Source organism: Streptomyces sp. NPDC055962 (genome assembly GCF_042270185.1).
GTDB lineage: Bacteria > Actinomycetota > Actinomycetes > Streptomycetales > Streptomycetaceae > Streptomyces.
Genome location: NZ_JBHJYN010000001.1, coordinates 935,601 through 993,271, shown reverse-complemented (window position 1 = coordinate 993,271; position 57,671 = coordinate 935,601). Strand labels below are relative to the sequence as shown.

Here is a 57,671-nt window from a genome sequence, read left to right as displayed (position 1 = left end):
GGTCGGCAAGGACGTGCCGCTGGTGCCGCTGTGGCAGAAGAAGGACTACGTCGTCAGCAAGCAGTCCGTGTCCGGCTCCCAGTACCTCTCCGACGGCACGGGGCTCTGGCGGCTGTGGGAACTCAAGTGGATCTGACGCCCGGCAGCAGGCCCGGCGGCCGGATCTGAGGCCCGGCGCCCCGGGCCGGCCCGATCCGAGGTGCGGCGCCGGAGCCGGCCTGATCGGACGACCGGTGCAGGAGTCGACGAGGTCTCGGGGGGCCGCGCTCGGGGACGCGGCGCCCCGGGCCGGGGTCCGGCGCCGGAGTCAGCCCGGTGCGACGTCCCGTGGGCCGGACGACCGGCGGGGCAGGAACTCGACCAGTACGTCGTGGATCTGCCGCACGAGCGGCCGCAGCACCCGGAAGCGGGAGAGCGCGATCGCCCGCGCGGCGATCGGGGCGGTGCGCTCGACGAGCCGGCGGCTGCGTTCGGTGCCCTCGGACCGGTCGTAGACCCAGAACAGCACGAGCCCCATCTGCATCAGCCACATCAACTGCGGCAGCAGTGCGGCCAGTTCCGGATCCGCCTTGACGGAGGAGCCCGCAAGGCAGCGCTCGTGCACGGAGATGACCGCGTCCCGGGCCGCCGCCGACTCCTCCGAGAAGGGGGAGAGCGGGCTGTCCGGGTCCGCGGCGTTCTTGAAGAACTGCGCGGCGAAGCGGTGGTGGGGGCCGGCCACGTCCAGCCAGGTGAGCAGCACGCCCCGGATGCGTACGGCAAGATCCCTGTCCCCGGCCAGTACGGGCTGCACAGCGGTCTCGTGGTCGGTGGCGAGACGGTCGTAGAAGCCCTGGACCAGGTGTTCCTTCGACGAGAAGTAGTAGTAGGCGTTCCCGACGGAGACGCCCGCCTCCTGGGCGATCGCCCTCATCGTCGTCCTGTCGTACCCGCGCTCCTCGAAGAGCCGGAGCGCGGTCTCCAGGATGCGGGTGCGGGTCTGCTCACTCTTCGGCGCCCCCGCCTTCCCTGCCGCCCGGTCGCCTCCGGCCGGCTTCGATCCGTCCGCGTCCGTCACGTGTTTCTCCTGCTCCACCACGGTCCCCAGGCTAGCCGGGAGTGCGCCGTGCCGGAGCCGGGCCCCGGAGAGCGGGGAGGGCCCCGGAGAAGCGCCTGAGGGCCCAGGAAGGCGCGGGCGGCCGCCTCCTGGCCCCGGGGCACCGCTTGCTCGTCTCAGGCGCTCATCGAACGCGCGGTGTTGACCTGGGACATGACCCACTGGAAGGTCTCCGGACCCGTCGCCGGGATCATCGTCTGGTGGTGCCGGCCGCCGCTGGTGACCGTGATCTGCACGAAGCCGGTGGTGCGCTTCTCCTTCATCAGGAGGAACAGCAGTCCGATGAGGCAGAACAGCGCGAAGACGATCGCCAGCACGATGCCCACCGTCGGGATCTTCTCCTCGGTGCGCGACATGTCGGTCGCCGTCCACACCGCGCCCTTGAGCGGCAGGGTGCCGGACGGGGTCACGATGCCGTCGCTCATCACCGTGATGTCACCGAGCGAGAGCATCGGCACCCCGCCGCCCTGCTGCACCGGCAGGTTGAAGCCGGGCTCGGTCGGTTGGCCGGGGCCCGGGTAGCCGTAGCCGGGGCCGGGCTGCGCCGCGCCGTCGGGCAGGGGCTGCGGGTAGCCGTACGCGGGAGTGGCGCCCGGCGCCGGATAGCCGTAGCCCTGGCCGTCCGGCATCGTGGGCGGGTTGCCCGGCGGCTGGGGCGGGCCCCACTTGTATGAGTCGTCCGCGTACGGATTCGGATCGCTCACAACGTTCCCCGTTCTCCATCAAGCCATCTGCTCCCGCGCTGTGCTGCACCGGGAGACGCGAGCCGGTCACCGGCTCCGCACGACCGTACCGTCCCGGCCCCTCCGATGCACGAGGAGGCCCCGTTCCCCGCACGGACCGTGCGGGGAACGGGGCCTCCCGGTGCGACCCTCGGGTCAGAAGCGGCGGGTGATGAGCGCGCGCTTCACTTCCTGGATCGCCTTGGTGACCTCGATGCCACGCGGGCAGGCGTCCGTGCAGTTGAACGTGGTGCGGCAACGCCACACGCCGTCACGGTCGTTGAGGATCTCCAGGCGCTGCTCACCGGCTTCGTCGCGCGAGTCGAAGATGAAGCGGTGCGCGTTGACGATGGCCGCCGGGCCGAAGTACTGGCCGTCGTTCCAGAACACCGGGCACGAGGACGTGCACGCGGCGCACAGGATGCACTTGGTGGTGTCGTCGAAGCGCTCGCGGTCCTCGGGGGACTGCAGGCGCTCACGCGTCGGCTCGTTCCCCTTGGTGACGAGGAAGGGCATGACATCGCGGTAGGCCTGGAAGAACGGGTCCATGTCGACCACGAGGTCCTTCAGGACCGTGAGGCCCTTGATGGCCTCGACCGTGATCGGCTTCTCCGGGTTGATGTCCTTGATCAGCGTCTTGCAGGCGAGCCTGTTCTTGCCGTTGATCCGCATCGCGTCGGAGCCGCAGATGCCGTGCGCGCAGGAGCGCCGGAACGTCAGAGTGCCGTCCTGCTCCCACTTGATCTTGTGAAGGGCGTCGAGCACACGCTCCTTCGGGTCGATCGAGATCTGGAAGTCCTGCCACTCGGCCTCGTCGGAGACCTCGGGGTTGAAGCGGCGGATCCGGAACGTCGCCGTGATGTACGGGGTGTCGGCGAAGCCGGCCTCGGGCTCGGGAGCCTTGTCCGACTTCTCCAGGGTGGGGGTTGCCATCAGTACTTACGCTCCATCGGCTGGTAGCGGGTCGTGACGACCGGCTTGTAGTCGAGCCGGATCGACTCGGTGCCGTCGTCCGCGACCTCGCGGTACGCCATGGTGTGGCGCATGAAGTTGACGTCGTCGCGGTTCGGGTAGTCCTCGCGGTAGTGGCCGCCGCGGGACTCCTTGCGGGCCAGCGCGGAGGTCGCCATGACCTCGGCCAGGTCGAGCAGGTTGCCCAGCTCGATGGCCTCCAGCAGGTCGGTGTTGAACCGCTTGCCCTTGTCCTGGATGGACACGTTGAGATACCGCGCGCGCAGCTCGGCGATCTTGTCGACCGCGGTCTTGATGGTCTGCTCGGTGCGGAACACCATCACGTTGGCGTCCATGCACTCCTGCAGCTCCGTGCGGAGCGCGTGGACCCGCTCGGTGCCCGTCGAGTTGCGCAGCCGCTCGACCTGCTCCTGGACCAGCTGCGCCGGGTTGTCGGGAAGCTCGACGAAGTCGTTCTTCGCGGAGTACTCGGCGGCGGCGATGCCCGAACGGCGCCCGAAGACGTTGATGTCGAGCAGCGAGTTGGTGCCCAGGCGGTTGGCGCCGTGCACGGAGACACAGGCGACCTCGCCTGCGGCGTACAGGCCCGGGACGACGGTGGTGTTGTCGGCCAGCACCTCACCCTCGACGTTCGTCGGGATGCCGCCCATGGCGTAGTGCGCGGTCGGCTGGATCGGGATCGGGTCCGTGTAGGGCTCGATGCCGAGGTACGTACGCGCGAACTCGGTGATGTCCGGGAGCTTCGCGTCCAGCTGCTCCGGCGGGAGGTGCGTGAGGTCGAGGTAGACGTGGTCGCCCTCGGGGCCGCAGCCGCGGCCCTCACGGATCTCCGTGTAGATGGAGCGGGACACGACGTCACGGGACGCGAGGTCCTTCATGACCGGCGCGTACTTCTCCATGAAGCGCTCGCCGTCCTTGTTGCGGAGGATGCCGCCCTCACCGCGGGCGCCCTCCGTCAGCAGGATGCCCATGCGCCAGATGCCCGTCGGGTGGAACTGGAAGAACTCCATGTCCTCCAGCGGCAGGCCCCGGCGGTAGCAGGCGGCCTGGCCGTCACCGGTCAGGGTGTGCGCGTTCGACGTCACCTTGAAGAACTTGCCGGTGCCGCCCGACGCGTAGATGACCGACTTCGCCTGGAAGACGTGGATCTCGCCGGTGGCCAGCTCGTAGGCGACGACGCCGGCCGACTTCCTGACGCCGTCGTGCTCGACGACCAGCTGGTCCAGGACGTAGAACTCGTTGAAGAACTCCACGCCCTCCTTGACGCAGTTCTGGTAGAGCGTCTGGAGGATCATGTGGCCGGTGCGGTCGCCCGAGTAGCAGGCGCGGCGGACGGGGGCCTCACCGTGGTTGCGGGAGTGACCGCCGAACCGGCGCTGGTCGATCTTCCCCTCGGGCGTACGGCCGAACGGCAGGCCCATCTTCTCCAGGTCGAGGACGGCGTCGATGGCCTCCTTCGCGAGGATCTCGGCGGCGTCCTGGTCGACCAGGTAGTCGCCGCCCTTGATCGTGTCGAAGGTGTGCCACTCCCAGTTGTCCTCCTCCACGTTGGCCAGCGCGGCGGCCATGCCGCCCTGCGCGGCGCCCGTGTGGGAGCGGGTGGGGTAGAGCTTGGTCAGCACGGCGGTGCGGCTGCGCTTGGTCGACTCGATGGCCGCGCGCATGCCGGCGCCGCCGGCGCCGACGATGACGGTGTCGTACTTGTGGATCTGCATGGTTTCCTCTGGTCCCTCTGTCCCGGCGCCTAGCGGATGTTCGGGTCGAAGGTGAAGATCACCAGCGTGCCCAGCAGGACGGTGAACACCGTGGCGGTGTACAGGAGCATCTTCAGCCAGAAGCGGGTGTTGTCCCGTTCGGCGTAGTCGTTGATGACCGTACGGAGGCCGTTGGCGCCGTGCAGCATGGCGAGCCACAGCATCGCCAGGTCCCAGACCTGCCAGAACGGCGAGGCCCAGCGGCCCGCGACGAAGGCGAAGCCGATCTTGGACACGCCACCGTCGAGCACCAGCTGGATCAGCAGGTGGCCGAGGACGAGGACGACCAGCACGATGCCCGACAGGCGCATGAAGAGCCAGGCGTACATCTCGAAGTTCGTGCGCGAGCCCTTGGGGGTCTTGCCCGTGCGCTTGCGCGGGGGCTCGATCACGGGGGCCGGGTTGTCGACGTCGAAGAGGCTGACGGCCTCGACGTCGCCGATCGCCGACGACGAAGGAGTCTCGGTTGACATTGGCCTCAGCTCCCGAAGACTTCGCGTACGGCGTGGCCGAGGACGGGGTACAGCGCCCCGACCATCAGCACGATCCAGATACCGAGGACGGTCCAGAGCATCTGCTTCTGGTAGCGCGGGCCCTTGGCCCAGAAGTCCACGGCGACGATGCGGAGACCGTTCAGCGCGTGGAAGAGGATCGCGGCCACCAGGCCGTACTCGAGCAGCGCGACGATCGGGGTCTTGTAGGTGGCCACGACCTCGTCGTACGCCTCGGGGGAGACACGCACGAGTGCGGTGTCAAGGACGTGTACGAACAGGAAGAAGAAAATGAGGACACCGGTGACTCGATGAGCCACCCAGGACCACATGCCTTCCCGGCCGCGGTACAGCGTTCCAGCCGGCACGGAAGAACCCTCCGGGAGCGGGGATTGGGGTCGGCCGGCTTGACTGTCGGTCTGACCCGGCCGGGTACGGTCCACCGGCCCTGGCCATCGTAGCGACGCTTTGTCGGTTCCATGGCGGCGGGGCCTCCGGTGTGATCAAAGCTGCAGTCAAACAGGCACGGACGGGCTACCGCGGGTCATATGCCACCGGGGGGAACGGGCCGGGCGCCCGGCCCGCCTCCGTCACCAGCTCGATGATGCGGCCCCGGGCGAGTCGCCGCATCTCCTCCGCGGTGAGGGACCGCTCCTCGTCCGGTTCGTGCGCCAGGCGGGTCCGGATCGCCGCCAGCACCTGGTCGACGTGCTGGGAGGGGTGCGCGCCGTCGAGGCAGATCACGAAGGCGTGGCCGAACCGGCTCTCGTACGCGGCGTGCGCGGCGCGCAGTGCCAGGTGGGCGGCGCGCGGCGCGTCGTGGTGCAGGCAGGGCGCGCTCTCCGCGGCGAGGGCCTCGGCGAGATCCGGGTGCGCCAGGTCGTAGCCCGCCTCGTCCGCGCCCGCCAGCAGGGTCTCCACGTCCGGATAGGGGCGGTGGGCGGCCATCCGCTGTGCCCAGCGACTGCTGCCGCAGCACTCCAGCAGAGCGGCTTCGGCCAGGTCGCGGGGCCAGGTGTTGAAGCGGCCGAGCCCTTTCGAGTGGGCACTTCCGCGCGGACTCGCCGACACTGGTTCCGGAACGGGGGCCTCCACCAGGGGCTCCCGAAGGGCCGGGGCAGGGCCCCGGTGCTGGACGGGGAAGGTCGTCCGCCCTGCCTGCTGAGGTGGTTTCGGCAGGTCGGCGTGGGACTCGCTGGACCTGGACAGCGGGACTCCTCGAATGAATGACATCTGTGACCCTGGAGAGGGGCCGGAGAGCGAAGAGGTTGTGCGGAGGCGGGAGTGAAGGGTGATTCTTCTGTGTCTCCACGCTAACGAGACCGGGCGACGCACAGCCGAAGGATGCGCGAAGTTCACCCGGACGGGAGAGTTTCGGAACGCTTGATGGACGAATCAGTGGGGGAAATGCCCGTCTTTCTCATCTTCTTTGAACTGTTTCTCCCTCGATCCGGAGGTTTCTGACTGATGTCGCCCTCACGTGCACCCCTGGTGGCCGGCGCGGCCGTCGCGGCGGCCGCCGCCGTCACCCTGACCGTCGTCGTCTGGCCCGAAGGCTCCGGCTCCGGCCCGCAGAGCGGCGCGTCGGCCTCGTCCCGCACCTCCGCCGCACCGTCCCCCAGCCGGAGCTACCCGCTCTCCACGACGCCGCGGACCATACCCGCGGTCCGCGAGCACACCCCCGCTCGCGGACCCGGCTGGAAACCGGCCAAGGACAGTGCGGTCGTCGCGGCCGATCCCGGGCTCGCCGACGAGGCGAAGCTGCTCGCCGAGGAGCTGAAGATCGGCTACCGGGGCGAGAAGGCACCCCGCTCGGGCGACGTCGAGCTGGCGCTCTCCGGCAAGGGCGGACCGGAGTCGTACACCCTGAGGACCGAGGGTGACCGGGTGACGATCAGCGGCCCCGGCCAGGCAGGCGTGTTCTACGGGACCCGCACGCTCAAGCAGTCGCTGAACGCCGACGGCACCATGCCCGAGGGCACGGTGCGCGACACCCCGGACCGCCCGCAGCGAGGACTCAACCTCGACATCGCGCGCAAGCACTACAGCGCCGGGTGGATCGAGGACCGGCTCCACGAGATGGCCGACCTCAAGCTCAACCAGCTCGGCCTCCACTTCTCCGACGACCAGGCCTTCCGGATCGAGTCCGACACGCACCCCGAGGTGGTCTCCGACGAGCACCTCACCAAGGCGGAGGTCCGCCGGATCGTGAAGCTCGCGCAGAGCCTCCACATCACGATCGTCGCCGAGATCGACTCGCCCGGACACCTCGGCGCGGTCCTGGAGGCCCACCCCGACCTGCGGCTGCGGAACACGCAGGGGGTCGTGCGGGAGGGCGCCGTCGACATCTCGAAGCCCGAGTCGGCGGAGATCGTCGACGACCTGCTCAAGGAGTACGCGGAACTCTTCCCCGGCGACTGGTTCCACGTCGGCGCGGACGAGTACCAGGCGCTCACCGTGAGCGACCCGGCCGCCTCCTACCCGCAGCTGGCCGCGGCCGCCCGGAAGAAGTACGGCGCCGACGCCACCGTGCAGGACCTGGCGGAGGGCTGGCTGAACGACCGCGCCGCGGTGATCACCGAGGCGAAGAAGATCCCCAAGGCGTGGAACGACGGCTTCTTCAGCGGCGGGACGGTCACCGGCGACAAGGGCATCGAGGTCGAGTACTGGACGGGCAAGGAGATCGGTGCCCGGCCGCCCCAGGAGTACCTGGCCGAGGGGCGCAAGGTGGTCAACCTCAACGACGAGTACCTCTACTACGTGCTCGGCGAGCCCAACGACTTCACGTACCCGACGGGCGAGCGGATCTACGAGCAGTGGACCCCGTTCGTCCTGCGCGGCACCGAGCCCGTGGCCGAGCGCTGGTCGAAGCAGATCCTGGGCGGCCGCTTCGCGGTCTGGGGCGACTTCCCGAACGCGCAGACCCAGGCGCAGGTGGCGGCCGGCATCCGGATGCCGCTCAACGCGGTCTCCCAGAAGCTGTGGGACCCGGGCAAGCCCGAGCTGAGCTGGGCCGAGTTCAAGACACTGGCCGACGAGGTCGATTCGTCGGACTGAGGCGCCGGACCGAGGTACGCCCCCGTGGACACCACGGCGAGGAAGGCCTGGATTCCGCGAGCCGCGCATCCCCGGGGAGGGGTGCGCGGCTCCCGCGTCACCGTCTTCGTCGCTCCGGCGGGCTCTGCGTGCCGTGTCGAGCCTCTTCGCCCCGGCGAGCCTCCGGGACCCCGTCTGAGTTGACCCGTTTTCGCGCTTCGCCGTGGTCCCGGGCGGGGAGAATGGCAGCCCGGACCGCGGGGGGAGCGCGACGTGGGTTTCTGGGGCTGCTACGTGGTGGGCCGCAGTGGTGAGCCGCTCATCGGGCATCCCGCGCTGCGGGACGCGCGGGAGCGGCTGACGCTGCGTGAGTACCGCGCGGACGGCTGGCAGGTCTGGTCCCACCCCACCGAGCCGTCGCTCGGCAGCATGACCGCGCTCGCCCGCGCCGCGCGGGCGCCCGTCCTCCTCGGCTTCGTCATGGACGGTGTCTGCGTGGCCGTCGAGGCGGCGGCGCCGCACAGCGGCTCCTGGTACGCCTGCCTCGGCAGGGCGGCCATGGCGGAGCGCATGGAGCGGGACGGCGCGACGCTCGAGGACTTCTTCCTGCCACCCGAGGACGCGGCGGCCCGGGCGGTGGAGTGGGCGGCCGAAACCGGTCGGGGTGTCCTCGAAGGGCCCCTGCTCGAACTGCTGCGCGTCGAGGGATCGGAGCGGTCCGGGGAGGAACTTTTCTTCGCTTTCCTGGACCGTCTGGGCATCGAGAGCCTGTCCCGCTGAGTCCCGTTGTGATCTTCCGTGTCGGATGAGTGACGCTTTTCAGCCATCTGGCGCTGTACGCGGTAAGCGGGAAGTGGTGCGTTCCCGGCAACCGAGGGACCGATGGGGGAGGCGTCGATGAGTCTTCTGGAGCTGATCGCCCGTGCCGACGAGCGGGGTCTGGCGGCGAGCGGGCTCGCCTGCCTGGACCGCTGCCTCCCGCCGCCGGAGGCCGGGGGCGACCCGGAGCCGTTGCGCCCGCTCTGGGCGAGCTGCGGAAGCGGCGCGGAATGGGCCGACCGGCTCGACGGCGTGCACGCGTCGCTCCGGGCCGCCGCAGAGAGCGACCCCCACGCGGCCCGTGTCCGGGCGCTGCTCGGTGCCGCGCCCCGGGACTTCTCCCTCGTGCCACTGCGCGCCTGGGCGGAGGCCTGCTCGCTCCTCGCCCTCGACGTCCACCGGGAGTTCGACGTCCCGGCAGGCGGTGCGGAGGTGTCCGGAGGCCCCGGTGCCGGGGACGGCGGTCCGCTCGTCGCGGGCGAACTCCGCCGGCAGTCCCACATCCTGGAGACCCTCGCCGAGACCGGCGGAACGCAGGGCGGGGGAGCGGGGCTGCGCAGAATCCTGGACCTGTCGACCGAGGGCCGGAGGGTGCTGCGTGCGGTGATGTCCCGCCACGCACGCGGCCGTGGCCGCCCCGTGGGTTCCCCCTGAGGTGACGTCACGGGAGGGAGCGGACGACGACCGGGGCCGCCACCCCCCACAGGAGAGGCCCCGGCCGTCTTCCACAGGGCCGCGGAGCGACCCCGTACTCATCTCAGCGCCGTGCATGCGTTTTCTGTCACACCGCACTGGGTCAGGAGACAGTTGCGGGTTGTACAAGTCATGGACGGGGCGCCGTCCGACCACGTAGCGTGCTGAGTCGCGCAGGGTGGCGCAGTAGTGGTGACCAGCTACGATTCGGATCAGCAGGGCGGGTTGAGGGAGTGCTGGGGGACGACGCGGAGCTGACCGCCGCGGTGCTCGCGGCACAGGACGGGGACGAGGACGCCTTCCGGACTGTGTACCGCGCCGTGCACCCGCGGCTTCTGGGCTACATACGGACACTCGTCGGCGAACCGGACGCGGAGGACGTCGCGTCCGAGTCCTGGCTGCAGATAGCGCGTGACCTCGACCGGTTCAGCGGGGACGCCGACCGGTTCCGCGGCTGGGCGGCCCGCATAGCGCGCAACCGCGCGCTCGACCACATACGGATGAGAGGCAGGCGCCCGGCGATCGGCGGCGACGAGAGCGAACTGTCGGGTGAACCCGCCGAGTCCGACACCGCGGGCGAGGCGCTGGAATCGCTGGCGACCGGACGTGCCATGTCGCTCATCGCACAGCTTCCGCAGGACCAGGCCGAGGCGGTCGTGCTCCGGGTGGTGATCGGGCTGGACGCCAAGAGCGCCGCCCTGACGCTCGGGAAGCGTCCCGGCGCGGTGCGGACCGCCGCCCACCGCGGACTGAAGCGGCTGGCGGAGCTGGTCGGTGCCGACCACGGCCCGGAGGACGACATTCCGGCGGCCGGCCCGGAGCTCGGTGCCGTACCCGCGCAGCGCCCGGGCCGGCAGGGCGCGACGGCGCCCGCCGGTGTGACGCATTCGCGTCCGTGGACGCAGAAGGACATGTGATGGCCGACGAGCAGCACGAGTGGCTCGACGCGGACGTGGCGGAGCAGCTGCTCCGCGGCGAGCCCGTCGGCCCCGTCGACGATCACGCGGGAACCGAGGCCCGGCGCCTCGAGGACGCGCTGCACGCGCTGCGGAACGCGGGCTCCCCGGACGGTGAACTGCCTGGTGAGAAGGCCGTCCTGGCCGCCTTCCGAGAGGCCCGGGGCGGAGGCCGGGCGGGAGCCGCGAGCCCTGCCGGGCGTGCGGGCCGGCAGGACGCCCTGCACACCGTACGGATCGGGACGCTGCCCGCGGCCCCGCCGCGGCGTCCGCGCTGGACCCGCCCGGTGCGCTACGGCCTCGCCGTCTCGCTCGCCGGGTTCGCACTGGGAGGCGTGGCGGTCGCCGGGGGCACGGGCGTGCTTCCCGCACCGTTCGGGGGTCACGGTTCGCCGGTTCCGGCCTCGTCCGTCTCCGCGGCGGCGTCGCCCGAGGAGCTCGGCGCGGAGGCGCCCGACACGGGTGAGCAGTCGCCGCTGCCCTCCGTCACCCCCGGCGTGCCTGTTCCTCCCCCTGCCTCCGGGACGCCCGTCCCGCCGGAGGGCGCGGACCGCGGGCCGGCCGCGCGCGACGGGCCGGCCGGGCCGGAGGGCGGCGGGACGGACGCCGAGGGCGAGGACAGGGACAGCGGTGGCACCCGGGACGACACGGGAGGCCGGGAGGCGCCGGGCAGAACCCCGGCCGAGGTGTACAGGAAGTCGGTCAAGGCGTGCCGTGACTACCGCGCGGACTCCCTGGACCGGGACGACGAGCGCCGGCTCCTGGAACTGGCCCGCGGAGAGGCGAACCTGGACCGCTTCTGCGATCGCCTCCTGGGCGCGGACGACCGCGGCGGCGGGAGCGGCGGGGACGGTCGCGGCGACGGCGACGACGGCGGCAAGGATGCCGGGAAGGGTGCGGGCGCCCTCCCCTCCCTCACCTTCCCCACGCGGTCCGCGGAGGGCGCGCAGGACGGTGCGACGCGCGCCATCTCCCGGCGCACGCCGGCGGCAGCCCCCGGCGGGACCTCGCCGTCCCGCACCTCGATAGCGCGCTGACCTGCGAAAACGCATCAACTGTAACGTTCTTCGATGTTCCGGCGCAGTAGTGAGTGCCGACTGGTCATCGGCCGCGCACAGAGCCGGGGTTCCCCCCGTACCTTCGGCTCAGCGCACTCGGCGCGGGCGGGACACGTTCCCCCGGTCCCGCCCGCGCCTCTCATCCGGTCGCAGTCGCTACCAGTGGACGACGACCTTGTCGCCGTCCCGCACCTGGGCGAAGAGGGACGCGATCTTCCCCTCGTCCCGGACGTTCACGCAGCCGTGCGAGGCGCCGTTGTAGCCGCGTGCCGCGAAGTCCGACGAGTAGTGCACCGCTTGGCCTCCGCTGAAGAACATGGCGTACGGCATCGGCGAGTCGTAGAGCGTCGACACGTGGTGGCGGGACTTCCAGTACACCGAGAAGACGCCGTCACGCGTGGGCGTGTACTGCGCGCCGAACCGCACGTCCATCGTGGAGACGACCCTGCCGTCGATCACCCAGGACAGGGTGCGGCTGTTCTTGCTGATGCACAGGACGCGGCCCTTCAGGCAGCGGGAGTCGAGCTTCGCGGGCGCCGGTCCCGCGGCCGGCGGGTCGAGCTCCTTCGCCGTGGGCCTCCGGGTCATCGCGAGCAGCCGCTCCCAGGTGACCGTGTCGGTCCTGCCTGTCCGGGCCAGGCCGCGCTTGCCCTGGAAGGACTGCACCGCGGCGACGGTGACGGTGCCGTAGTACCCGGTGGGGCTGCGGTCGAAGTGCCCGATCTGGCGCAGCCGGGCCTGGAGTTCGCGTACGCGCGCGCTCCGGTCGCCCACGGACATCAGGGTCTTCGGCTCTGGGGCCGGGCGGGCGGTCGGGGTCCGTGCGGCGGTGGCCGAGGAAGGCGCCTGGCCGCCCGGCTCGGCGTCGTCCGTGGGGCGCGTGACCGGCTCCGTCGTCGGGGCGGTGGGCTGCGCCGCCCCGACCCCCTCGACCTTGCAGCCCGTCGTCAGTGCGGCCAGCGCGAGCGCGCAGGCGGCCGCCGCGGCCGCCGTGTGCACGAGGCGCGTGTGGCTGTTCTCCCGTACCCGTCCCATCCTCTGCCCCCTGGTTCGCCGTCGCCGCTCCGGTCACGCCCGCCCGCCGCACGTGCACGGACATCTCATGGGACGGATTCCCGTCCTGCCCGGTTGCCGAATCCTGCGCATGATGGGGGACGTGCGTCCGGGTCCCTGGTGCGCGCTGTGAGCAAGGTCCCAGCGAGGGTGCCCCGCAGGCCGTGGCGCCGCCGCTAGAGTCCGTCGCGAGAATTGTTACCGATAAGTAGCTTGAGCGGGAGGCACAGCACATGACGCGTGAGTCCGAGTCGGGACTGCCCATCGAGCCGGTGTACGGGCCGGAGGCTCTCGACGGCTGGCGGGCCGAGGAGAAGCTGGGCGCCCCGGGTGCCTTCCCGTTCACGCGCGGCGTCTACCCCTCGATGTACACGGGCCGGCCGTGGACGATGCGTCAGTACGCCGGATTCGGCACCGCCACCGAGTCCAACGCCCGCTACAAGCAGCTGATCGCCAACGGCACCACGGGTCTCTCCGTCGCGTTCGACCTGCCGACCCAGATGGGCCACGACTCGGACGCCCCCATCGCCTCCGGCGAGGTCGGCAAGGTCGGTGTGGCGATCGACTCGGTCGACGACATGCGCGTCCTCCTCGGCGGGATCCCGCTGGGCGAGGTCTCGACCTCGATGACCATCAACGCCCCCGCCGCGCTCCTCCTGCTCCTCTACCAACTGGTCGCCGAGGAGCAGGGCGTGCCGGCCGACCGGTTGACGGGCACCATCCAGAACGACGTGCTCAAGGAGTACATCGCCCGGGGCACGTACATCTTCCCGCCGAAGCCCTCGCTGCGGCTGATCGCCGACATCTTCCAGTACTGCCGGGCCGAGATCCCGAAGTGGAACACCATCTCGATCTCCGGCTACCACATGGCGGAGGCGGGTGCCTCGCCCGCGCAGGAGATCGCGTTCACCCTCGCGGACGGCATCGAGTACGTCCGCACCGCGGTGGCGGCCGGCATGGACGTGGACGACTTCGCACCGCGGCTCTCCTTCTTCTTCGTCGCCCGTACGACGATCCTCGAAGAGGTCGCCAAGTTCCGTGCCGCGCGCCGGATCTGGGCCCGGGTGATGAAGGAGGAGTTCGGTGCGGAGAACCCCAAGTCGCTGATGCTGCGCTTCCACACCCAGACCGCGGGCGTCCAGCTGACCGCGCAGCAGCCGGAGGTCAACCTGGTGCGCGTCGCCGTGCAGGGGCTGGGCGCGGTCCTGGGGGGCACGCAGTCGCTCCACACCAACTCCTTCGACGAGGCCATCGCCCTGCCGACGGACAAGTCGGCGCGGCTCGCGCTGCGCACCCAGCAGGTCCTGGCGTACGAGACGGACGTGACGGCCACCGTCGACCCCTTCGCCGGCAGCTACGTCGTCGAGCGGATGACCGACGACGTCGAGGCGGCCGCCCTGGAGCTGATGGCCAAGGTCGAGGACATGGGGGGCGCGGTCGAGGCCATCGAGCGCGGCTTCCAGAAGGGCGAGATCGAGCGCAGCGCGTACCGCATCGCCCAGGAGACGGACAGCGGCGAGCGTGTGGTCGTCGGCGTCAACCGCTTCCGGCTCGACGAGGAGGAGCCGTACGAGCCGCTCCGCGTCGACCCGGCGATCGAGGCCCAGCAGGCGGCCCGCCTCGCGACGCTCCGTGCGGAGCGCGACCAGGGGGCCGTGGACGCGGCGCTCGCGGAGCTCAAGAAGGCTGCGCAGGGGACGGACAACGTGCTCTACCCGATGAAGGACGCGCTCGCGGCGCGGGCCACGGTGGGCGAGGTCTGCGACGCCCTGCGGGAGGTCTGGGGCGCGTACGTCCCGACCGACGCGTTCTGAGGAGCCCTTCGCGGTTCTCCGCGATGTGGAACGGCTGAACGGAGTGTCGTAGCCGCATGCGACACTCCGTTCATGCTAGGTGTCACCGATCTTCCGACCTATCTCGCCGGCCTGGTGCTGATCATTCTGCTGCCGGGTCCGAATTCGCTGTACGTGCTCTCCGTCGCCGCCAGGCGCGGGGTGCGCACCGGGTATGTGGCCGCTGCCGGGGTCTGGACGGGGGACACGGTCCTCATGACGCTGTCCGCGCTCGGTGCCGCCTCCCTGCTGCAGACGACGCCGCTGCTGTTCGCGGTCGTCAAGTACGCGGGCGCGGGCTATCTGACCTGGCTGGCGGTCGGGATGATGCGGGCGGCCGTGTCGATGTGGCGCGAGCGGCGCCAGCGGGTGGCGGAGCTTTCGGACGAGAGCGCGGCGCCCGCGGCAGGCGTGGAACACCCCTACCGCCGGGCGCTCGTGGTCAGTCTCTTCAACCCCAAGGCGATCCTGTTCCTGATCTCCTTCTTCGTGCAGTTCGTCGATCCGGGCTACGCCTACCCGGCGCTCTCCTTCCTGCTGCTCGGCACGCTGCTCCAGATCGGCAGCTTCCTGTACCTGTCGACGCTCATATTCGGCGGCACCCGCCTGGCCACCGCCTTCCGCCGCCGCAAGCGGCTGTCGGCCGGGGCCACGTCTCTGGCGGGCGTGCTGTTCCTCGGTTTCGCGGCGAAGCTGTCGGTCAGCGGTATCTGAACGGCGCCCGGCACGGCGGGGCTCACTGGTGCCACGACACGGGCGGTGCGGCGGGGCTCAGTGGTGCCACGCCGTGCCGCCGACGTTGTGGATCATCCGCTGGAGGACCTTGAGGGCGGCGACGTACTCCTCGTCCGTGATCCCGGCGTGGATGTCCGCGAGCGCCCGGCCCACCCGTTCGGCGGCCTCGGCGCGCAGCTCGTGCCCCGCCGGGGTCAGCCGCAGACGGGTGGCGGGGTCCTCGGTGACCAGGCCGCGGGAGATGAGGGAGTCGACCTCGGGCTCCATCGAGCCGCCGGTGGTCAGGTAGCCGCTGAGCATCGTGACCACCTCGGCGCGCGGGCGGCCCTGTTCGTCCGCGTCGACCAGCTGGTTGAGGACCCACCAGGGGGGCTGGGTCAGGCCGTGCTCGGCCAGTCCGGCCCGGATGTGGGTCACGACCGAGTCCCAGGCGGCCCAGCTCCAGTACCCGATGGGCTGTCGTGCGAGTCCGGCGTCGTCGTGTGAGTAGTCCATGTCCCGGACCGTAGGACCTCAAGCGAAGTCGAGGTCAAGGCCCAGGCGTCCGGCGTACGCGGCGAGCCCCGAGGTGTCCTCGCCCGCCCAGCCGACGTAGCCGTCGGGCCGTACGAGGAACAGGCCGTTGCCGTAGGCCTCGGCCGCCTCCGTGCGCAGGGTGTGCAGGAGCGTGCCGCCGCACGCGGGGAGCGGGGCGTCCGTGCCGACCGCGAGCAGGGTGAAGTGCGGCCCCCTGAAGGCGTCGAAGAGGCGCCGGCCCTCGCCGGCGGGGCCGTCCGGGGCGCGGTCGCCGGCCTCCAGGAGCCCTGCGCGGCCGGACGCCAGGGGTCCCTCGCGGTAGCCGAGGCCCAGCTGCTGGGCGGCGGTGCCGCGTTCCTGCTCGCCCCGGTGGATGCGGGTCGAGAGGCCGAGCATCTCGGCGGCGACCGGGCGGCGTTCCTGCTCGTAGGTGTCCAGCAGGGTCGCGGGTGCGCCGTGCAGCAGCACCTGGCCCAGCTTCCATCCCAGGTTGTAGGCGTCCTGGACGCTGGTGTTCAGCCCCTGGCCGCCGGCCGGGGAGTGCACGTGCGCGGCGTCGCCGACGAGGAAGACCCGGCCCTCGCGGAACCGGTCGGCCAGAGCGGCGCGCGGCCGGAAGTCCGACGACCAGCGCACCTCCGTGACGTCGTCCTCGCCCAGGTGGGTGCGGGCGGCGACGAGCGCCCGGACGCCCTCCGGTGTGGTGTCGGGCGTTCCTTCCCTGATCTGGGCGACCAGCTGGAAGTCCGCCGTGCCGGGCAGCGGGCACAGCGTGAGCAGGCCCGTCTCGCCGAGGAAGATGTGCCAGTCGGCCCGGTCGAGGGCCGCCTCCGCGATCCGTACGTCGGCCACCAGGGTGGGCGAGGGGTCGACGGTCTCGCCCTCCATCGTGATGCCGAGCGCGCGCCGGACCGTGGAGCGTCCGCCGTCCGCCGCGACCAGGTACGCGGCCCGCACCGCGCCGGTGGTGAGCCGGGCCGTGACCCCGTCGCCGTCCTGCGACAGGCCGGTGAGGGCGGCGGAGAAGAGGACGTCGCCGCCCAGTTCCCGCAGGCGGGCGAGCAGGATCTCCTGGGTCCGCCACTGCGGCATCATCCAGGGCTCCCCGTACGGCTCCGCCCCGGTGGGCGCGGCGCGGCGGAACATGTCGTACGCGCCCTGCCGCTCCCCGTCCTTCCAGGTCATCCCGACCGGTGCGGGGCCGCCGTGTTCCCGTACCGCCTCACCCACGCCGAGGTCGTCGAGCACCTCCCGGGTGCGCGGCTGGATGCCCTTGCCCCGCGAGCCCGGGAAGAGCGAGGCGGCCTGCTCGACGACGAGGGCGCGCACCCCGCGGCGGGCGAGGTCGCAGGCCAGGGCGAGGCCGCTGGGGCCTGCTCCGGCGATCAGGACGTCCGTTTCCTTAACGCTGTTAAGTTCCATGGTCGGGAGTGTGTGCTTAACGCTGTTAAATTGTCAAGGTGGGTACGACGAAGATCGACCGGGCGCGCGTCGCGGACGCGGGTCTCAAGCTGCTGAACGAGGTGGGCCTCGACGGGCTCACGCTGCGCGCCATCGCCAGGGAGCTGGACGTCAAGGCGCCGGCCCTCTACTGGCACTTCAAGGACAAACAGGAACTGCTCGACGAGATGGCGACGGTCATGTACCGCCGGATGCTGGAGAGGGACCTGCCCGGCCCCGCCCCGCGCAGCTGGCAGGAGCAGATGGTCGCCTACCAGCGCGCGCTGCGCGGGGCGCTGCTGCGCCACCGCGACGGGGCCAAGGTCTACAGCGGCGCGCGGTTCACCGGCACGGACCACGCCGACGGGCTGGAGGCCCATCTGCGCACCATGGTCGACGCGGGGTTCGAGCTGTGGCAGGCGGTGCGCGCGGGCACGACCGTGAACGCCTTCACGATGGGCTTCGTCACCGAGGAGCAGGGCGTCCAGCCGATGCCCGGCGAGCGGCGGGAGGGGTACGACGTCGGCGAGCGTGCCGAGCGGCTGGGGCGGTATCCGCTGGCGGCGGCGGCCGGGGCCGAGATCTTCGGCAACTACGACGAGCGCTTCGAGGACGGTCTCCGGATCGTCGTCGCCGGCATCGAGGCGCGGTACGGGTGAGCTGAGCCGCCCCGCCCCGCGCAGGCCGCCCCGCGCAGGCCGCCCCGCGCAGGCCGCCCCGCCGTGGGGCACCCCGCAGGACGCCCAGAGTTCACCGTTCGTCGGGCTGCCCGTCACCCGCTCCTTCACCCGCGTCACTAGCGTGACCGGACCATGATCGAAGGTGAGGGCCCGCGTGCCGAAACTGTCCGTCGTCGTCCCGTTCCACAATGTCGGCCCCTTCGCCGACACGACGCTGGGCAGCCTTGCCCGTAACGCGGGCCCCGACATCGAGTTCCTGCTGGTCGACGACTGCTCCACGGACGACACACCGGCCGTCGTCGACCGCTGGGCCGACCGGCTCCCGCACGCCGAGGTCATCCGGCACGAGAAGAACGTCGGCATCGCGGCGGCCCGCAACAGCGGCATCGACGCGGCCCGCGGCGACTTCGTCACCTTCCTCGACGGCGACGACTGGTACGCCCCCGGCCACCTGGCCCGGCTGCTGCACGCCGCCGCCGAACTGGACTGCGACTTCGCCCGCACCGACCACGTCCAGGCCACCGGGACCAGCCGGGTCGTGCGGCGCGCCCCCGCCCGGCTCCGCCACACGGTGACGGACCCGCGCGAAGGCATCGCGTCCCCCGAGTGGGAGACGATGGTCGACTACCCGTTCGTATGGGCGGGCGTCTACCACCGGCGGCTCTTCGAGGACGGCGGCCACCGCTTCGCGACCCGGCTGCGCACCGCGGAGGACCGGCTGTGGATCTGGCAGCTGCACCTGCGGGCCCGTACCTGTGCGGCGCTGAACCTGTACGGCGTCTTCTACCGGCGCGGTGTGACCACGTCCCTCACCCAGATCAAGGACTCCCGCCAGCTGGACTTCTTCCCCGCCTACGACACGCTGATCGAGGAGATCCGCGAGGACCGGGACGCGGAACTCCTCCTCCCCAAGGCGGTCCGCACCTACTGCGCGATGATCGCCTTCCACAACGAGAAGGCGGACGCCTACGAGCCCGCCACCCTCCGGCGCCTGCGCCACGAGTCGGCGGCCGCGCTGCACCGCATGCCGCAGCAGGTGCTCGACCAGACCCTGACGATGATGGACACCAGGCGCAGCACTCTGCTCAACCGCCTGCGTGACAAGCAGAAGGCCGCCTGACCCATGCCCACGCGCACGCAGATCTTCCAGGTGTCGACCCTGTACGGGGCGGCCACCCTCGCCGCCGCACTGGACGCCGGACAGTTCGGTCCGGGGCAGGACAGCCACCGCGTCCTGCTCGTCTCCAACAACGCGGCGATCCCCGAGACCGCCCTCCGGCTGGAGGAGATGCGCGGCTACGGGGGCATCGCCGCCCGTTTCGACTCCGTCGTCGACTGGAACGACGCCATCAGGCCGCACCACCCGAGCGGGTGGGGCCCGCGCGCCGAGGAGACCGAACTCTGGCAGCGCGCCTTCCGGCTCGCGTGGGGCATCGACCCCGACGGGCCCGTCGACCTCGCCGTCGAATCCATCCAGGTCAACCCGGCCCGCGCGCTGGCCGCGATCTTCTCCGAGAGCGCCGTGCACGTCTACGCGGACGGCCTGATGAGCTACGGCCCGACCCGCAACAAGGTGCCGCGTTCCCTCGCCTGCCGCGTGCAGCGGGTGCTCCATCTGGACCTCGTACCGGGACTGCGCCCGCTCCTCCTCGCCGAGTACGGCGTCGCGCCCGAACTCGTGCCGAACGACGCCTTCCGCACCGTCCTCGGTGAGATCGCCGAGGCGGCCGAGGGCGACCGCCGCCTCGCCGAGGCCGAGGCCGCGGCACCCACCGCCGTGCTCCTGGGCCAGTACCTCGCCGCCCTGAACATCCTCACCGCCGAGGAGGAGGAGGACCTGCACCTGCGCATGCTGCGCGGGGCGGCCCGGGCCGGCCACACCTCCGTCCTCTTCAAGCCCCACCCCACCGCACCGGCGCGCTACTCCCGGGCACTCGACGACGCCGCCGCCGCGCTCGGGGTGCGGCTGACCACGCTGGACGGCCCCCTGCTCGCCGAGACCCTCTACGAGCGGTGCGCCCCCGCACTCGTCGTCGGCTGCTTCTCGACCGCGATGTTCACCGCCGCCGTGTACTACGGCATCCCCGTCGCGCGCGTCGGCACGCGGCTCGTCCTGGACCGCATCACCCCGTACGAGAACAGCAACCGCGTCCCGCTGACGATCGTCGACCACCTCGTGCCCGATCTGGACGAGCAGGGCGGCGAACCGGTGCCCGCACACGCGGCCACTCCGGAGACTCTCGCGCCCCTGGTCCGGACGGTCGGCTACTGCATGCAGTCCGGGCTCCACCCCACGCTGCGCGCCGAGGCGGAGTCCTGGCTGCGGGACCACCTCGACAGCACCACGCAGCACTACTTCAAGCGCCGCCGGCTGCAGAAGCTCACCCTGCCCGGCGGCGGCCCCCGAGGAGCGGCGATCCGGCTGCGCCGCACCGTACGGCGCACCCGCAGCAGCCTCGGCCTCTGATCCGGGACCGGGGCGCGTGCCCCGTCCGGCCACTGATGACAGAACGGCGGAACGAGCATGGGCCAGACCTTCACGGGGCTGCTCAAGGCGGTACGGGCGAGAACCGGGCAGGGCGGCACGGTGCGTACCGCGCCGACGGCCGCCCTGCGCCTGTGCGGTGACTACCTGGAGGGACTTGCGGCGGCCGGGCCCCTGAGCGACGCCCGGCAGACCAGGCTCGTCGCCGCCATCGGCGGTCTCACGACGGCCTGCGGGACCGACGAGGACGCGTTCGACGCCCTGCTGCGCACAGGGCAGCGCGCCCTGGAGGCGGGCGGGGAGACCGAGACCCGCCTCGCCCTGGACATCGCCGTCGAGGCCACGGAGCTGCGGACCAGATCGAAGGGCGCGTGGCGGCTGCGCGGTGGCGCCCTGGACGCGCTGGGCCGCCGCGACGAGGCGGTGCGGGCCTACGAGCGGCATCTGGCGCTCCAGCAGAACCCGTCGTCGGCCGAGGACGTCGCGCGCCGGATCGCCACCCTGGAGGACCTCCGCTCCTGCCTGGACGAGGCCGCCGGGCTGCTCCCCGGCGAGGACGGCACCCGTCTGCGGGCGCTGCACGACGCCCCCGCGGGGCAGGTCCGCACGGACTTCGCCGAGGCCGTCCGCCGTCGCACCGCGGAGGGCGGCGGCATGGCCGACCCGGACGTCCGCCGTCTGAACACCCTGTACGCCGCCCACCGCAGGCTGCTGGACCGGGACAGGCTCGCCGACCCGCTGCTCGGCGGCACCGAACCGGCCGGCGTCGGCGCGCTGCGCCGCCTGGTCGCCGGACGCTCCGTCTGCCTGGTCGCCGGCGCCCCCCAGATCACCGACGAGGAAAGCGACCCGGGCAGCCCGCTCGCCTCACTGATCGAGGGGTACGACCTGGTGGTGCGCTGCGACACCGTGCCGGCCACCGCCCCGCGCACCGACCTGCACGCCGTCACGCTGCGGGGGGACACCCCGTGGACGGGGCCCGCCTGGCACCGCCGTACGGGCACCCGGCTGGTCTTCGGCGACCCGCTGCCGCACTGGCGCAGGTCGCTGCGCGCCCGTCTGGTCCCCGGTGCGCAGGACCGCGTCGGGGACGCCTCGCTGCGGCACCCCCTGGACGATCCGGCGCTGCTCGGCGAGGACGGCTGGGGCGCGGGGACCGGCACCGCGTTCACCGTGCTCCGGCTCCTGGACTTCCTGGACGCGGCCGGCCGACTGGACCTCATCGGCTTCGGGCTTCCGGGCCAGCTGCAGCCGCGCGAGCGCGCGTGGGTCACGGCCCGCGCGACACACGAGGACGAGACCGAGATGAGGACCGCGCTGCGATGACCACCTCCGCCGACAGACGCACCGACCCCGCCGGGGGCGGCACGGCCGCCGGGCCCGACGCCGACGACAGGCGGGCCGTCACCGGCCGGCGGAGGATCGCCTTCGCCGCCTGGACCGACGAGGCCGAGATGCCCGGCCTCCTGGTGCTGCTGCGCAGCCTCGCGCTGGCCGACCCCACCGTCTGCGAGGACTTCCTCGTCCTCCACCCCGGCCTCCCCGACTCCGCGTTCGACGCGGCCCGCCGGCTGCATCCGCGCCTCGTCCCGCGGCGTGCGCAGGGCCGCCTCGACGTCTTCCGGGAGACGGGCTACGACACGGTCGTCGCCCTCGGCCCCGGCATGGTCGTCCTCGGACCGCTCCGCCCGCTGCTGGCCCTGCGCACCGGCGTGGCCGCCGTGCCGCAGCCGGGCCCCGCCGGCGGGCGGACCGTCCGGGACGGCGGGCTGCTGGTGATCCAGCGCCAGGACGTGACGGCCGCGCTGCTGGACGCCCTGGCCGAAGGCGGCGAGGACGCGGTGGACCGTGCGCTGACCGGGGCCGGGCTCCTCGAACCGCTCGGTTCCCGGTTCGACGTCCCGGCGGGCCGGCCGTACGACGACACCCCCGTGCCCGGGAGCACCGTCGTCCTCCACCTCGGTACGGATCCGGCGCCCGGCACCCCGGCGCACGAGGTCCGCGAGCGCTACGAGATGGACGACGAGGCCTTCCGCGCCGCCTACTGCGCCCTGCCAGGGCCCAAGCACCCCGAGCTGCTCCTGCACTGCGCCCTGCCCTTTCCCGAGGGGAGGCGCCCGCCGGTGGACCTCGTCCGCCAGGTCGCCGAGGTGCACCGGCAGCAGGGGCGCTACGAGGAGGCCGTCGCCCTGCTGACCCCGGCCGTGGCGGACCGGCCCGACCTGCCGCGCTGTCACGAGACGCTCGGCATCGCTCTGATGGCCCTGTCCCGCTACGAGGAGGCCGAGGCGCACCTGCTCCTGGCCACCGTCTCACCCGACTTCGCCGCCCGCGCCTACGGCCAGCTCGCCCGGCTCGCCTGGCTGCTGGGGCGCGAGAAGGACGCGCACGCCTACGCCCGCGAAGGGCTCGACGCCGACCCCGCCGACGGCAACTGCCATGCCTGGTACACCCGCACCCGCCCGGTGCCCGCCGCGCCGGGCGGAACCGCGTCCGCGCCCGCGCACGAACAGCTGGCTCACGTCGCCCTGTTCGCCGACGGCCAGGAGAACGCGGGCGACAAGGTGCTCCCCGAAGCGGTGCGCATGTGCTTCGGACCCGACACCGGTCCCTCGCGCTGGCACGAGCGGTCGGTGCACCGGCTGGTCGACGGGGCCGGCCTGGAGGAGCTGAACGCCCGGCGCGGCATCGTGGTCGGCGGAGGCGGGCTCTTCCTCCCGGACACCGCGCCCAACAGCAACAGCGGCTGGCAGTGGAACATCCCCGACGACGTCCTGCCCCGGATCTCCGCGCCGCTCGCCGTCTTCGCGGTCGGCTACAACGTCTTCGACGGCCAGCGCTACCGGCGGGAGCGCTTCGCGGCGAGCCTGCGCGCCCTGGTCGGGAAGTCGTCCTTCTTCGGGCTGCGCAACCAGGGGTCCGTGGACCGGGTCAGGGAGCTCCTGCCGGAGGAGCTGCGGGACCGGGTGCGCTACCAGCCGTGCCCCACGACCGTGGCCCGGCACCTCGACCCCGCCCTGGACGACAGCCGCGAGGACGGCACGGACCGGGACGACACGGTGCTGGTCAACTGCGCCTACGACCGGGCCGGACTGCGCTTCGGCCACGACTACGGCCACTTCCTGGCCGAGACGGCCGCCGCCGTGCGCGCCATCGGGACACGCGCCGAGGTCCGCTACGCCGCCCACATGCCGGCCGACGAGAAGTTCGTCCACGACCTGCGCCGGGAACACGGCACGGCGCTCCCGGTGGAGCCGCTGTACCTGTTCTCCAACGACCGGATCCGTGAGCTCTACCGGCGGACCCGCCTGGTGATCGGCATGCGCGGCCACGCGGGAATGATCCCGTTCGGCTGCGGCACACCGGTCATCAGCCTGGTCTCGCACCCCAAGCTCGCCTACTTCCTCGCGGACATCGACCGCCCCGACTGGGGTGTGTCCGTCCACGACCGGGCGCTGGGGGCCCGTCTCGCCGAGCGTGCGGCGCACGTGCTGGACGACCACCGGGCAGCCGTGGCCGACGTGCACGGCCGGCAGGAGCACCTCTGGTCGGTCACCCGTGCCAACCTCGCCGAGCTCCGGGACCTCTTCGGACTGCCGGACCCCTTCGCCGGGCGTCCGGCCCCGCACGTCCCCGGTCCCCGGACCGCCGAGCCGGCACCGGGCCTTCACCTGCCCGACACCCGCACGAAGTGACTGTTCACCTGGCCGGAGTTCACCCCGGCCCGACGCGTTCGTAGCCTGCGATGACCATGCCTTCCTCCGTCTCCCCGGCCGGCTCGGCCGCGCCCTCCTCCGCGCACGCGCCGCAGCCCGCCCCTGAACCGAGCCCACGCCGCGAGCACCGGTACGACATCGATCTGATCCGGCTGCTCTGCTCGGTCGGCGTCATCCTCTGCCACACCGGCTCCGCGTTCGTGAACACCGCGGGCCGTGAGTCCGCGAACGGCCCCGGCACCTACTGGGCGGGCCTGGTGGCGGACTCCGCGGGGCGCTTCGCCGTGCCGCTGTTCTTCGCGATGGCCGGCTGGGTCGTCCTGGCCGGTGCCCCGGTCCGCGACGGCCGGCAGCTGTGGCAGCGGATCGTCCGGATCGTCGTGCCGCTCGCCGTGTGGAGCGCGCTCTACATCGCCTGGGGCCGGCTGCGCGGCACCAACGACGCCCCCGCGGGAGAGCTGGCGTTCGACGCGCTCTTCTCCTCGATCCGCCCGGCCTACCACCTCTGGTACCTCTACGCCTACATCCCGGTGATCATGCTTCTCGGCTTCGCCGCCCTGATGAGGACCGGGGCGAGGTCCGGGGCGCGTCCCTGGGGCCTGGGGGTGGCCCTGCTCGCCCTGGGAGCCGCCCCGACGATGTTCGGCGACCTGTCGCGGACCACGGACCTGGAACTGCCGCGCTTCGGGTGGGGCTTCGGCCCGTACCAGCTGATCTACGCGGCCCTCGGCGCCCTGGTCCTCGTGCTGCCCGTGGTCTCCTCGGGACGCCGGCGGCTGTGGTGGCTGCTCCCCGCCGCCGCGGCCCTGGCCGCGATCGTCGCGTACCAGCACGAGGTGCACTACACGATCCCGTACGCGAGCGTCCTGGTGGCCGTGCTCAGCGCCGCCGTGCTGTTCTCCCTGCACCGGCTGCACGTCCCCGAGCGCCTGCGTCCCGCCCTCACCCGCCTGTCGGGAGCCTCGTTCGGGGCGTACATGGTGCACGTGCTGGTCCTGGGCGTGCTCACCGACGTCCTCGTGGACACGGACCTGGGCCTGCCCGTGGCGGCGGCCCTGGTGCTCGGTGTCACCGCCGCCACGACCGCGCTCTCCTTCGGCGCGGCACTCCTCTGGACGCGCCTGGGGCTCACCCGGCTCCTGGGCTGATCCCCGGCCGTCAGCGGCGCCCGAGCGCCCGCGCCCGGCGGGCCAGCCGGCGCAGTGCGGGGCTCCGGCGGACGAAGGCCAGACGCGCGGGCACCACGCCGGGGAGGGCCAGCGAACCCAGGCGGCGGCGCCTGAAATACCGCCAGGTCCGGGCGTCGAGACGCTCGGAGAGGTAGCGCTCCGCCGCCGGACGCAGGTCCGGGCGGACACGGGGCTGCATCGCGAACGCGACCGCCGGCAGCAGGCCGTCGAGCGCCTCCGCCACCGTGGCGGCGGTGACCGGTGACCCGGCCGGGACGTCCTCGGGTCCCGCCAGGCCGGGGAGCAGGGCGTCGACGATCGTGGCCGGCACCCTCGCCGGGTTCTCGTACGGGGTCAGGTTCGCCAGGAGGGTGCCCGTCCCGGTCCTGGCCACCGGCAGGCCGTGGTGCGTCGCCGCCGCGACCAGCGCCGTCGAGGAGCAGCCGACGACGAGGGCGGGGCGCAGCCGCTCCAGGAGGACCTCGGCCGGGCCGGGCTCCGGGACCGCCAGCGACGCGCCGAGGCGTGCGGCCTCCGCCCGCAGGGCCGGGCGGACCGGATCCGAGCCGCGGGGGTGGGGGACGACGACGAGACGGGTGTGGCCGAGCGCGGCGGTGCCCCGGACCATCCGCAGGCGGAGCTCCGCCTCCTCCGCGACGGGCAGCGTGCCCGTCTCGGGGAGGAGCAGGAGCGCGCAGCCCTCGGGGGCCCCGGTCCCCGCAGCGGCGTCGGCCATCTCCCCGAAGACCTTGCGGAGGGCGTTCGTGGGCACGGCCCGGGGCGGCACGCCGAACTCACCCAGCAGCAGCGGCTTCAGGCCCGGGAGGAGATCCGGGTGGAGGAGCTGCCGGACACGGGTGCCGATCAGCGGCGGAACCTTGCCGGGGGTCGGCCCGTATCCGGTCAGGCCGTCCGTGTACACCGTCACCGGACCGCCCGTGAAGACCTGGGCGAGTGCCCGGGAGGGGCCCGTGTGCGGGGACTCCAGGGCCAGCTCCACCTCCTCGTCCCCGAGGTCCCACGCGCGGCGCAGATGGCGCTCCCACAGGGGTACGTCGTCGGGGCGGGGGGACCAGGCGGCCGGGTGCAGGGGGAACACCGCGTCGTTCCACGAGCGCACCTCGTCGAAGCGGGCGCGCAGCCGGCCGAACCCGGGGTCCGCGGCGACCGGGGCCGCAGCCTCCGGGACCGCCGTGGTGTCGCAGAGGAGCAGCACGCGGCGACGGGACTCGTCGAAACAGCCGGAGTCGAGTGCCGCGGCCAGCAGCGCGGTGCCGCGCAGGCCGGAGGCGACGAAGATCTGGGTGGTCACGCGGCGGCCGCTCCCTCGGTGACGGCGGCCCGGCGGCGCAGCCTGCGCAGCACGGTCGCCCGTTCGGTGTCCATGGAGTCCAGGACGTCGTCCAGCACGTGACGGGGCATCCGGCCGAGCGCCGCAGCGCACCGTGATTTCAAGGTGCGGGCCACCGGCGGCTCGAATTTGCCGATCGACGCCATGTGGTGGGAAATGACGGCGCAATAGGTCCTCACCGCTTTAGGCATCAGGATGTCCGCGTCGCGGTCGGCCGCCGTGTCGGAGAGCACCTGGTCGTACGCGCGAAGGAAATCGAGCTGCCGCTCGTCTCCGATCTGGGTGAGGGACGAGGCGACGCCGCGCCGGTAGAAATGGCCCAGCGTCCCCAGGACCGCGAACGATTCCGCCTCCCGGTGCAGCCGCCATATCCACGGCCGGTCCTCGGCGGTGCGCAGCCCGTCGGTGAAACGCAGAAGCCCCCGGTCCAGCAGACTGCGGTGGTAGAGCCCCGCCCAGGCGAACGCGTAGTCCACCGAGGTCGTACGGCCGGCGGGCAGGATCGCGTCCCGGGGGTCGCTCACCACTCCGCGCGGACCGTGCGGGACGCGGCGCACCGTGCGGGCCGTGCCGGTGACCTGGACATGGTCCGTACGCACGAACGCGCAGTCCAGGGCCTCGGCCTGCGCCAGCAGGCGGGAGTAGTGACCGGGCGCGAGCCAGTCGTCGCCGTCCAGGAAGGCGATGTACTCGCCGCGGGCCGCGTCCAGCCCGGTGTTGCGGGCGGTGGCCAGGCCCGCGTTGCGGGCGTGCCGGCGCACGATCACCCCCTCGATGCCGTCCTGGGCGCGGCGCAGGAGTTCCGCCGTCCCGTCGGTCGAACAGTCGTCGACGAGGATGAACTCGAAGTCCTCGCGGGTATTGGCCCGCAGACTTCTGAGCGTATCGGGGGCGTATGCCTGGACGTTGTAGAACGGCACGATGACGGAGAGCTTAACCACCCGCATCACGCTAGACGCGGTGCCGGCATTTCCCTCGACCCCCGTCCGTACGAAAGGTGAACGGCACGCGGCCGAAAGGTGAACCCGCCTGCGCGAAAGGCCGATTCGAATCGGTTCCGGGGTGAATCCCCAACCGTCGACCGGCTGTTAACCATTTGTTGCCATCACGTTGGGCCGCGGATCGAAATGGCTTCCTAGCTTTTACGACGTGCCCCCTCGTACCGATGACGCGGCCGCTCCGGCCGCCACCCCCGCAGCCGACCGTGCGGCGCTCCGCATAGCCGTGCTCGCCGACTCCGACACCCGGTGGAAATGGGGCGCGCTCACTGCGCGCCGCATCGCCGGGGCCCCGGACGCCGGTGCGGCCGAGCGCCCCGTCGAGATCAGCGGGCTGCTGCTGCGCGGCCGGGCCACCCCGACGCCCCGCCAGCTCGCCGAGGTCGGCGACGTCGGCGTCGACACCGGACGGGTGCGCGAGGTGACGGCCGTCGAGTTCCTGCACACGGTGCGGGACGAGGCGTACGACGTCGTGGTCCTCGCCCTCGTCGGCGGAGCGGTCCAGGCGATGCTGCACGGCCTGGCCGCCCTGGACCTGCCCCGCAGGCCCGTCGTCGTCACCGGTTACGTCGGGGTCGTCTACGAGAAGCTCGCGGACGGCCTGCTGCTGCGCCACGGTGCGGACATCGTCCTCGCCAACTCCCGCCACGACGCCGAGCGCTTCCGCGCGGTGTACGAAGGAGTCGGCGCCGACGCATCGTCCGTCACGGAAGCCGCCCTGCCGTTCCTCGGCGGCGAGCCCCACGAGGCGGTGGAGGGACGCGACACCGTCGTGTTCGCCGCCCAGCCCTCCGTCCCGGAATCCCGCGCCGACCGCATGTACCTGCTGCGCCGGCTCGTCGAGCACGCCCGGCTGCACCCCGCCCGCGAAGTCCTGCTGAAGCTGCGCTCCAAGCCGGGCGAGCACACCACGCACATCGAGGAACTGCCCTACCAGCGCCTCGCCGAGCGGATCCCCGGCGGCCTGCCGCCCAACTTCCGCCTCGTCTACGGGCACATGGGCGAGGTGCTGGACCGCACCGACCTGCTGGTCACCGTCTCCTCGACCGCGGCGCTGGAATCCCTGCACCGGAGGATCCCGACCGCGATCCTCTCCGACCTCGGCGTCCGCGAGGCACTCGGCAACCACCACTTCATCGGATCGGGGCTGATCACCTCCTGGGACCACCTCGATGGCGGCTTCCGCCCGGAGCCCGACGAGGAGTGGCTGGCCGGCCAGGGCGTCGCCGCCGACGGCAGCTACGGCACCGCCTACGACACCGCCCGCGCCCGGGTCGCGGAGCTGCTCGACGCCGGGCCGCTCCCCGCCCTCACCCCCTACTACACGCCCGCCACCGCGCCCGGATACCTCCCCGGCATCCTCGCCCGCCACCACCTGGGCCCCGACGGCCTGCCGCTGCCCGGCGCCGTCACGCCGAAGGAGACCGGCCGGGTCCGGGGCGCGGTCCGCGACACCGTGCGCAACGCGGCGCGCGGCGCCTACCGCCACGGCGTCCAGCGGGTCGCCCCCGTGATCCGGCGGATGGGCGAGCTGTGACCACCGATTCAGGAGCCACCATGACCCCGACCCCCACCGTGCTCGCCGTGATCCCCGCCCGCGGCGGATCCAAGGGCGTGCCCGCGAAGAACCTCGCCCGGGTCGGCGGCGTACCGCTCGTCGCCCGCGCGGTCCGCGCCTGCCTCGCCTCGCCCGAGGTCACGGACGTCGTCGTGACGACCGACGACGCGGCCATCGCCGACGCGGCCCGGAGCGCCGCGGAGGCGCTCGGGGAGCACGCCCGGCTGCACTGCGTGCAGCGCCCCGCCGCCATCGCCGGGGACACCGCGACCAGCGAGGCGGCGGTCCTGCACGCGCTGCACTCCTACGAGACGGCGGCGCACGGCCGCAAGGCCGACGTGGTCCTCCTGGTCCAGTGCACGAGCCCCTTCATCACCCGGGACGACATCGACGGCGTCGCCGCCGCCGTCGCCCGCGGGGGAGCCGACACCGCCGTCACCGTCGCCCCGTTCCACGGCTTCGTGTGGCGCGACGGCAGCGCGGTCGAGGACGACACCTACGGCGTCAACCACGACAAGGCCGTACGCCCCCGCCGGCAGGACAGGCCCCAGGACCACCTGGAGACCGGCGCCGCGTACGCCATGGACGTCGAGGGGTTCCGCACCCACCGCCACCGCTTCTTCGGCCACACCGCGCTCGTGCCGACCGACCCTGCCCGGGTCCTGGAGATCGACGACCCGCACGACCTGGCCCGCGCCCGCGCCCTCGCGCCGCTCCTGGACCCCTCGCCGTTCCCCACCCGGGCGGACGTCGACGCCGTCGTCCTCGACTTCGACGGCACGCAGACCGACGACCGCGTCCTCATCGACTCCGACGGCCGCGAGATCGTCGCCGTGCACCGGGGTGACGGTCTCGGTGTCGCCGCCCTGCGCCGGGCCGGGATGCCGGTCCTGATCCTCTCCACGGAACAGAACCCGGTCGTCGCCGCCCGCGCCCGCAAACTCCAGGTCCCCGTCCTGCACGGCATCGACCGCAAGGACCTGGCGCTCAAGCAGTGGTGCGAGGAGCAGTCCATCGCCCCCGACCGCGTGCTCTACGTCGGCAACGACGTCAACGACCTGGCGTGCTTCGGCCTGGCGGGCTGGCCCGTCGCCGTCGCGAACGCCCATGACTCGGTCCTCGCCGCCGCGCGGGCCGTGACCACCAACCCCGGCGGCTCCGGTGCCATCCGCGAGATCGCGGCCTGGCTCCTGGGCCCCACCCTCAACGTCTCCCACGAAACGCCCGACACCCCCACCACGTAAGGAAGCACCACCATGAGCAACACCTCCCGTCTGCGCACGTTCGGTACCCGCACCGCCGGACCCGGCCACCCCGTCTACGTCACCGGCGAGATCGGCATCAACCACAACGGCTCCCTCGACAACGCGCTCGCGCTGATCGACGTGGCCGCCGAAGCCGGCTGCGACGCGGTCAAGTTCCAGAAGCGCACCCCGGAGATCTGCACCCCGCGCGACCAGTGGGACATCGAGCGGGACACCCCCTGGGGCCGCATGACCTACATCGACTACCGCCACCGCGTGGAGTTCGGCGAGGACGAGTACACCGCCATCGCCGAGCACTGCGCCAAGCGCGGCATCGACTGGTTCGCCTCCCCGTGGGACACCGAGGCCGTCGCCTTCCTCGAGAAGTTCGACGTCCCCGCGCACAAGGTCGCCTCCGCCTCCCTCACCGACGACGAGCTGCTCCGCGCCCTGCGTGCCACCGGCCGCACCGTCATCCTCTCCACCGGCATGTCGACGCCCAAGCAGATCCGGCACGCGGTCGAGGTCCTCGGCAGCGACAACATCCTGCTCTGCCACGCCACCTCGACGTACCCGGCGAAGGCCGAGGAGCTCAACCTGCGGGTCATCAACACCCTCCAGCAGGAGTACCCGAACGTCCCGATCGGCTACAGCGGCCACGAGACCGGCCTCCAGACGACCCTCGCCGCCGTTGCGCTCGGCGCCACGTTCGTCGAGCGTCACATCACCCTGGACCGCGCCATGTGGGGCTCCGACCAGGCCGCCTCCGTCGAGCCGCAGGGCCTCACCCGCCTCGTCCGTGACATCCGCACCATCGAGGCCTCGCTCGGCGACGGCGTCAAGAAGGTCTACGAGTCCGAGCTCGGCCCGATGAAGAAGCTCCGCCGGGTCGCGGGCGTCGTCGCCGAGGGCGAGAACGCGCCGGCCGCCGAGCCGGTCGCGGTCTGACGGGCCGACCGGTGAACCTCGCCTTCGTCGAGAGCCCGGTCCAGCTCCTGAACGTCCTGGAGTGGACCCACACCAGGGGAGGCAACGACGCCACCACGGTCGTCGTCCTCCCCCCGGTCGACCCGATGTCGCGCGGCCAGCTGCGCAGGATGGCGGAGCTGGCCCGCGACGAGGGCATCACCGTCCGCTGGCAGGAGGCGCGCGGTGAGAACGGCGCGCCTCTGAAGGCCCTGCGGGCGCTGACCGGCCTGATCCGCAAGGCCGACCGCATCGTCATCGGGGACCCGTTCTCCCGGTACGTGCAACTGCTCCTCTCCCTGGTCCGTACCCGCCGGATCACGGTCGTCGACGACGGCACCGCCACCATGGAGTTCGTCGCGCAGCTCGCGCGCGGCGAACGCCTGGTGCGGTGGCACCGGCGGGGGAGCGGGGGCCCGCGCGAACTGCTCCTGGCCCCCGTCACCTCCGCCGCCCGCCGCAGCTTCACCCCGTCGGCGACCCGTACGGTCGAGGTGTTCACCGCGATGCCGGTGGAGGCCCCGGACGGCATAGAGGTCACCGCGAACACCTTCGCCTGGACCCGGGAACGCTTCGGGCCGCCCCTCATCACCAAGGGCGCCGACCTGGTCGGCACCTCCCTGGTGGAGACGGGCGTGGTCGACCCCGTCCCCTACCAGGAGGCGGTCACCTCCCTCGCCCGTACCCACGGCGCGACCCGCTACTTCGCCCACCGGCGCGAGTCCGCCGACAAGCTCCACGCCCTGGAAGCCGCCACCGGCCTGGAGATCGTCCGCCCGGACCTTCCGCTGGAGCTCATCGCCCGCAGAGGCCCCATCGGCCACACGGTGCTGAGCTTCCCGTCCACGGTCGTCCACACCCTCCCGCTGGCCCTCACGGGCACGGGCGTGAAGGTCGCCGTCTGCAACATAGAGCCGGAATGGCTCCGCGACACCGCGTCCCCGCGCGCCCAGGGATTCCTGAGCGGGGTCACGGAGACGGCCAAGGACGTGCAGCGGCTCGCGCCGTGGCGGGTCACGGCGGTCACGGAGGGGTGAGGGGACGGGCTCCCCGCACTACCGGTCCCCACCCGGCCAGACGGTCAGGTCCCCCTGGAGGAAGGCGCGGTCGGGCTGGGAGGTGGACTTCGTCTGGACCACGAACAGCCCGATGTTGCCCTCGTCGTCCTTCATGCAGATCTCGGTGCCGACCGCGGTCGCGGCCAGTGTCCAGCTGTGCTCCTCGGCGCTGCCGAGCATGAGGCGGCACTCGTCCAGGGCCGTGCCGTGACCGCCGAATATCTGCATGAACACGGTGTGGTCGCCCTTCAGCTCACAGCTGACCGTCTCGCAACTGATGCGGATGTCGCCCTTGTTGCCCTTCATCGACGGCGGGTGCGCGAGGCTGAGCCGGTTCTCGGCGTCCACCGTCACCGGGGCGAACACGTCGGGCCACGGCTCCCCGTCGGAGTCCCGTGCGGACGAGCCGTCCCCGGTGGCGTCGTCCCCGGCCCCGACCGCCGACGGACCGGACGAGCCCGATCCGTCCGATCGCCCGTCGGACGGGCCAGGAGAGGATCCCTGCGCGGACGCGGATGCGGACGACCGGGCTGACGGTCCGGTCGCGGACGTCCCGGAGCCTGCGGCGTCGTGGTTGCCGAACCGGCTGAGCGCGTCCGTCAGGGACCACGACACCCCCGCCACCAGCAGCGCCGCCACCGTCACCGCGGCGGCCGTGACCAGCACGGTGCGCCGCCTGCGGATCCTGCGCTCCTCCACCGTCAGCGGCTTCTGCGGCCACCCGGACTGCGGCTGCGGGAAGGGCGGGGGGAGCAGGGGCGCGTGGACGGCGGTGGACACGGCCGTACGCGTGCCCACCGGCAGCTGCGGGCAGGCCGGGGTCGGATCGGGGGCCGGTGCGGGGACCACCGTCTGCGGCCCGGCGACCTCCCGCCACACGACGGGCCCCCCGCCCGTGTCGGCCTCCGCCCCGAGGCGTTGCCGGCACCACTCCACGATCTCCGCGGGCGTGGCACGCGCCGCCGGTTCGGTGGCGAGGCACCGGGCGAACAGCGGACGCAGCGGCTCGGGCAGCAGCTCCAGCTCGGGTGCGGAGTGCAGGATCCGGTACTGGACGTTGACGGCGGAACCGTCGCCGTACAGCGTCCGTCCCAGCGCTGCGAACGCCGCCGTCTGGCCGAGCGCGAAGACGTCGGCCGCCGGAGTGATCTCACCCCCGGACACCTGCTCCGGTGACATGAAGGAGGGCGTGCCGATCGTGCTGCCCGGAGCGGTGTACGACGTCCCGTCGGCGGCCAGCGCGATACCGAAGTCGATCACCCTGGGTCCGTCGGGCGCCAGCAGCACGTTCGACGGTTTCAGGTCCCGGTGCACGATGCCCGCCGCGTGGATGGCCTGCAACGCCTCCGCCACCCCGGCCATCAGCCACAGCACGGCCGGCACCGGCAGCGGACCGCGCCGGGTGACCGCCTCCGTCAGCGACGGCCCGGGCACGTACAGCGTGGCCAGCCACGGCGGCACGCCGTCGGCGTCGGCGTCGATCAGCTCGGCGGTGTACGCCCCCTTGACCTGCCGAGCCGCCTTGATCTCCCGGGCGAACCGTCTTCGGAAGCCGGGATCGTCGGCCAGCTCCGGCCGGACCACCTTGATCGCCACGGGGCGGCCGCCCTGTGTGTGCGACAGATACACCCGGCCCATCCCGCCGGCCCCCAGTCGCGCGGCGAACCGGTAACTCCCCACCGAGGGCGGGTCGTCGGACCGGAGTGGCTGGAAGACCTCTGCGGCATGGCTCATCAGCCCTGTACCCCCCACTTCGATGCATCGGCCAACGGCAGCAGCCTAAGTGGATTCCCTGCGGGGCCTGTTACCGGATCCGCCCCCGGGCCGGTCCGCCCGTCATCGGCGGGCTGAGCCCTGCCTCACGCATGGTGCCGGGCCACCGGGCCGTCGTCGGCCGCACCGGAGGCGCGCAGGTCCGAGGGCCGTAGGCTCCAGACCACGTCGCGGATCTCGGTGGCACCGGGGGCCGGGTCCTCGTTTCCCCGGTGCCGGTCGGCTATGACGCGGGCACACTGCACGTGTCCCGTGCCGGTGCGGGACCTCAGCCCGACCACGAGCCGGGACGCCCGCCATGCCGCGGGGACGCCGGTCTCCTCGAAGACGCGGGCGAACTCGTCGTCGCCGACCGTATGGAGTTCGAGGCCTTCGTAGCAGGTCACGAGCCGCATGGATTCGACCGCCTCGAAGTGGAGGTCCAGCCGGGTGTCCTCCACGCCGTCCGCGCGGGAACGGAGCAACAGGCGGGAGTGGCCCACCCCGTAGTACCAGACGCGGAAGGTCCGGTCGAAGCGGTGGAGCAGGGTGGACGGCGCATCGGAGGGATGAGTGGTCTGCGCCGAATCGGATGGGTGGAACGCCTTCATCAGAACCTCGGGAGTGTCCGGGACGCGCTCGGCGCGCGTCCGCCGGGTCGGGGTGTGAGCCCTGCGAGCGGTTTCCATCCGGCCGGGGCGTACAGCAGGAGAAACGCGGGACCGGTCTGGTCCCGCACCGTCTGGAGCCGGCCCTGCCCCTTGACGAGCCCGTGCCGGCCCTCGCCGTCGTACTCCAGCATGCAGGGGAGGGCGACGGCCATGCCCGGGGAGGGCGCCGGTCGACACCCCGCCGCGGCCCACAGGCCGACGGCCCGGTAGCCGCTGTGCTTGCCCGCGTACCTCGCTCTCGCGCGGCTCGGCCGGAGCGATGCCCGCCTCGCCCTCTCCGGCTCCCCCGCCGCCGTACGTGCATGTCGCACCCGTCCCATCGCGGCGGAAAACGGCCGAGTTTACCCACCGAAGCCCTCCGTCACACGCCGCAGCACCACCGATTGTTCCTCTATGCGGCTGAACTTTTGTTGATCTGTGGCCAGTTGCGGGTGCGGTGGGCCTACCCTTGACTGGGTGAACCAGTTGAAGTCCCGTGCGCCCCACACAGAGGCCGTCCTGCCCGGCACCCTGCCCGACGACCTGCGTGCCGAGCTCATCGCGTTCCGCCGTGATCTGCACATGCACCCTGAGCTCGGCAATCAGGAGTTCCGTACGACGGCCGCCATCAAGGCCCGGCTCGAGAAGGCCGGCCTGGAGCCACAGGTGCTGCCCGGTGGCACGGGACTCGTCTGTGACGTGGGGGAGTGGGACGGTGTGACGCCGATGCTGGCGTTGCGGGGTGACATCGACGCGCTGCCGATCCCGGACACCAAGGTGGGGGTCTCCTACCGCTCCACCGTGCCCGACCGGGCCCACGCCTGCGGACACGACGTCCACACCAGCTGTGTCCTGGGGGCCGGGCTCGTCCTGAGCGACCTGGACCGGCAGGGGCTGCTGCCCCGCCCGGTGCGGCTGATCTTCCAGCCCGCCGAGGAGGTGCTGCCCGGCGGAGCCTCCGACGCGGTCGCGGCCGGGGTGCTGGACGGCGTGGGGCGGATCATCGGGGTGCACTGCGACCCCAAGGTGGACGTGGGCCGGATCGGACTCCGGATCGGGCCCATCACCTCGGCCTGCGACCGCGTGGAGATCTCCCTCGACGGACCCGGCGGGCACACCGCCCGGCCGCACCTCACCACCGACCTCGTCACCGCAGCCGCCCGGGTCGCCACCGACGTGCCCGCGCTGCTCGCGCGCCGCGTCGACGCCAGGGCGGGGATGGCTGTCACCTGGGGCCGGCTGGAGACCGGCCACGCGCCCAACGTCATCCCGCAGCACGCCGAGCTGTCCGGGACGGTCCGCTGCCTCGATCTGGAGAGCTGGCGGCAGGCACCCGACCTGGTGCACGCGGCGATCGACGAGGTGGCCGGAATGTACCGGGCCAAGACGGTGATCGACTACGTCCGGGGCGTGCCTCCCGTGGTGAACGAGGCGGAGACGATCGGTCTCCTCGACGCCGCGATGACCATCCGCCGCGGATCGTATGCGATCGAGGACACCGAACAGAGCCTGGGCGGAGAGGACTTCTCCTGGTACCTGGAGAAGATCCCGGGGGCCATGGCCAGGCTCGGGGTACGGGCACCGGGCGACACCCGCGGCCTGGACCTGCACCGGGGGAACTTCGACGTCGACGAAGAGGCGATCACGGTCGGGGTGGAGCTGTTCACCGCCGCCGCACTGCTGGACGGCTGATCGAGGATTCCGGGAGCGTGAGAGGCTGGGGAGCGGCCTCGTGACGGCTTCGTGTTCCCCGCTGGTAACGGGTCGTAACCGGCCAGGACACCTCTTGTTCGCGACGATCCGATAACGGCTTCCGTACAGGTCCTTATCTGACATCTACGCGCGTTACGATCGCCGCGAAACCAGCGCCGGAAGAGGCGCTTCGGTCAGGTTTGAAGGAGCCTTCCCTTGCGCCGGATCACCAGGATTGCCACCGTGGGCGTCATGTCCGCGGCGCTTGCGCTCAGCGTCAGCGCATGTGGCGACTCGTCGTCGGACAGCGGTACGTCGTCCGACTCCAAGGCCGACAAGACGGCCATCGCCTACGACATCGGTGGCCGCGGCGACCAGTCGTTCAACGACGCCGCCTACGCGGGGCTGGCCAAGGCCGAGAAGGACCTCGGTGTCAAGGGCACCGAGGCCGAGCCCTCCGAGGGTGAGTCGGACGCGGACAAGGTCCAGCGCCTCACCTCGCTGGCCCGCGCCGGCAACAACCCGGTGATCGGTGTCGGCTTCGCCTACGCCCCCGCCATCAAGAAGGTCGCCCCGAAGTTCCCGAAGATCACCTTCGGCATCATCGACGACGCCTCGGTGACCGGCGACAACATCGCCAACATCGTCTTCAACGAGGAGCAGGGCTCCTACCTGGCGGGTGTCGCCGCCGCCAAGGTCACCAAGACCAAAAAGGTCGGCTTCATCGGTGGTGTCGAGACCCCGCTGATCAAGAAGTTCGAGGCCGGCTTCATCCAGGGCGTCAAGGACACCGACGCGTCGGTGAACGTCCTTCCGCAGTACCTGACCCAGCCGCCGGACTTCTCGGGCTTCTCCAAGCCCGACCTCGGCAAGGCCGCCGCCCAGGGGCAGCTCGACAAGGGTGCCGACGTCGTCTACTCGGCGGCCGGTCTGGCCGGTTCCGGTGCCATCGAGGCCGTCTCCAAGGCCGGCAAGTGGAACATCGGCGTCGACTCCGACCAGTACAAGCAGGAGGGCCTCGCCGCCTACAAGGCGTCGATCCTGACCTCGGTCACCAAGGACGTCGAGGACTCCGTCTTCAACCTGATCAAGTCGGTCCAGGACGGCAAGCCGCAGTCCGGTGAGGTCCGTTACGGCCTCGACAAGGACGGCGTCGGCCTCGCCATGTCCAACCCGGCCTTCACCAAGATGACCGACGTCATCGCGGCCGTGGACAAGGCGAAGAAGGGCATCATCGACGGCACCATCACCGTCAAGACCACCCCGTAACGACTCCGGTCGTCGCGCTGGTTTCCCGTGGGCCCGGAGTGTGCACCATCGCCGCTCCGGGCCCGTGGGGTGCTCATCGAAGAAGTTGTGCCCCTCGCAGTGCCCTGCTCGCACCGGCTTCGCACCAGGAGTTCCGCCCGTGCCGAGTGCCTGCGCTTCACGATTCGGCAGCGCTACGCGTGTAGACAGCCTTCTGGCGCGATAACTTCACCCCGCCCCCTGCCCTCTGTGCCCCCGCTCCTGTCCGGCCAAGGAGAGTGCGTCATCAACGCGTCCAGCAGTCCCCCTGCCGTAGAACTGCACGGCATCACCAAGCGCTTCCCCGGCGTCGTGGCCAACCACGACATCGGCATCACCGTACGCAAGGGAACGGTCCACGCCCTCGTAGGTGAGAACGGCGCCGGAAAGTCCACCCTGATGAAGATCCTCTACGGCATGCAGAAGCCGGACGAGGGCACCATCGCCGTGGACGGCGAGCAGGTTTCTTTCGGCAACCCCGGTGACGCCATCGCGCGCGGTATCGGGATGGTCCACCAGCACTTCATGCTCGCCGACAACTTCACCGTCCTGGAGAACGTCGTCCTGGGCGGAGAGAAGCTGCACGGCATCGGATCAGCCGCCCGGAAGAAGATCAAGGAGATCTCCGACGCGTACGGCCTGGGGGTCAGGCCCGACGCGCTCGTCGAGGATCTCGGGGTCGCCGACCGCCAGCGTGTGGAGATCCTCAAGGTCCTCTACCGCGGTGCCCGCATCCTGATCCTCGACGAGCCGACCGCCGTGCTCGTCCCGCAGGAGGTCGATGCGCTCTTCGCGAACCTCCGCGAGCTCAAGGCCGAGGGCCTCACTGTCATCTTCATCTCCCACAAGCTCGGCGAGGTCCTTTCCGTCGCCGACGAGATCACGGTGATCCGGCGCGGCACGACAGTGGGAACCGCCGACCCCGCGAACACCACGACCAGGCAGCTCGCCGAGCTCATGGTCGGCAGTGAGCTCCCCTCGCCGGAGACCCGCGAGTCGACGGTCACCGACGTACCGATGCTCCGCATCGAAGGGCTCTCCCTCGGTGTGACCGACCCGGACGGCGTCGTGCGTGACGTCCTCTCCGACGTCGGCTTCACGATCCACAAGGGCGAGGTCCTCGGCATCGCAGGCGTCGAGGGCAACGGGCAGACCGAGCTGATCGAGGCGCTCATCGGGATGCGGAGCCCGGACAGCGGCACCATCACGCTGGACACCGACGACATCTCGTCCGCCCCCACACGCAAGCGGCGCGAGAGCGGCATCGGATACATCCCCGAGGACCGTCACCGGCACGGAGTCCTGCTGGACGCCCCGCTCTGGGAGAACCGCATCCTCGGCCACGTCACGGAGAAGCCCAACAGCAAGGGCTGGCTCCTGGACCCGAGGGCCGCGCGCACCGACACCGAGCGGATCGTGCGCGAGTACGACGTCCGCACCCCCGGTATCGAGGTCACCGCCGCCTCCCTCTCCGGCGGCAACCAGCAGAAGCTGATCGTCGGCCGGGAGATGAGCCACAACCCGAAACTGCTGATCGCCGCACACCCCACCCGCGGGGTGGACGTCGGCGCGCAGGCGCAGATCTGGGACCAGATCCGCGAGGCGCGCCGCGAAGGGCTCGCCGTCCTGCTCATCTCGGCGGACCTGGACGAGCTCATCGGGCTCTCCGACACCCTTCGCGTCATGTACCGGGGACAACTGGTCGCGGACGCCGACCCCGCCACCATCACACCCGAGGAACTGGGCTCGGCCATGACCGGCGCCGCCGCCGGTCACCTCGAAGCGGCACCGGAGGACGAGGCCTGATGAGGAAATTCGACAAGGACCGGCTGATCCTGGGCTTCGCGGGCCCCGTACTCGCCTTGGTCGTCGCCTTCGTGCTCAGCACCCTGGTGCTGCTCATCTCGAACCGCGATCCGTTCGAGCTCTACCGCCTGCTGTTCGAGCAGGTGTCGTACAGCGACGTTCAGGTCCTGATCATCAACCAGGCCGGGACGTACTACCTCGCCGCTCTCGCGGTCGCGGTCGGCTTCCGCATGAACCTCTTCAACATCGGGGTCGACGGGCAGTACCGCCTCGGGGCGATGGTGGCGGCGCTCGTCGGTGCCAGCGTCACCCTTCCTGGGCCGCTCCAGATTGCCCTCATCGTCGTCGTGGCGATGCTGGTCGGTGCCTTCTGGGCCGGTATCGCAGGCATCCTCAAGACAACCCGGGGGGTGAGCGAGGTCGTCGCGACGATCATGCTCAACTCCATCTCGACGTCGCTGATCGCCTGGCTGATCCTGCCGAAGAACTTCGGTGACCAGGCGGCGGGCTCCAACAACCTGACCACGGGTGAGATCCCGGAGTCCGGCTGGTTCCCGGGCCTGTCCCTCAGCCCCGAGGCCGGGGAGATCTACGGCTTCACCTTCGTCGCGGCCGGCTGCGGCCTCGTCTACTGGCTGGTGCTGAACCGCACCCGGTTCGGCTTCGACCTGCGCGCCACGGGCGCCAGCGAGAGCGCCGCCCAGGCCTCCGGTGTGGACGCCAAGAAGATGATCCTGACCTCGATGCTGATCTCCGGTGCGATCGCGGGGCTCGTCGGCATGCCGACGCTGCTGGGTGACACGCACACCTACAGCCTCGACTTCCCCGTCGGCCTCGGCTTCACCGGCATCACCATCGCCCTGCTGGGCCGCAACCACCCGCTGGGCATCGCTCTCAGCGCGCTGCTGATCGCCTTCCTGGACAAGGCGTCGTCGCCGCTCGACCAGTTCGGCTTCGAGAAGGAGATCGCCACGATCATGCAGGGGCTGATCGTGATCTCCGTCGTCGTCAGCTACGAACTCGTCCGGCGCTACGGGACACGCCGTCAGCAGCAGAAGGTCGGCGAGGAACTCGCCGCCGGCCACGCCCTCACCACCGAGAAGGAGGCGGCCCTGTGAGCACCAGCAAAGTCTCCGCCGCACGTGTCGCCGCCCCGAAGGGCAAAGGCCGGCGCACGCTCTCCCTGCCCGCCGTCCTCCTGATCATCGCCGGTGGGCTCGCTCTCGTCTCCCTGGTGCGCCTCATCAGCGGCGCCGACGACGTGACCTCGGTCGGGCAGGTCGCGGGTGCCCTGGAACTGGCCGTCCCGATCGGTCTGGCCGGTCTCGGCGGACTGTGGGCCGAGCGGGCCGGCGTCGTCAACATCGGCCTCGAGGGCATGATGATCCTCGGCACCTGGTTCGGCGCCTGGGCCGGATTCCAGTGGGGCCCCTGGATGGGCGTTCTCTTCGGTATCATCGGCGGCGCGCTCGGCGGGCTGCTCCATGCGATCATCACCGTCACCTTCGGTGTGAACCACATCGTCTCCGGTGTGGCCGTCAACATCCTCGCCGTCGGTGTCACCCGCTACCTCTCCAACTTCACCTTCGCCGAGGAGCCGGGCGGGTCCTCCAAGCAGTCCCCGCGACTGGAGGAGATCGACAAGATCACCATTCCGGGGCTGTCGGACTGGATGCAGGACCTGCAGCAACACCACTGGTTCTTCGTCTCCGACCTCGCCGGCATCATCGGCGGCCTGGTCACCGGTCTGTCGCTGCTGACGGTCGTGGCCCTGCTGCTGATCCCCGTCACCTGGTGGGTACTGTGGCGCACCTCGTTCGGCCTGCGGCTCCGCTCCTGCGGTGAGAGCCCGGTCGCGGCCGAGACCCTCGGCGTCAACGTCTACAAGTACAAGTACATCGCGGTGACGATCTCGGGCGGGCTGGCCGGACTCGGCGGCGCCTTCCTCTCGCTCGTCGCCACCAGCATCTACCAGGAGGGCCAGACCGGCGGCCGCGGATACATCGGCCTCGCCGCGATGATCTTCGGCAACTGGATGCCGGGTGGCATGGCCCTGGGCGCCGGCCTCTTCGGCTTCACCGACAGTCTCAAGCTCCGGGGCGGAGCCGAGAACGTCCACGCGATGCTGCTGCTCCTGGCGATCCTGCTGGTGATCGTCGTGTTCTGGCAGCTGTACCGGAAGAAGTACCTGACCGCGCTGATCTCGGCGGTCATCTCGGCCTTGCTGTTCACCTGGTACGGCCTGACGGACCAGGTGCCCAGCCAGTTCGTCGACGCCGCGCCGTATGTCACCACGCTGCTGGTGCTCGCCCTGTCCGCGCAGAGGCTGCGCATGCCCAAGGCGGACGGCGTGCCGTACCGCAAGGGCGAGGGCAAATGACGGCCCCCACGCCGCCCGTCGACTGGGACGCGCTGCGCGAGGCCGCCCGGGACGCCATGTCCCGGGCGTACGCCCCGTACTCGGGCTACCCGGTCGGTGCCGCCGCCCTCGTCGACGACGGCCGCACGGTCACCGGGTGCAACGTCGAGAACGCCTCGTACGGCATCAGCCTGTGCGCCGAGTGCGGGCTGGTCTCGCGGCTCGCCGCCACGGGCGGCGGGCGGCTGACCCACTTCACCTGCGTGGACGGCACGGGCTCCGTGCTCGTGCCGTGCGGCAGGTGCCGGCAGCTGCTGTACGAGTTCGGCGGGCCCGAGCTCGTGCTGGAGACGCCGGACGGCATCCGCACGCTCGACGCGATGCTGCCGCAGTCGTTCGGACCGCAGCACCTGGGGTGATCCCCCTGCCGCCGCGCCGCTCTCCGGGCGGGCCCGACCGGGCCGCCCGGACGGCGCGGCGGAACGTTTTCCCTCTATGCGCGTAGAGTCAACGGGACTCTCTCGCCCATCCATCCGGCCGGAAGGACTCCCCTCCCATGGACGCCATCTCCGTCATCCGCACCAAGCGGGACCGCGGCGAACTCAGCCCCGAGCAGATCGACTGGGTCATCGACGCGTACACCCGCGGCGAGGTCGCCGACGAGCAGATGTCCGCGCTGGCCATGGCGATCCTGCTGAACGGCATGAACCGCACGGAGATCGCCCGCTGGACCGCCGCGATGATCGCCTCCGGCGAGCGGATGGACTTTGGTGCGCTCTCCCGCCCCACCACCGACAAGCACTCCACGGGTGGAGTCGGCGACAAGATCACCCTGCCGCTCGCCCCGCTCGTCGCCGCCTGCGGCGCCGCGGTGCCGCAGCTCAGCGGCCGGGGCCTCGGCCACACCGGCGGCACCCTCGACAAGCTGGAGTCCGTCCCCGGCTGGCGGGCCCACCTCTCCAACGCCGAGATGCTCGACGTGCTGGACACCACCGGCGCCGTGATCTGCGCGGCCGGTGACGGTCTGGCACCCGCCGACAAGAAGCTGTACGCGCTGCGCGACGTCACCGGCACCGTCGAGGCGATCCCGCTCATCGCCAGCTCGATCATGTCCAAGAAGATCGCGGAGGGCACCGGCGCGCTCGTCCTGGACGTCAAGGTCGGCTCCGGCGCCTTCATGAAGACGATCGAGGACGCCCGCGAACTTGCCTCCACCATGGTCGCGCTGGGCACCGACAGCGGCGTACGCACCGTCGCGCTGCTCACCGACATGGCCACCCCGCTCGGCCTGACCGCGGGCAACGCCCTGGAGGTGCGCGAGTCCGTCGAGGTCCTCGCCGGCGGCGGCCCGCAGGACGTGATCGACCTGACCCTGGCGCTCGCCCGCGAGATGCTGGACGCCGCCGGGCTCAAGGACGCCGACCCGGAGAAGGCCCTGGCCGACGGCTCCGCCATGGACGTCTGGCGCCGCATGATCTCCGCCCAGGGCGGCGACCCGGACGCCGCGCTCCCCGTCGCCCGCGAGCAGCACGTGATCAGCGCCCCGTCCTCGGGCGTGCTGACCCGCCTCGACGCGTACGACGTCGGCGTCGCCGCCTGGCGCCTCGGCGCGGGCCGCGCCCGCAAGGAGGACCCCGTGCAGGCGGGCGCCGGCATCGAGCTGCACGCCAAGCCGGGCGACACGGTGACCGAGGGCCAGCCGCTGCTGACCCTGCACACGGACACCCCCGAGAAGTTCGAGTACGCGCTGAAGGCCCTGCCCGGCTCGTACGACATCGCCCCGGCCGGCACGCCCTTCACCGCCACGCCGGTGGTGCGGGAACGTATCGCCTGACCTGCGGCTTTCCCTTTCGGGTGAACGGGACCGGTGGACCACCACCGGTCCCGTTCGGCATGCTGGGGTCGGCCTCAGACGGCGCACCGATCAGAGCCATGAGCGTACTCACCGTCGGCCCCGGGGCGGGCCACGGCCAGGACTGGGACGACCTGGTCCGGATCTGGGAGGAGACGGACGCACCCGAGGGCTGCAAGGTGGAGATCATCGAGGGGATCGTCACCGTGTCGCCACCGCCGTCCAAGGACCACAACACCACTGCGGCGCTGCTTCAGCGCAAGCTGTACTCCGTCATCCCGGATGACTGGGGGATCTACCAGACGCTCGGCGTCTCCGTCCCCGGACGGGCCGGGCTGTACATCCCCGATCTCGTCGTCCTGCCGCGCGCGGTCGCTTCCGGGCCGGGCAATCGTGTTCCGGCGGAAGAGGTCCGGCTCGTCGTGGAGATCACCTCCCCGGCCAACGCCAACCACGACCGCATCGGCAAGGCGCACGGGTACGCGAAGGCCGGCGTCGAGCTGTTCCTCCTGCTCGACCCGTGGCACCACCAACCGGCCGACCGCGACCCTGTAGGGGGAGCCGAGCGACGGCACCTACCGGGTCCTGGAAGCGGTCGAGTACGGGGAGACGCTGACGTTGCCCAAGCCCTTCGGCCTGGATCTGGACACCGGGATCCTCCCGGTGAGCTGAGGCACACGCGCCCGGGAGGGGCGATGAGTTCCGGGCATCCGGCCGGTCTCCCTGGTGTGGATGCCATGACTCCGAACGCCCTCGTCCTCACCGGCCGGATCGCCCGCGCCGATGTGCCGGGACTCTGTGCCGAACTGGAGGCGCTCATCGAACGCGGCCCCGATGCCGGGGTGATCGACTGCGACGTGGGCGGGGTGGTGCGCCCTGATCTGGCCGTGGTCGAGGCGATAGGGCGCCTCGCCCTGGCCGCGCGCCGGGCGGGCGGCCGGCGGCTGAGGCTGCGCGGGACGCCCGACGAGCTCCAACGGCTGCTCGACCTCGTCGGGTTGGGCGAGGTGGTCGGCCTGGCCGAGGACCGGGGGTGAGGAGCGGTTCGGCCCGTCCGGCTGGCGGACATGGGACGTGTCGCTTCTCCGCCACCGCGGGGCGTTGTCCCCGTACCGCGTGAAGCGCTCTGATGTCGCTCATGCATGCTTCCCCCGCGGCCCTGCTGGCCGTGCTCCTCGCCGTGCCCCTCGTGGCGCCGGCGTCCGCCGCACCGGTCCCCGCCTCCGACGGCGCGGACCAGGTCACCCGGATCGTCACCCTCGACAACGCGCCCTCCGTCACCGGGCGGTCCGCCGATGCCCGGCGGGCCGGGACGGCGGCCGTGTCCGACGCGCAGCGGGAGGTCATCGAGGCCGCCGGCCGGGCGGGCGTCGATCTGACGGTGACCCGCCGCTACCGGTACGCGCTCAACGGCTTCGCCGTGCGCCTCCCGGCGTCCCAGGAAGCCCGGCTCGCCGCGCTCCCCGGTGTCGCCTCCGTCTCCGTCCCGGTCCGCTACGACGCCCCCGAGCCGCCCACACCCGTCTCCGAGGACCAGGCCCGTACGATGCTGGCCGCCGCGGCGAAGTCCGCGAAGGGCGCCGGCGGGACGTCCTCCGGGAGGGAGAGCGTCACCGCCACCACCCTCACCGGGGTGCCCGAGGTCCACCGCGCCGGCCTCACCGGCCGCGGGGTCACGGTCGGGATCATCGACAGCGGCGTGGCCTACGACCACCCCGCACTCGGCGCCGGCACCTTCCCCAACGCCAAGGTCATCGGGGGCTACGACTTCGCCGACGGCGACGCCGACCCGTACGACGACGCCGCCGGATCGGCCGCCGGACACGGCACCCACGTCGCCGGGATCATCGCCGGGGACGACGACCGTGTGCGGGGTGTCGCCCCGGACGCCCGGCTGCGCTCGTACCGCGTCTTCGGCAACTCCGGCCAGGGGGCCGGTGAAGAGGTGATCCTCGCCGCCATCGACCGTGCGGCCGAGGACGGCGTGGACGTCGTCAACATGAGCCTGGGCAGCGCGATCGGCTCCCGCAGCACCGATGTCCTGGCCCGGGCCGCCGACCGTCTCGTCTCGTCCGGCACCACCGTGACCATCGCCGTCGGCAACGGATACGCCGGCCCCTTCCGTGCGTCGTCACCCGCCGTCGCCGACCAGGCGATAGCGGTCGGCTCCACCTTCAACACCGGACTTCCCCACCTCGCGCTGACCGTCGACGGGGATGCCGCACCGATCGCCTTCGAGGTCTCGGGCCGAGGCCCCGTCACCCCGGCCTCGGGCGGCGCCCCCTACGCCGTGATGCCCGGAAGCTGCGCGGCTCTGCCCGAGGGAAGCCTCCGGGGCAGGATCGCGGTGTTCCCGTCCGCACCCTTCTCGGGAAGCGGCGAGGTCTGCCGCCCGATGGACCTGGCCCGCACCGCCGAGGCTGCCGGAGCGGTCGCGGCCGTCCTCCACGACCCCGGCATCCCGGCGGACGCCATTCCCGGAGGGCCCTGCTGCGGCGCCACCGGGATCCCGTTCGTCTCCGTCGCCGAGAGGGACGCGCTCCGCATCCTCGCCACGCCCGAGGGCACCCACCTCGACTGGGGTTCCTACACGGCGATCAAGGCACCCGGCGACCAGGCCGGCCTGATGGACTACGGGTCCGCCTGGGGCCCCGGCAACGAACTGGAGTTCAAGCCGGACCTCGCAGCGCCCGGCGGCTACATCTTCTCCACCCTGCCCAAGGCCCTCGGCTGGTACGGGGTGTCGTCCGGCACCTCGATGGCGTCGCCGCACGCCGCCGGAGTCGCCGCCCTGCTGCTCCAGAAGAACCCGGGGCTCACCCCGCTCCAGGTGCGCACCGCCCTCCAGAACACCGCCACCCCGCTCGCGATGACCGGTGACCCGGACCGCGGCGACCAGCCCGTCGCCCAGCAGGGTGCGGGCCGGATCGACGCGGTGGCCGCCGTCGCCGCCGTCTCGCGCGGGGGTGTCACGGCCTCGCCCTCCGAACTGCCCCTGGGCGATCTCGAAGGCCGGCCCGTGACGCGTCGGATCACCCTGCACAACGACTCCGACCACGTGCTGTCGTACACGGTGAAGCACCGGACGGCCGTTTCGGCCATGCCCCCCTACACCGCGGAGTGGAAGGCGTCCGACGCCCAGGCAGGAGGCCACGTCCTGGGCCTTGACCGCGTCACCGTGCGCCCCCACTCCAGCGCGCGTGTACAGATCCTCGTCACCCAGCCCCGAGGGGTGCCCGAGGGGACCCTGTTCGGCGGATGGTTCGAGTTCACCGCCACGGGGGCCGACCACTCCGTCCTGCGGGTTCCCTACCAGGGGCTCGCGGGCGACTACGACGCCGTGAGCGCCGTCAACCCCACCTTCTCGGCCATCAACACGAAGTCCGACAACCCCTCCCTGCGGCCCGACACCGCCTCGGTCGGCAAGAACCTGCCGCTGACGGTCGACCTGACGGACGGGAGCACCGCCAACGACTCCGCCGCGGTGATGCTGTCGCACGGCTTCCCCCTCCTGGAGCGGCTGCGGCTGCAGGTGCTGGACCCCTCGGGTCATGTGGTGGCGACCCCGTACGACGACAGCTGGATCACCCGCAACTCCGGCGCGGGGACGGGAATCCAGTTCTACTCCTGGGACCTGCGGCTCGGTGACGGCACGGCCGCCCCGGCGGGTGTCTACCGCCTCCGCCTCGTCTTCGACAAGGCGCTCGGCGACCGTGACCACGCACCCGGAACGGAGTTCTGGACATCCCCGGAGGTCACCCTGGTGCGCTGAGCCCCCACCATGACGCCGATCCCGGCCCCGCCCCCGCATCCGCCTGCACGCAGGACGGGTACGGGGGCGGCTCCACTTCCACAGCGTTCTATTCTCGTCGCAGGCGTTCGGGTGCCCGACCGCACGGTTCGGACCGGAGCACCGTGCGTGTCAGGGACCTGCGGAGACATCCCGCGAGCGGTGCCGGAAGGGGACAGTGGTGCTGGAGGATCTCGGGCTGACGCCCGAGGAGGAGCGTGTGTACCGGGCCTTGGTGGGCCGAGCGGACGCCACCGAGGAGGAGATGGCCGATGGTGCTCCGCCCGGCACGGGTCGGTCCACCGCCGCGGCGCTCGCCTCGCTCCGACGGAGAGGTCTGGTCACCGCGCACCCGGACGGGAGGCGGTTCATGGCAGCCTCACCCGAACTGTCGCTCGGTGCCGAGCTGATCGAGCGTCGCGAGGGTCTCCAGCGCGCCGAACACGCCCTGTCCGCACTGGTGGAGGCCTACCGCACCGGCAGCATGGTCCGGGGACAGCGGGAACTCGTCGAGGTCGTCGAGGGGGTGGAAGCCGTCCAGCAACGCTACATCCACCTTCAGCTGTCGGCCCGGAGGACCATCGACTTCTTTTCGACGGGCGGCCACGAAGCCGTCGGCCCCGAGACGACCCAGGAACACCGCGCCCTGCACCGCGGGGTGAAGCTTCGCGGAGTCGTCGACGAAAGCTTCCTGCGCCAGCCCCGGGGCACGGACAACCTGGACGAAGCGGTTGCGGACGGCACCGCCATACGCACCACGCGGGACATACCGCTCAAGCTGATCATCTGCGACGGCGAGGCGGCGATGCTGCCCCTGCGGGGCCACGGGACGGACGTCGACCCGAGCATCCTGCTGCGCGGCGGACTCGTGAACGTCGCCCGCGCGCTCTTCGACTCCGTCTGGGAACGGGCCCTTCCCTACGGGGAGATCAACCGTGGAGCCGGCGAGAACACCGACGCCCGCCTCCTGCAACTGCTGCTGGCAGGGCTGACGGACACCGCAGCCGCCAAGCAACTGGGGCTCTCCACCAGGACGGTGCAGCGGCGTGTCCAGACCCTGATGAGCCGCGCCGGGGTCTCGACCCGGCTACAGCTGGGATGGCACGCCCGCCACCACCACTGGGTCTGACCCGGAACGCGTGGAGCCCCGACGGAGGCCGCTGCGCGCGGTCCCCGTCGGGGCTCCGGCCGTGGGGACCGGTCAGCGCACCGCGTACGCCCGGGTCACCGTCTGGGTGACCGCGGAACCGTCGGCCGCCGTGGCGTGGACCCGCAGGCTGACGTGACCGCCGTGACCCGCGGGCGTGTTGTCGACGAACGCGGTGAACGTGCCTGCCACCCGCGTGACGGGAGCCTTCACCCAGTGCGCGCCGTCGTCGTACGAGACCTCCGCGGAGAAGGAGGCCGCCTTCCCGTCATAGCCCGGCTGTGCCGCGGCCTTCAGCACGATCGGGAAGGCATGCACCATCAGCGCCCGGTTCCTGGTGTCCACCGGAACCCCGTAGCGGGGCATCAGCAGCGGCAGGGACGACACCTCGGCCGTCCCGCCGGACCGGAACGTCCACTCCGTCCGCGTCGAGGTGGAGAGCTTCCAGTCCCGCGTCGCCGGGATGTCGTAGTTCCGCTTGACGTCCATCTCCAGCGCGTACTCCGCCTCTTCCTGCGGGACGGCCCACTCGCCGCTGCTGCCGGTGACGGTGCCGACGGCCTCGCCCTCGCGGCGCAGGGTCACGGTCGGGCGGTCGGTGAGGGAACCGAAGGCGTAGTGGCCCTCGGCGTCTCCGAACAGGGGGATGCCGACGCCCATGGTGCTCCGGTCGCGCACCGCGATCCGGCCGGCCTCGCCCGTGTTCACATCGCTCGGCGTCTGCGGGGTCACCGGGCCGCGGTACCAGGTCTCGACATCCTTGGAGGGCTTGTCCCACCGCCGGATCCGGCTCAGCATCAGCTCCAGCGACGAGGAGGTGTTGCTGGATGCCATGGGCAGCCACCCGGTGCCGGTCGTGTAGAAGGCCGAGCGTGCCGACGGCACCTCGGTCTGCTGCGGGAGACCGATCACCTCGGTTCCGAGGCCGTCGAACGGGGACGCGGCCATCCTGTCCCCGTAGATGTCGTCCTTCAGCTGGCTGTGCCAGACCTCCGTGACCCGGCTCATGTCCCGCTCGCGGACGCGGAGGTCGATCGAGGCGGGGATCCCGTGCTCCATCGTGTGGGCGATGTTGTAGACGAAGGGGCTGGAGCCCTCGCCCTTCCAGCGGAGTCCGGTGCCGGCCGCGGCGGCGTCACCGAGCAGCGCGTACTCCGCCCGGTCCACACCCAGCACGGGGAGTGCCACATCGGTGAACGGCTGCCAGGAGCCGGGGAATCCGTGCCCCACCAGGACGCCGACGGCCCCCCGTTCCAGGGCGTCGTTCGTCACGACACGCAGCCGCTCCACCGAACCGGCGTCGCTGTCACCGAGGTCGGCCAGGACCAGTCTGTCCTTCACCTCGTGGGCGGCGAGCTCCTCGGCGGAACCGTGACCGACGTCCACGACCTTCGCGTGACCCGCGTCCGGCAGGTGGCTGATCCCGTCGGTCGTCACCGCGCTGTAGGCGGCGTAGCGGGCGTCGATCCGTTTGCCGTCAGTGGTCCTCAGGTCGAGCAGCGGGGCGTAGGCGCGGGTCACGTAGCCGACGTGGGTCCCCTTCCAGGCGGGGGAGTCCTCCGCGGCGGCGATCGCCACGTCCTGGGCCGCGGCGGAGCCCACGTGCACGCCCGTCCCGAAAACGCCCCCGGAGTGCTCCCTCTTGTAGAGGACGGCCGTGGTCGCGTTCTCCGACGGGCGGTCGCCCGTGACCCTGACCCGCTCGATCGTCCGACCGTCCAGGGCGATCGTCGCGTCCTCGGTGTACTTCTGCCCCGGGCGTACGTACTGGGCGACCGAACGCGTGGTGCGGTAGAGGTCGTGCTCCGTGACACCCGGGTCGAAGCCGTACAGCGCGGCGTCCATGTCGTAGGTACCCGCGCGCACGGTCAGCCGGGCGACGCCGTCCTCGAAGTAGGCGCGGCGCACCGTGACCAGGGACGGGGACAACAGGTCGACGTAGCTGACCTGTCCCGCGGGGTCACCGGCACGGTTGGTGCCCTTGAACGTCAGTGTCACCATGTGCGGCGCGGCGTGGAAGCCGAACGCCGTGACCGACCGTGCACCGTCGGTGCCCGTGGCGGTCACCCGGCCGGTCATCTCGCCGTACGTGTCGTCCGGGAGGCCGTCCGAGGCGCTCATGGTCAGGGTGGCACCGGCGCTGCCGTGAGCCGGGACGGTGATGCTGTCGCGGTCGAGCGAGGCCGAGCCCGCCGGGGCTTCCGCCCCCGAGTGGTCGAAGGTCTCCGCGGACAGGTGGAGGGTGACGTCCGCGTCACCCGCGTTGTCCCACGTCAGCTCCCTCTGCACGTGCTGGCCCTTGGTGTGGGGCCAGGCGAGCGTCCCTCCGTCCACCGCCGCCGGACCCGTCAGAGTGGTGCTGTCGCCCTGGGCGACATCCAGGAAGCCGGCGCCCTGGGCGAGCGGGAAGTCCTTCGCTCCAGGGAGCACCGACGAGGTCAGGGCACGCTTCAGCGCGGCGCCGCGCAGTCCGGGATGCCCCTGGGCGAGGATCGCCGCGGCGCCCGCCACGTGCGGGGTGGCCATGGAGGTCCCGCTCGCCGCCGTGTAGCGATCGTCGACGGGAGTGCCCATGGACGTGCCGGCGGCGCGGGCCGCGACGATGCCGACGCCCGGGGCCGTGATGTCCGGCTTGCCGTAGTGCGCGCCCTCGCCGTCGTGGACGTCGCCCCGGCTGGAGAACGAGGCGGTGGACAGATCCCGGTCCGCCGCGGCCACGGTGAGAGCGCTCCGCGCACAGCCCGGAGTCCCGACGGTCGAGGCGCCGGGGCCCGCGTTGCCGGCGGCCATGACGAACAGGGTGGGCGTGGAGTCCGACAGCGTGTTCACCGCGGTGGCGAGTGGGTCGTCGCACGTTCCACCGGTGTCCGAGCCGAGGCTCATGCTGACGACGTCCGCGCCCTCGGCGACGGCCCACTCCATGCCGGCCATGATCGCGGAGGTGGGTCCCGAGCCGTTGTCGGCCAGCACCTTGCCGACGATCAGGTCGGCGTCCGGGGCCACCCCCTTGTTCCGCCCCGAGGAAGCCGCACCGGTGCCGCCCACGGTGGAGGCCACGTGCGTGCCGTGCCCGTGGCCGTCCACGGTGTTTCCCTTGCCCGTGAAGTCCTTCGACGCCGAGACGCGTCCGGCCAGGTCCGGGTGGGTGGGGTCCCAGCCGGTGTCCAGGACCGCCACCTTGACGCCCTTGCCGGTGTGCCCGGCCTTCCACGCCTCGGGGGCGCCGATCTGAGGGACGCTCCTGTCGAGGGCCGCCGACACCTTGCGGTCCAGCCAGATCTTGCCGGGGGTGCTCGCGGAACGGGCACCCCCGGTCGCCGTCACGGCCTGCCAGAAAGCGGAAGCGGACTTCTTCGGGGCCGACAGGGCGGCGACGCCGAGCGCGGGGAAGGTACGGGTCGCCTCGGACGCCGGCAGCGCGGCGGCGCGTGACGTGGCGGCACCCTTCCCGTACGTCGCCAGCACCGGTATGGATGCCGAGCCGGCATCGTCGTAGCCGTAGTCGATCAGGGCGGACACGTCGAAGAGGGCCTCGTCGACGCGCCCCTGGGCGATGTACGGGGCCGCGGCGAGCGGGACGACGAACACGCTCCTGCCCTGCTGCCTCGTCTGGTACTCGACGGGCTGTCCGTCGACGCCCGTCACCGAGAGGATCTCGTCACCCCGCACGAGGACCTGGTCCCCGGTGACGAGGGTGACCGCATGCGGTTCGCCCGACGAGGCCAGGGCGGCAGGGACACCGGCGGGTCCGGCCGGTGCACCGGCGGCGGGTACGGCGACGCCCACCAAGGCGCAGCAGGCCAGGATCGCCACGGTACTTCTGCGGAGCGTTCTCGCCCGGGGTGGACGCGGGCATGGCTGTGTTCTCACTGTGGTCCTCAGGGAGTCGGAGAGTGAGTGCCCTGTGACCGTAGGAGGGCTTAGCGCCCGGGTGACAGACGGTGGAGCTGTCGCAACACGGCGATGTCGGATAGCCGCCACGGCGACCGTGCGGCGTCCGCGCGGGTACGCCGCACCGCCCGGACAGGGGGCACGCCGCCGGTCCGCCTCCGGACGAAGTGACGCCCCTCCGGCTCGTGCCGTTCGGGACGGACCCGGCTCAGCGGGCCGTGACCGTGACCGAGGAGCAGTAGACCTGAACCGCGAGTCCGTCCCGGTACCCGTCCGGCAGCTTGACGGTCAGCGCCGGGTCGGCACTCGGTGAGGCCGATGCCGCCGCACCGGGGGAGGCGCAGGAGCCCGCGGGCTGGGGCCCGGGGACCGGGTTGCCGACGGCCGGAGCGGGGCCCGGGCCCGCCGTGGCGGACGGCTCGCCCAGCCACAGCGTCGCCGCCCAGCCGCCCGCCACCAGCAGGAACCAGCCGATCACCACCGGGCGCGGCACCCTCACGCGGCGTCGTCCAGGTGGTCCGGCAGCCCGAACAGCGGGAACCAGCGCGGGGTGTCCAGGAAGCAGTGCATCCCCGTGATGGCGCCGTCCGAGATGTCGATGACCTGCACCGCCCACGGCACAAAACCCGGCCCGTCCGGATTCGGCTTGTAGTGCGCGAAGGCGGGCGTGCCGTTGGCCTCCGTCGCCACCAGCCGGGAACCGGCGCAGCTCGCGCCGATGCTGAGCATGAAACCGGTGATGTCGTCGTGCCCCTGGAGCCAGAGGTCGAACGGCGGCATGGTCATCACCGCGTCCTCATGGAGCAGCGCCGTCAGCGCCGCCATGTCGTATCCCTCGAACGCCGCCACATAGCGGTCCAGCAGCTTGCGCTGCTCGTCGTCCAGCGGATTCGCGGTGTCCGGCGCCGTGTTCTCCGTGTCCGACAGAGTCGCCCGGGCCCGCTGGAGGGCGCTGTTGACCGAGGCGACCGAGGTGTCGAGCAGCTCGGCGACCTCGCTGGCCTTCCACGCCAGGACCTCGCGCAGGATCAGCACCGCGCGCTGCTTGGGCGGCAGGTGCTGGAGGGCGGCCACGAACGCCAGGCGCACCGACTCGCGGGCCACCGCGGCCTCCGCCGGGTCCGCCACCGAGGGCAGGATGCGCCCGTCGGGCATCGGCTCCAGCCAGGTGTTCTCCGGAAGGGGGTTCAGCGCGGCCTGGGCCAGCGGGGTCGGGCCGGTCAGATCCACCGGCCTGGCCCGTTTGTTGCCCGCGTTCAGCATGTCCAGACAGACGTTCGTCGCGATGCGGTAGAGCCAGGAGCGCAGCGAGGAACGGCCCTCGAACGTGTCGAAGCTGCGCCAGGCGCGCACGAGCGTGTCCTGGACGGCGTCCTCCGCCTCGAAGGCCGAGCCGAGCATCCGGTAGCAGTAACCGGTCAGCTCGACCCGGTGTCCCTCCAGACGGCTGTCGATGTCCGTCGTCGCTGTCAGATCACTCATCGCTCCACCCCAGTTGCGCTGTGACACCGCTCACCCGGCACTCTGGAAGCTACCGCAGGGCACTGACAACCGGGGTGGGAAGCGTGGAAACCGCTGCTCAGGTGCCGGGCTTGCGTCCGTAGACGTAGACGTCGTCGCCGTTCTTCAGGAGGTTCCAGTACGACTTCGCGTCCCCGGGGCGCATGTTGACGCAGCCCGCCGACCCCGGGTTGTTGTACATGGACTTGGTGACCGAGTGGAACGCCTGCCCGCCGTCGAAGAACTGGGCGTACGGCATGCTGACGTCGTAGAGCGTCGACCAGTGGTCGATGTTGCGCCAGTAGATCTTCTTGGAGCCGGTCCGCGTCTCGTCACCGTTGCGCCCCGTGCGCACCGGCACCGGGCCGAACTTCAGCTTGGACCCGTCCTGGATCCAGCTCAGCTGCCTGGTCAGGTCCACGCAGGCGATGCGGCCCTTGTTGGTGGGGCACTTCTTCGCCGCGTTCGGGTTCTTCCCTGCGGCCTTCTGGGCCGTGATCGTCTTCATCGTGCGCCAAGTGACCGGACCCGCGTACCCGATGGCCGGGGTGATGCCCTTCGCGACCTGGAACGAGCGGATCGCCGAGCAGTCCGCCGACGACTGCTTCCCGTCGGCCGTCCGCCCCAGCCACTTCTCGACCTGCTTCTGGTACGGGCCCTTCGCCGCCGTGCAGGACGCCGCCTGGGCGGACGTCCCCGTGCCCAGGACCAGGGCCGGCGCGGCCACCAGTCCGGCGACGGACAGGACGGCTCCACGCCGTACCCGTACGCCGCGTATGTTCCCCATGATCGTCATGTACGCCTGCTCCCCTTCGCGTTCGCCCGCGGACGGTGTCTCCGCTTGTTGGACGCGCGCAGGGGAGCAGCGGTTGTGGCGGGAAGGTCTCAGTTGTGCACCGGTGCCGGCGAGGCGGCGCGCAGCCGCTCGGTCCGGGCCGCCCGGCTCCCGAAGAGGGTGATCGACAGCACGCCGAGGACCGCCAGGACGCCGAGCGCGACCGTTCCGCCCCAGCCGGCCGCGTGGAAGGCGACGGCGCCGAGCGTGCCGCCCGCGCTCGACCCCAGGTAGTACGCGGACTGGTAGAGCGCGGAGGCCTGGGCGCGGCCCGACGTCGCCGTACGGCTCACCGACGACGAGGCGACCGCGTGCCCGGCGAAGAAGCCGGCGGTGATCAGGACCAGGCCGGCCAGGACGGCGGCCAGCTGGTCGGCCAGGGAGAGCAGCAGCCCCGCGGCCGTCGTGGAGACGGCGAGGTACAGCGCGCCCCGGCGGCCGAGCCGGCCGACCAGGCGGCCCGCGGCGGCGGAGGAGGCCGTGCCGACGAGGTAGACCAGGAAGATCGAGCCGACGACGCCCTGCGGGAGGCCGAAGGGCTCCTCGACGAGCCGGTAGCCGATCACGGTGTAGACCGCGCCGAACACCGTCATGAACAGGGCGCCGATCGCGTACAGCCGGCGCAGCAGCGGGTCGGAGAGGTGGCCGCGGACGGTCTTCGCCAGGGCCTTCGGGTTGAGCGAGGCGGGGCTGAAGTGACGGGCCCGGGGGATCAGGAGGTGGAAGACCACCGCGCAGACCACGGCGAGCAGCCCGATCGCGCCGAGCGCCGTCCTCCAGCCCCAGAGCTGGGCGATCCAGCCGGCGAGGATACGGCCGCTCATGCCGCCGATGCTGTTGCCCGCCACGAACAGCCCGATCGCGGCCACCAGGGCCTTGGGCCGCACCTCTTCGGCCAGGTACGCCATCGCGGACGCGGGCAGTCCCGCCAGCGCCGCGCCCTGCACCGCGCGCAGCGCGATCAGCCAGCCGATCGACGGGGCGAAGGGCACGAGCAGCCCGATCACCACGGCGACCGACAGGGAGGCCGTCATCATCTGGCGCCGCCCGAAGCGCTCGGAGAGCGCGCTCAGCGGCAGCACGCACAGGGCCAGCGCCCCGGTCGCCGCGGAGACCGTCCAGCTCGCCTGCCCGGCGGTCGCGCCGAAGGACGCGGAGACGGAGGGCAGCAGGGCCTGGGTGGAGTAGAGGAGTGCGAAGGTCGCGATCCCCGCCGAGAAGAGCGCGAAGCTCATCCTGCGGTAGCCGGGACCACCGGGGGTGAGGCGGTCCGGGACGGTCGACGGGGCGGCGACGGGGGCAGACGGAACGGCGGCGTCCAGCACGATGGTGGACGCCCCGGTACTGGCAGGAGGCATACAGCGAACGTAGACCGCGCGGTTTCATGCGTCCAATGCATGAAACCTTCATAATCGTTCCCATGGCGCATCAATACAGCTCACAGCCTCGGCTGTCACCGAGTAGTTACGAAGAAGACATCCGCGCCGTGCTCGCTCCCCGGCTCGCGTACTTCGAGGCGGTCGCCCGCCACGAGCACGTCACCCGCGCCGCGCACGAGCTGGGCGTCCCGCAGTCGACGCTGTCGCGGGCCATGGTGCGGCTGGAACAGGACCTGGGCGTCGCCCTGTTCGCCCGCCGGGGCCGCACGGTCTCGCTGACCCCGGCGGGGCGCACCTTCCTCGCCTCCGCCGAACGCGCGCTCGCGGAGGTCGAGAAGGCGGCCGACTCGGTACGCGCCGACGCCGACCCCACCGCGGGCAAGGTCGCCTTCGGCTTCCTCCACACGATGGGTTCCGAGACCGTGCCCGCCTTGATCCGCGCCTTCCGCGCCGATCACCCCGGGGTCCGCTTCCAGCTCGTGCAGAACTACGCCGAGGCGATGCTCGACCGTCTGCGGGCGGGCGGCCTCGACCTCTGCCTGACCTCGCCCGTCCCCGACGCCCCGGACCTCGTCGCCACGCGCCTCGACGAACAGAGGCTGCGCCTGGTCGTCCCCGACGACCACCGGCTGGCGGGGCGCCGTCGTGTCCGCCTCGCCGAGGCGGCCGAAGAAGCCTTCGTCACCCTCGAACCCGGTTACGGGCTGCGGCGGATCACGGACGACCTCTGTGCCGAGGCAGGCTTCACCCCGCGGGTCGCGTTCGAGGGCGAGGAGGCGGAGACCCTGCGCGGCCTCGTCGCGGCAGGGCTCGGCGTGGCGCTGCTCCCGCCCCCCGCGGTCGCCCGGCCCGGGGTGGTCGAGCTCTCGGTGACGGCGCCGCGTGCGGTCCGCGAGATCGGCGTCGCCTGGCTGGACGGCCACCCCGACACGCCGCCGGTGGCCGCCTTCAAACGCTTCCTGCTGTCGCGCAGGGGGAGCCTGCTGCCGGACTGACGGGCTCCCCGCCGGCCCGCGCGGTTCAGTGCCTCAGCGACTGCCCGAAGCCGGCCGCCAGCGGCATCCTCAGTCCCAGCGGCGGCGGAGCGGCGAAGGCGTCGGCCACCGGGCGCGCGTACGGCCGGGCGAACAGCGAGCCCCGGATGAAGTCCGTGGCCAGCGCCATCACTTCGGAGCGGTGCTGGCGCAGCGCGTGCCCGTCCGAGTGGACCTCGAAGCGGCAGGTGTCCCGGTTGGCCTTCTTGGCGCGTTCCGCCAGCCGGTAGGAGAGCTCCGGATCCGTGCGCGCATCGTTCGTGCCGTGGACGATCAGGACGCGGCGCCCCGCGAGGTGC

At 72.0% G+C, this 57,671-nt stretch carries 50 protein-coding genes and 1 pseudogene (2 of these 51 cut by a window edge); 30 read left to right on the top strand and 21 right to left on the bottom strand.

Annotated features, from left to right (window positions below):
• Positions 1-136: the end of an ABC transporter substrate-binding protein gene (locus tag ACFC51_RS04450; RefSeq protein WP_376378227.1), read on the top strand. 1,418 nt of this gene lie to the left of the window's left edge; the window shows 136 of its 1,554 coding nt (coding positions 1,419-1,554); its start codon lies off the left edge, out of view; it ends in the stop codon at positions 134-136.
• 171 nt (positions 137-307) lie between these two features.
• Here the strand turns inward: ACFC51_RS04450 and ACFC51_RS04445 are convergent, their stop codons facing one another.
• From ACFC51_RS04445 to ACFC51_RS04415, 7 genes are all read right to left on the bottom strand, one after another.
• Positions 308-1,078, bottom strand: a complete 771-nt coding sequence (locus tag ACFC51_RS04445) for a TetR family transcriptional regulator (RefSeq protein WP_376378230.1) — start codon at positions 1,076-1,078, stop codon at positions 308-310.
• 134 nt (positions 1,079-1,212) lie between these two features.
• Complete coding sequence (locus ACFC51_RS04440) at positions 1,213-1,800, bottom strand: hypothetical protein (RefSeq protein WP_376526948.1); 588 nt, start codon at positions 1,798-1,800, stop codon at positions 1,213-1,215.
• A 174-nt stretch (positions 1,801-1,974) separates the two neighbouring features.
• Positions 1,975-2,751 carry a succinate dehydrogenase iron-sulfur subunit gene (locus tag ACFC51_RS04435; protein ID WP_376371268.1) on the bottom strand — a complete coding sequence of 259 codons (777 nt, stop codon included), beginning with the start codon at positions 2,749-2,751 and terminating at the stop codon, positions 1,975-1,977.
• Positions 2,751-4,505 carry a succinate dehydrogenase flavoprotein subunit gene (sdhA, locus tag ACFC51_RS04430; protein WP_376371271.1) on the bottom strand — a complete coding sequence of 585 codons (1,755 nt, stop codon included), beginning with the start codon at positions 4,503-4,505 and terminating at the stop codon, positions 2,751-2,753. Before sdhA ends, ACFC51_RS04435 begins: the two co-directional genes overlap by 1 nt.
• A gap of 29 nt (positions 4,506-4,534) precedes the next feature.
• Positions 4,535-5,017, bottom strand: coding sequence for a succinate dehydrogenase hydrophobic membrane anchor subunit (locus ACFC51_RS04425; protein WP_376371274.1), 483 nt, complete (start codon positions 5,015-5,017; stop codon positions 4,535-4,537).
• A gap of 5 nt (positions 5,018-5,022) precedes the next feature.
• Positions 5,023-5,403 (bottom strand): succinate dehydrogenase, cytochrome b556 subunit, encoded by a 381-nt coding sequence (gene sdhC / locus ACFC51_RS04420; RefSeq protein ID WP_376371276.1) that lies wholly within the window; start codon positions 5,401-5,403, stop codon positions 5,023-5,025.
• Between the two features lie 166 nt (positions 5,404-5,569).
• Entirely contained in the window at positions 5,570-6,130 is a 561-nt protein-coding gene (locus tag ACFC51_RS04415) for a 2-oxo-4-hydroxy-4-carboxy-5-ureidoimidazoline decarboxylase (protein WP_376371279.1), read from the bottom strand.
• Between the two features lie 372 nt (positions 6,131-6,502).
• Here ACFC51_RS04415 and ACFC51_RS04410 point away from each other — a divergent pair, with 372 nt between their 5' ends.
• From ACFC51_RS04410 to ACFC51_RS04390, 5 genes are all read left to right on the top strand, one after another.
• The gene (locus ACFC51_RS04410) at positions 6,503-8,092 is read left to right on the top strand and encodes a family 20 glycosylhydrolase (protein WP_376371280.1); all 1,590 of its coding nucleotides are present in this window, start codon (positions 6,503-6,505) and stop codon (positions 8,090-8,092) included.
• A gap of 252 nt (positions 8,093-8,344) precedes the next feature.
• Positions 8,345-8,851: a hypothetical protein gene (locus ACFC51_RS04405; protein ID WP_376371283.1), complete on the top strand. Its 507-nt coding sequence runs from the start codon at positions 8,345-8,347 to the stop codon at positions 8,849-8,851.
• 117 nt (positions 8,852-8,968) lie between these two features.
• A complete protein-coding gene (locus tag ACFC51_RS04400) occupies positions 8,969-9,544 on the top strand; it encodes a hypothetical protein (RefSeq protein WP_376526946.1) in 576 nt (191 codons plus the stop codon).
• Positions 9,545-9,816: 272 nt separating this feature from the next.
• Positions 9,817-10,500 carry an RNA polymerase sigma factor gene (locus tag ACFC51_RS04395; RefSeq protein WP_376371287.1) on the top strand — a complete coding sequence of 228 codons (684 nt, stop codon included), beginning with the start codon at positions 9,817-9,819 and terminating at the stop codon, positions 10,498-10,500.
• Positions 10,500-11,576 carry a hypothetical protein gene (locus ACFC51_RS04390; RefSeq protein ID WP_376526944.1) on the top strand — a complete coding sequence of 359 codons (1,077 nt, stop codon included), beginning with the start codon at positions 10,500-10,502 and terminating at the stop codon, positions 11,574-11,576. Before ACFC51_RS04395 ends, ACFC51_RS04390 begins: the two co-directional genes overlap by 1 nt.
• A 177-nt stretch (positions 11,577-11,753) precedes the next feature.
• Here the strand turns inward: ACFC51_RS04390 and ACFC51_RS04385 are convergent, their stop codons facing one another.
• Positions 11,754-12,632, bottom strand: a complete 879-nt coding sequence (locus ACFC51_RS04385) for a L,D-transpeptidase family protein (RefSeq protein ID WP_376526942.1) — start codon at positions 12,630-12,632, stop codon at positions 11,754-11,756.
• 251 nt (positions 12,633-12,883) lie between these two features.
• Between ACFC51_RS04385 and ACFC51_RS04380 the strand changes: the two genes are divergently transcribed.
• Complete coding sequence (locus ACFC51_RS04380; RefSeq protein ID WP_376371292.1) at positions 12,884-14,464, top strand: methylmalonyl-CoA mutase; 1,581 nt, start codon at positions 12,884-12,886, stop codon at positions 14,462-14,464.
• Positions 14,465-14,536: 72 nt separating this feature from the next.
• Complete coding sequence (gene leuE, locus ACFC51_RS04375; RefSeq protein WP_376526940.1) at positions 14,537-15,196, top strand: leucine efflux protein LeuE; 660 nt, start codon at positions 14,537-14,539, stop codon at positions 15,194-15,196.
• 57 nt (positions 15,197-15,253) lie between these two features.
• Here leuE and ACFC51_RS04370 read toward each other — a convergent pair whose 3' ends face one another.
• Together ACFC51_RS04370 and ACFC51_RS04365 are read right to left on the bottom strand one after the other, a co-directional pair.
• A complete protein-coding gene (locus ACFC51_RS04370) occupies positions 15,254-15,712 on the bottom strand; it encodes a MarR family winged helix-turn-helix transcriptional regulator (protein WP_376371296.1) in 459 nt (152 codons plus the stop codon).
• 18 nt (positions 15,713-15,730) lie between these two features.
• A complete protein-coding gene (locus tag ACFC51_RS04365; RefSeq protein WP_376526938.1) occupies positions 15,731-17,155 on the bottom strand; it encodes an FAD-dependent monooxygenase in 1,425 nt (474 codons plus the stop codon).
• 38 nt (positions 17,156-17,193) lie between these two features.
• On the opposite strand from ACFC51_RS04365, the gene ACFC51_RS04360 reads away from it, so the two are divergent.
• From ACFC51_RS04360 to ACFC51_RS04335, 6 genes are all read left to right on the top strand, one after another.
• Positions 17,194-17,832 carry a TetR/AcrR family transcriptional regulator C-terminal domain-containing protein gene (locus ACFC51_RS04360; protein WP_376526936.1) on the top strand — a complete coding sequence of 213 codons (639 nt, stop codon included), beginning with the start codon at positions 17,194-17,196 and terminating at the stop codon, positions 17,830-17,832.
• 175 nt (positions 17,833-18,007) lie between these two features.
• Positions 18,008-18,973: a glycosyltransferase family 2 protein gene (locus ACFC51_RS04355; RefSeq protein WP_376371304.1), complete on the top strand. Its 966-nt coding sequence runs from the start codon at positions 18,008-18,010 to the stop codon at positions 18,971-18,973.
• A gap of 3 nt (positions 18,974-18,976) precedes the next feature.
• Positions 18,977-20,320 carry a polysialyltransferase family glycosyltransferase gene (locus ACFC51_RS04350; RefSeq protein WP_376526934.1) on the top strand — a complete coding sequence of 448 codons (1,344 nt, stop codon included), beginning with the start codon at positions 18,977-18,979 and terminating at the stop codon, positions 20,318-20,320.
• Positions 20,321-20,377: 57 nt separating this feature from the next.
• A complete protein-coding gene (locus tag ACFC51_RS04345) occupies positions 20,378-21,664 on the top strand; it encodes a hypothetical protein (protein WP_376371310.1) in 1,287 nt (428 codons plus the stop codon).
• Complete coding sequence (locus ACFC51_RS04340; RefSeq protein ID WP_376526932.1) at positions 21,661-24,033, top strand: polysaccharide pyruvyl transferase family protein; 2,373 nt, start codon at positions 21,661-21,663, stop codon at positions 24,031-24,033. Before ACFC51_RS04345 ends, ACFC51_RS04340 begins: the two co-directional genes overlap by 4 nt.
• Before the next feature lie 50 nt (positions 24,034-24,083).
• Positions 24,084-25,202 (top strand): acyltransferase, encoded by a 1,119-nt coding sequence (locus ACFC51_RS04335; protein ID WP_376526930.1) that lies wholly within the window; start codon positions 24,084-24,086, stop codon positions 25,200-25,202.
• Positions 25,203-25,212: 10 nt separating this feature from the next.
• Here ACFC51_RS04335 and ACFC51_RS04330 read toward each other — a convergent pair whose 3' ends face one another.
• Positions 25,213-26,535 carry a polysialyltransferase family glycosyltransferase gene (locus tag ACFC51_RS04330; RefSeq protein ID WP_376371316.1) on the bottom strand — a complete coding sequence of 441 codons (1,323 nt, stop codon included), beginning with the start codon at positions 26,533-26,535 and terminating at the stop codon, positions 25,213-25,215.
• The gene (locus ACFC51_RS04325) at positions 26,532-27,515 is read right to left on the bottom strand and encodes a glycosyltransferase family 2 protein (RefSeq protein WP_376526928.1); all 984 of its coding nucleotides are present in this window, start codon (positions 27,513-27,515) and stop codon (positions 26,532-26,534) included. The genes ACFC51_RS04330 and ACFC51_RS04325 overlap by 4 nt, the downstream gene beginning before the upstream one ends.
• A gap of 208 nt (positions 27,516-27,723) precedes the next feature.
• Between ACFC51_RS04325 and ACFC51_RS04320 the strand changes: the two genes are divergently transcribed.
• The 4 genes from ACFC51_RS04320 to ACFC51_RS04305 are packed head-to-tail and all read left to right on the top strand — an operon-like array spanning position 27,724 to position 32,377.
• Positions 27,724-29,109, top strand: coding sequence for a DUF6716 putative glycosyltransferase (locus tag ACFC51_RS04320; RefSeq protein WP_376526926.1), 1,386 nt, complete (start codon positions 27,724-27,726; stop codon positions 29,107-29,109).
• A gap of 20 nt (positions 29,110-29,129) precedes the next feature.
• The gene (locus ACFC51_RS04315) at positions 29,130-30,374 is read left to right on the top strand and encodes a cytidylyltransferase domain-containing protein (protein ID WP_376371323.1); all 1,245 of its coding nucleotides are present in this window, start codon (positions 29,130-29,132) and stop codon (positions 30,372-30,374) included.
• A 12-nt stretch (positions 30,375-30,386) separates the two neighbouring features.
• The gene (locus ACFC51_RS04310) at positions 30,387-31,322 is read left to right on the top strand and encodes an N-acetylneuraminate synthase family protein (RefSeq protein ID WP_376371326.1); all 936 of its coding nucleotides are present in this window, start codon (positions 30,387-30,389) and stop codon (positions 31,320-31,322) included.
• 11 nt (positions 31,323-31,333) lie between these two features.
• Positions 31,334-32,377 (top strand): hypothetical protein, encoded by a 1,044-nt coding sequence (locus ACFC51_RS04305; protein WP_376526924.1) that lies wholly within the window; start codon positions 31,334-31,336, stop codon positions 32,375-32,377.
• Positions 32,378-32,395: 18 nt separating this feature from the next.
• Here the strand turns inward: ACFC51_RS04305 and ACFC51_RS04300 are convergent, their stop codons facing one another.
• The 3 genes from ACFC51_RS04300 to ACFC51_RS04290 form a co-directional block, all read right to left on the bottom strand.
• A complete protein-coding gene (locus tag ACFC51_RS04300; protein WP_376526922.1) occupies positions 32,396-34,132 on the bottom strand; it encodes a serine/threonine-protein kinase in 1,737 nt (578 codons plus the stop codon).
• Positions 34,133-34,257: 125 nt separating this feature from the next.
• Positions 34,258-34,761 carry a hypothetical protein gene (locus ACFC51_RS04295; protein ID WP_376526920.1) on the bottom strand — a complete coding sequence of 168 codons (504 nt, stop codon included), beginning with the start codon at positions 34,759-34,761 and terminating at the stop codon, positions 34,258-34,260.
• Positions 34,761-34,973: a hypothetical protein gene (locus tag ACFC51_RS04290; protein WP_376526919.1), complete on the bottom strand. Its 213-nt coding sequence runs from the start codon at positions 34,971-34,973 to the stop codon at positions 34,761-34,763. The genes ACFC51_RS04295 and ACFC51_RS04290 overlap by 1 nt, the downstream gene beginning before the upstream one ends.
• Positions 34,974-35,286: 313 nt before the next feature.
• Here ACFC51_RS04290 and ACFC51_RS04285 point away from each other — a divergent pair, with 313 nt between their 5' ends.
• From ACFC51_RS04285 to ACFC51_RS04235, 11 genes and pseudogenes are all read left to right on the top strand, one after another.
• On the top strand, positions 35,287-36,492 hold the full coding sequence (locus ACFC51_RS04285; protein WP_376371446.1) for an amidohydrolase: 1,206 nt from the start codon (positions 35,287-35,289) through the stop codon (positions 36,490-36,492).
• Positions 36,493-36,708: 216 nt separating this feature from the next.
• Positions 36,709-37,761: a BMP family protein gene (locus ACFC51_RS04280; RefSeq protein WP_376371336.1), complete on the top strand. Its 1,053-nt coding sequence runs from the start codon at positions 36,709-36,711 to the stop codon at positions 37,759-37,761.
• A 240-nt stretch (positions 37,762-38,001) separates the two neighbouring features.
• On the top strand, positions 38,002-39,585 hold the full coding sequence (locus ACFC51_RS04275; protein WP_376527065.1) for an ABC transporter ATP-binding protein: 1,584 nt from the start codon (positions 38,002-38,004) through the stop codon (positions 39,583-39,585).
• A complete protein-coding gene (locus ACFC51_RS04270; RefSeq protein ID WP_376371339.1) occupies positions 39,585-40,703 on the top strand; it encodes an ABC transporter permease in 1,119 nt (372 codons plus the stop codon). The genes ACFC51_RS04275 and ACFC51_RS04270 overlap by 1 nt, the downstream gene beginning before the upstream one ends.
• Positions 40,700-41,965 carry an ABC transporter permease gene (locus tag ACFC51_RS04265; RefSeq protein WP_376371342.1) on the top strand — a complete coding sequence of 422 codons (1,266 nt, stop codon included), beginning with the start codon at positions 40,700-40,702 and terminating at the stop codon, positions 41,963-41,965. Before ACFC51_RS04270 ends, ACFC51_RS04265 begins: the two co-directional genes overlap by 4 nt.
• Positions 41,962-42,363 (top strand): cytidine deaminase, encoded by a 402-nt coding sequence (locus tag ACFC51_RS04260; protein WP_376371345.1) that lies wholly within the window; start codon positions 41,962-41,964, stop codon positions 42,361-42,363. Before ACFC51_RS04265 ends, ACFC51_RS04260 begins: the two co-directional genes overlap by 4 nt.
• A 137-nt stretch (positions 42,364-42,500) precedes the next feature.
• Positions 42,501-43,778: a thymidine phosphorylase gene (locus ACFC51_RS04255; protein ID WP_376371347.1), complete on the top strand. Its 1,278-nt coding sequence runs from the start codon at positions 42,501-42,503 to the stop codon at positions 43,776-43,778.
• A 98-nt stretch (positions 43,779-43,876) separates the two neighbouring features.
• Positions 43,877-44,468 (top strand): annotated as a pseudogene (locus ACFC51_RS04250) (Uma2 family endonuclease).
• Between the two features lie 23 nt (positions 44,469-44,491).
• The gene (locus tag ACFC51_RS04245; RefSeq protein WP_376526917.1) at positions 44,492-44,833 is read left to right on the top strand and encodes an STAS domain-containing protein; all 342 of its coding nucleotides are present in this window, start codon (positions 44,492-44,494) and stop codon (positions 44,831-44,833) included.
• 101 nt (positions 44,834-44,934) lie between these two features.
• Positions 44,935-47,568 (top strand): S8 family serine peptidase, encoded by a 2,634-nt coding sequence (locus ACFC51_RS04240; RefSeq protein WP_376371355.1) that lies wholly within the window; start codon positions 44,935-44,937, stop codon positions 47,566-47,568.
• 199 nt (positions 47,569-47,767) lie between these two features.
• Positions 47,768-48,715: a hypothetical protein gene (locus tag ACFC51_RS04235; protein ID WP_376371357.1), complete on the top strand. Its 948-nt coding sequence runs from the start codon at positions 47,768-47,770 to the stop codon at positions 48,713-48,715.
• A 72-nt stretch (positions 48,716-48,787) separates the two neighbouring features.
• Here ACFC51_RS04235 and ACFC51_RS04230 read toward each other — a convergent pair whose 3' ends face one another.
• From ACFC51_RS04230 to ACFC51_RS04210, 5 genes are all read right to left on the bottom strand, one after another.
• On the bottom strand, positions 48,788-52,546 hold the full coding sequence (locus ACFC51_RS04230) for a S8 family serine peptidase (protein ID WP_376526915.1): 3,759 nt from the start codon (positions 52,544-52,546) through the stop codon (positions 48,788-48,790).
• Positions 52,547-52,832: 286 nt separating this feature from the next.
• Positions 52,833-53,123 carry a hypothetical protein gene (locus ACFC51_RS04225; RefSeq protein WP_376371363.1) on the bottom strand — a complete coding sequence of 97 codons (291 nt, stop codon included), beginning with the start codon at positions 53,121-53,123 and terminating at the stop codon, positions 52,833-52,835.
• Positions 53,120-54,106: a sigma-70 family RNA polymerase sigma factor gene (locus ACFC51_RS04220; RefSeq protein WP_376371365.1), complete on the bottom strand. Its 987-nt coding sequence runs from the start codon at positions 54,104-54,106 to the stop codon at positions 53,120-53,122. Before ACFC51_RS04220 ends, ACFC51_RS04225 begins: the two co-directional genes overlap by 4 nt.
• 97 nt (positions 54,107-54,203) lie before the next feature.
• On the bottom strand, positions 54,204-54,911 hold the full coding sequence (locus ACFC51_RS04215) for a L,D-transpeptidase family protein (RefSeq protein ID WP_376371449.1): 708 nt from the start codon (positions 54,909-54,911) through the stop codon (positions 54,204-54,206).
• A gap of 98 nt (positions 54,912-55,009) precedes the next feature.
• Positions 55,010-56,317, bottom strand: a complete 1,308-nt coding sequence (locus ACFC51_RS04210; RefSeq protein WP_376371367.1) for an MFS transporter — start codon at positions 56,315-56,317, stop codon at positions 55,010-55,012.
• 62 nt (positions 56,318-56,379) lie between these two features.
• On the opposite strand from ACFC51_RS04210, the gene ACFC51_RS04205 reads away from it, so the two are divergent.
• Complete coding sequence (locus ACFC51_RS04205; protein ID WP_376526913.1) at positions 56,380-57,333, top strand: LysR family transcriptional regulator; 954 nt, start codon at positions 56,380-56,382, stop codon at positions 57,331-57,333.
• A 25-nt stretch (positions 57,334-57,358) separates the two neighbouring features.
• Here the strand turns inward: ACFC51_RS04205 and ACFC51_RS04200 are convergent, their stop codons facing one another.
• Positions 57,359-57,671, bottom strand: partial view of an alpha/beta hydrolase gene (locus ACFC51_RS04200; RefSeq protein WP_376371373.1) — the 3' end only. It continues 446 nt past the right edge of the window; only the last 313 of its 759 coding nucleotides appear in the window; the start codon falls outside the window, past its right edge; the stop codon is at positions 57,359-57,361.

Bases quoted from the DNA above. Each gene is read 5' to 3' on its own strand.
- ACFC51_RS04435 (WP_376371268.1), bottom strand. From the start codon at position 2,751: ATGGCAACCCCCACCCTGGAGAAGTCGGACAAGGCTCCCGAGCCCGAG.
- sdhA (WP_376371271.1), bottom strand. From the start codon at position 4,505: ATGCAGATCCACAAGTACGACACCGTCATCGTCGGCGCCGGCGGCGCC.
- ACFC51_RS04425 (WP_376371274.1), bottom strand. From the start codon at position 5,017: ATGTCAACCGAGACTCCTTCGTCGTCGGCGATCGGCGACGTCGAGGCC.
- ACFC51_RS04410 (WP_376371280.1), top strand. From the start codon at position 6,503: ATGTCGCCCTCACGTGCACCCCTGGTGGCCGGCGCGGCCGTCGCGGCG.
- ACFC51_RS04400 (WP_376526946.1), top strand. From the start codon at position 8,969: ATGAGTCTTCTGGAGCTGATCGCCCGTGCCGACGAGCGGGGTCTGGCG.
- ACFC51_RS04390 (WP_376526944.1), top strand. From the start codon at position 10,500: ATGGCCGACGAGCAGCACGAGTGGCTCGACGCGGACGTGGCGGAGCAG.
- ACFC51_RS04385 (WP_376526942.1), bottom strand. From the start codon at position 12,632: ATGGGACGGGTACGGGAGAACAGCCACACGCGCCTCGTGCACACGGCG.
- ACFC51_RS04380 (WP_376371292.1), top strand. From the start codon at position 12,884: ATGACGCGTGAGTCCGAGTCGGGACTGCCCATCGAGCCGGTGTACGGG.
- leuE (WP_376526940.1), top strand. From the start codon at position 14,537: ATGCTAGGTGTCACCGATCTTCCGACCTATCTCGCCGGCCTGGTGCTG.
- ACFC51_RS04370 (WP_376371296.1), bottom strand. From the start codon at position 15,712: ATGGACTACTCACACGACGACGCCGGACTCGCACGACAGCCCATCGGG.
- ACFC51_RS04365 (WP_376526938.1), bottom strand. From the start codon at position 17,155: ATGGAACTTAACAGCGTTAAGGAAACGGACGTCCTGATCGCCGGAGCA.
- ACFC51_RS04350 (WP_376526934.1), top strand. From the start codon at position 18,977: ATGCCCACGCGCACGCAGATCTTCCAGGTGTCGACCCTGTACGGGGCG.
- ACFC51_RS04345 (WP_376371310.1), top strand. From the start codon at position 20,378: ATGGGCCAGACCTTCACGGGGCTGCTCAAGGCGGTACGGGCGAGAACC.
- ACFC51_RS04340 (WP_376526932.1), top strand. From the start codon at position 21,661: ATGACCACCTCCGCCGACAGACGCACCGACCCCGCCGGGGGCGGCACG.
- ACFC51_RS04335 (WP_376526930.1), top strand. From the start codon at position 24,084: ATGACCATGCCTTCCTCCGTCTCCCCGGCCGGCTCGGCCGCGCCCTCC.
- ACFC51_RS04315 (WP_376371323.1), top strand. From the start codon at position 29,130: ATGACCCCGACCCCCACCGTGCTCGCCGTGATCCCCGCCCGCGGCGGA.
- ACFC51_RS04310 (WP_376371326.1), top strand. From the start codon at position 30,387: ATGAGCAACACCTCCCGTCTGCGCACGTTCGGTACCCGCACCGCCGGA.
- ACFC51_RS04300 (WP_376526922.1), bottom strand. From the start codon at position 34,132: ATGAGCCATGCCGCAGAGGTCTTCCAGCCACTCCGGTCCGACGACCCG.
- ACFC51_RS04295 (WP_376526920.1), bottom strand. From the start codon at position 34,761: ATGAAGGCGTTCCACCCATCCGATTCGGCGCAGACCACTCATCCCTCC.
- ACFC51_RS04290 (WP_376526919.1), bottom strand. From the start codon at position 34,973: ATGGCCGTCGCCCTCCCCTGCATGCTGGAGTACGACGGCGAGGGCCGG.
- ACFC51_RS04270 (WP_376371339.1), top strand. From the start codon at position 39,585: ATGAGGAAATTCGACAAGGACCGGCTGATCCTGGGCTTCGCGGGCCCC.
- ACFC51_RS04260 (WP_376371345.1), top strand. From the start codon at position 41,962: ATGACGGCCCCCACGCCGCCCGTCGACTGGGACGCGCTGCGCGAGGCC.
- ACFC51_RS04255 (WP_376371347.1), top strand. From the start codon at position 42,501: ATGGACGCCATCTCCGTCATCCGCACCAAGCGGGACCGCGGCGAACTC.
- ACFC51_RS04245 (WP_376526917.1), top strand. From the start codon at position 44,492: ATGAGTTCCGGGCATCCGGCCGGTCTCCCTGGTGTGGATGCCATGACT.
- ACFC51_RS04240 (WP_376371355.1), top strand. From the start codon at position 44,935: ATGCATGCTTCCCCCGCGGCCCTGCTGGCCGTGCTCCTCGCCGTGCCC.
- ACFC51_RS04220 (WP_376371365.1), bottom strand. From the start codon at position 54,106: ATGAGTGATCTGACAGCGACGACGGACATCGACAGCCGTCTGGAGGGA.
- ACFC51_RS04215 (WP_376371449.1), bottom strand. From the start codon at position 54,911: ATGGGGAACATACGCGGCGTACGGGTACGGCGTGGAGCCGTCCTGTCC.
- ACFC51_RS04210 (WP_376371367.1), bottom strand. From the start codon at position 56,317: ATGCCTCCTGCCAGTACCGGGGCGTCCACCATCGTGCTGGACGCCGCC.
- ACFC51_RS04205 (WP_376526913.1), top strand. From the start codon at position 56,380: ATGGCGCATCAATACAGCTCACAGCCTCGGCTGTCACCGAGTAGTTAC.